General features: G+C 48.9%; 47 protein-coding genes and 6 pseudogenes (1 of these 53 only partly in view). 41 read left to right on the top strand and 12 right to left on the bottom strand.

Annotation, left to right across the window (positions count from 1 at the left end; all coding sequences use genetic code 11):
• The 12 genes from ACPXXB_RS02775 to ACPXXB_RS02720 all read left to right on the top strand — a co-directional run.
• A protein-coding gene (locus ACPXXB_RS02775) for an ABC transporter permease (protein WP_423909049.1) crosses the window boundary here: on the top strand, positions 1-411 show its 3' portion. The gene continues 576 nt to the left of window position 1, outside the view; 411 of the gene's 987 nt are visible here — the last part of the coding sequence; its start codon lies off the left edge, out of view; the stop codon is at positions 409-411.
• Positions 401-1,345 carry an ABC transporter permease gene (locus ACPXXB_RS02770; protein ID WP_423909047.1) on the top strand — a complete coding sequence of 315 codons (945 nt, stop codon included), beginning with the start codon at positions 401-403 and terminating at the stop codon, positions 1,343-1,345. Before ACPXXB_RS02775 ends, ACPXXB_RS02770 begins: the two co-directional genes overlap by 11 nt.
• Positions 1,346-1,350: 5 nt before the next feature.
• Entirely contained in the window at positions 1,351-2,049 is a 699-nt protein-coding gene (locus ACPXXB_RS02765) for a M48 family metalloprotease (RefSeq protein ID WP_423909044.1), read from the top strand.
• 13 nt (positions 2,050-2,062) lie between these two features.
• On the top strand, positions 2,063-3,025 hold the full coding sequence (locus tag ACPXXB_RS02760; RefSeq protein WP_423909042.1) for an ABC transporter ATP-binding protein: 963 nt from the start codon (positions 2,063-2,065) through the stop codon (positions 3,023-3,025).
• Between the two features lie 10 nt (positions 3,026-3,035).
• Positions 3,036-4,082 (top strand): ABC transporter ATP-binding protein, encoded by a 1,047-nt coding sequence (locus tag ACPXXB_RS02755; RefSeq protein WP_423909039.1) that lies wholly within the window; start codon positions 3,036-3,038, stop codon positions 4,080-4,082.
• A gap of 196 nt (positions 4,083-4,278) precedes the next feature.
• Entirely contained in the window at positions 4,279-5,223 is a 945-nt protein-coding gene (locus ACPXXB_RS02750; protein WP_423909036.1) for a DNA-methyltransferase, read from the top strand.
• On the top strand, positions 5,223-5,834 hold the full coding sequence (locus tag ACPXXB_RS02745) for a BglII/BstYI family type II restriction endonuclease (RefSeq protein WP_423909034.1): 612 nt from the start codon (positions 5,223-5,225) through the stop codon (positions 5,832-5,834). The genes ACPXXB_RS02750 and ACPXXB_RS02745 overlap by 1 nt, the downstream gene beginning before the upstream one ends.
• A 295-nt stretch (positions 5,835-6,129) precedes the next feature.
• The gene (locus ACPXXB_RS02740) at positions 6,130-7,530 is read left to right on the top strand and encodes a hypothetical protein (protein WP_423909031.1); all 1,401 of its coding nucleotides are present in this window, start codon (positions 6,130-6,132) and stop codon (positions 7,528-7,530) included.
• 105 nt (positions 7,531-7,635) lie between these two features.
• Positions 7,636-8,235, top strand: a complete 600-nt coding sequence (locus tag ACPXXB_RS02735; protein WP_423909028.1) for a hypothetical protein — start codon at positions 7,636-7,638, stop codon at positions 8,233-8,235.
• Positions 8,235-8,630 carry a hypothetical protein gene (locus ACPXXB_RS02730; RefSeq protein ID WP_423909025.1) on the top strand — a complete coding sequence of 132 codons (396 nt, stop codon included), beginning with the start codon at positions 8,235-8,237 and terminating at the stop codon, positions 8,628-8,630. Before ACPXXB_RS02735 ends, ACPXXB_RS02730 begins: the two co-directional genes overlap by 1 nt.
• Positions 8,614-11,148, top strand: a complete 2,535-nt coding sequence (locus ACPXXB_RS02725) for an Hsp70 family protein (RefSeq protein WP_423909022.1) — start codon at positions 8,614-8,616, stop codon at positions 11,146-11,148. The genes ACPXXB_RS02730 and ACPXXB_RS02725 overlap by 17 nt, the downstream gene beginning before the upstream one ends.
• Positions 11,145-12,533 carry an AAA family ATPase gene (locus ACPXXB_RS02720; RefSeq protein WP_423909019.1) on the top strand — a complete coding sequence of 463 codons (1,389 nt, stop codon included), beginning with the start codon at positions 11,145-11,147 and terminating at the stop codon, positions 12,531-12,533. Before ACPXXB_RS02725 ends, ACPXXB_RS02720 begins: the two co-directional genes overlap by 4 nt.
• Before the next feature lie 456 nt (positions 12,534-12,989).
• Here ACPXXB_RS02720 and ACPXXB_RS02715 read toward each other — a convergent pair whose 3' ends face one another.
• Entirely contained in the window at positions 12,990-13,550 is a 561-nt protein-coding gene (locus tag ACPXXB_RS02715; RefSeq protein ID WP_423909016.1) for a Panacea domain-containing protein, read from the bottom strand.
• A gap of 219 nt (positions 13,551-13,769) precedes the next feature.
• Between ACPXXB_RS02715 and malQ the strand changes: the two genes are divergently transcribed.
• The 9 genes and pseudogenes from malQ to ACPXXB_RS02670 all read left to right on the top strand — a co-directional run bounded on the left by malQ (position 13,770) and on the right by ACPXXB_RS02670 (position 28,406).
• Positions 13,770-15,320 carry a 4-alpha-glucanotransferase gene (gene malQ, locus ACPXXB_RS02710; protein WP_423910900.1) on the top strand — a complete coding sequence of 517 codons (1,551 nt, stop codon included), beginning with the start codon at positions 13,770-13,772 and terminating at the stop codon, positions 15,318-15,320.
• Between the two features lie 81 nt (positions 15,321-15,401).
• A complete protein-coding gene (gene glgC / locus ACPXXB_RS02705; RefSeq protein WP_423909013.1) occupies positions 15,402-16,706 on the top strand; it encodes a glucose-1-phosphate adenylyltransferase in 1,305 nt (434 codons plus the stop codon).
• Positions 16,707-16,729: 23 nt separating this feature from the next.
• Positions 16,730-18,316 carry a glycogen synthase gene (locus ACPXXB_RS02700; RefSeq protein ID WP_423909011.1) on the top strand — a complete coding sequence of 529 codons (1,587 nt, stop codon included), beginning with the start codon at positions 16,730-16,732 and terminating at the stop codon, positions 18,314-18,316.
• Positions 18,300-20,594: a 1,4-alpha-glucan branching protein GlgB gene (gene glgB, locus ACPXXB_RS02695; RefSeq protein ID WP_423909008.1), complete on the top strand. Its 2,295-nt coding sequence runs from the start codon at positions 18,300-18,302 to the stop codon at positions 20,592-20,594. The genes ACPXXB_RS02700 and glgB overlap by 17 nt, the downstream gene beginning before the upstream one ends.
• A 2-nt stretch (positions 20,595-20,596) precedes the next feature.
• Entirely contained in the window at positions 20,597-23,161 is a 2,565-nt protein-coding gene (locus ACPXXB_RS02690; RefSeq protein ID WP_423909006.1) for a glycogen/starch/alpha-glucan phosphorylase, read from the top strand.
• 73 nt (positions 23,162-23,234) lie between these two features.
• Positions 23,235-23,948: a SprT-like domain-containing protein gene (locus ACPXXB_RS02685; RefSeq protein ID WP_423909003.1), complete on the top strand. Its 714-nt coding sequence runs from the start codon at positions 23,235-23,237 to the stop codon at positions 23,946-23,948.
• Positions 23,945-26,098: a glycogen debranching protein GlgX gene (glgX, locus tag ACPXXB_RS02680; protein WP_423909000.1), complete on the top strand. Its 2,154-nt coding sequence runs from the start codon at positions 23,945-23,947 to the stop codon at positions 26,096-26,098. The genes ACPXXB_RS02685 and glgX overlap by 4 nt, the downstream gene beginning before the upstream one ends.
• Positions 26,099-26,634: 536 nt before the next feature.
• Positions 26,635-27,308: pseudogene (locus ACPXXB_RS02675) on the top strand (IS1595 family transposase).
• A 51-nt stretch (positions 27,309-27,359) separates the two neighbouring features.
• On the top strand, positions 27,360-28,406 hold the full coding sequence (locus ACPXXB_RS02670) for an LbtU family siderophore porin (protein ID WP_423908997.1): 1,047 nt from the start codon (positions 27,360-27,362) through the stop codon (positions 28,404-28,406).
• 472 nt (positions 28,407-28,878) lie between these two features.
• Here the strand turns inward: ACPXXB_RS02670 and ACPXXB_RS02665 are convergent, their stop codons facing one another.
• The 4 genes and pseudogenes from ACPXXB_RS02665 to ACPXXB_RS02650 all read right to left on the bottom strand — a co-directional run bounded on the left by ACPXXB_RS02665 (position 28,879) and on the right by ACPXXB_RS02650 (position 36,670).
• Complete coding sequence (locus tag ACPXXB_RS02665) at positions 28,879-29,142, bottom strand: hypothetical protein (RefSeq protein WP_423908994.1); 264 nt, start codon at positions 29,140-29,142, stop codon at positions 28,879-28,881.
• A 735-nt stretch (positions 29,143-29,877) separates the two neighbouring features.
• Positions 29,878-33,024: an efflux RND transporter permease subunit gene (locus ACPXXB_RS02660; protein ID WP_423910898.1), complete on the bottom strand. Its 3,147-nt coding sequence runs from the start codon at positions 33,022-33,024 to the stop codon at positions 29,878-29,880.
• A gap of 25 nt (positions 33,025-33,049) precedes the next feature.
• Positions 33,050-33,484, bottom strand: a complete 435-nt coding sequence (locus tag ACPXXB_RS02655) for a hypothetical protein (protein WP_423908991.1) — start codon at positions 33,482-33,484, stop codon at positions 33,050-33,052.
• A gap of 142 nt (positions 33,485-33,626) precedes the next feature.
• A pseudogene (locus ACPXXB_RS02650) lies at positions 33,627-36,670 on the bottom strand (efflux RND transporter permease subunit).
• A gap of 267 nt (positions 36,671-36,937) precedes the next feature.
• Here ACPXXB_RS02650 and ACPXXB_RS02645 point away from each other — a divergent pair.
• Together ACPXXB_RS02645 and ACPXXB_RS02640 are read left to right on the top strand one after the other, a co-directional pair.
• A pseudogene (locus ACPXXB_RS02645) lies at positions 36,938-37,192 on the top strand (transposase); the annotation flags it as partial.
• 227 nt (positions 37,193-37,419) lie between these two features.
• Positions 37,420-37,705 (top strand): annotated as a pseudogene (locus ACPXXB_RS02640) (chaperone NapD).
• A gap of 160 nt (positions 37,706-37,865) precedes the next feature.
• Here ACPXXB_RS02640 and ACPXXB_RS02635 read toward each other — a convergent pair.
• From ACPXXB_RS02635 to ACPXXB_RS02620, 4 genes are all read right to left on the bottom strand, one after another.
• Positions 37,866-38,504: an IS30 family transposase gene (locus tag ACPXXB_RS02635; RefSeq protein ID WP_423908989.1), complete on the bottom strand. Its 639-nt coding sequence runs from the start codon at positions 38,502-38,504 to the stop codon at positions 37,866-37,868.
• A gap of 30 nt (positions 38,505-38,534) precedes the next feature.
• Entirely contained in the window at positions 38,535-38,660 is a 126-nt protein-coding gene (locus tag ACPXXB_RS02630; RefSeq protein WP_423908986.1) for a helix-turn-helix domain-containing protein, read from the bottom strand.
• Positions 38,661-38,831: 171 nt separating this feature from the next.
• Positions 38,832-39,326, bottom strand: coding sequence for a VOC family protein (locus ACPXXB_RS02625; RefSeq protein WP_423908984.1), 495 nt, complete (start codon positions 39,324-39,326; stop codon positions 38,832-38,834).
• Between the two features lie 173 nt (positions 39,327-39,499).
• Positions 39,500-40,087, bottom strand: coding sequence for a TetR/AcrR family transcriptional regulator (locus ACPXXB_RS02620; RefSeq protein ID WP_423908981.1), 588 nt, complete (start codon positions 40,085-40,087; stop codon positions 39,500-39,502).
• A 263-nt stretch (positions 40,088-40,350) separates the two neighbouring features.
• Between ACPXXB_RS02620 and ACPXXB_RS02615 the strand changes: the two genes are divergently transcribed.
• The 15 genes from ACPXXB_RS02615 (at position 40,351) to ACPXXB_RS02545 (ending at position 53,273) form a co-directional block, all read left to right on the top strand.
• Entirely contained in the window at positions 40,351-40,806 is a 456-nt protein-coding gene (locus ACPXXB_RS02615) for a thioesterase family protein (RefSeq protein ID WP_423908978.1), read from the top strand.
• A 255-nt stretch (positions 40,807-41,061) separates the two neighbouring features.
• Complete coding sequence (locus ACPXXB_RS02610; protein WP_423908975.1) at positions 41,062-42,300, top strand: amino acid ABC transporter substrate-binding protein; 1,239 nt, start codon at positions 41,062-41,064, stop codon at positions 42,298-42,300.
• 75 nt (positions 42,301-42,375) lie between these two features.
• Positions 42,376-43,287: a branched-chain amino acid ABC transporter permease gene (locus tag ACPXXB_RS02605; protein ID WP_423908972.1), complete on the top strand. Its 912-nt coding sequence runs from the start codon at positions 42,376-42,378 to the stop codon at positions 43,285-43,287.
• Positions 43,288-43,298: 11 nt separating this feature from the next.
• Positions 43,299-44,345 carry a branched-chain amino acid ABC transporter permease gene (locus ACPXXB_RS02600; RefSeq protein ID WP_423908970.1) on the top strand — a complete coding sequence of 349 codons (1,047 nt, stop codon included), beginning with the start codon at positions 43,299-43,301 and terminating at the stop codon, positions 44,343-44,345.
• Entirely contained in the window at positions 44,342-45,085 is a 744-nt protein-coding gene (locus ACPXXB_RS02595; protein WP_423908967.1) for an ABC transporter ATP-binding protein, read from the top strand. The genes ACPXXB_RS02600 and ACPXXB_RS02595 overlap by 4 nt, the downstream gene beginning before the upstream one ends.
• Before the next feature lie 38 nt (positions 45,086-45,123).
• A complete protein-coding gene (locus tag ACPXXB_RS02590) occupies positions 45,124-46,029 on the top strand; it encodes an ABC transporter ATP-binding protein (RefSeq protein WP_423908965.1) in 906 nt (301 codons plus the stop codon).
• 138 nt (positions 46,030-46,167) lie between these two features.
• Positions 46,168-47,550, top strand: coding sequence for an AAA family ATPase (locus tag ACPXXB_RS02585; RefSeq protein ID WP_423908962.1), 1,383 nt, complete (start codon positions 46,168-46,170; stop codon positions 47,548-47,550).
• 9 nt (positions 47,551-47,559) lie between these two features.
• A complete protein-coding gene (locus tag ACPXXB_RS02580) occupies positions 47,560-48,003 on the top strand; it encodes a hypothetical protein (RefSeq protein WP_423908959.1) in 444 nt (147 codons plus the stop codon).
• Between the two features lie 176 nt (positions 48,004-48,179).
• On the top strand, positions 48,180-49,358 hold the full coding sequence (locus ACPXXB_RS02575; protein ID WP_423908956.1) for an ATP-binding protein: 1,179 nt from the start codon (positions 48,180-48,182) through the stop codon (positions 49,356-49,358).
• A 70-nt stretch (positions 49,359-49,428) separates the two neighbouring features.
• Positions 49,429-50,130, top strand: a complete 702-nt coding sequence (locus tag ACPXXB_RS02570) for a glycosyltransferase family 2 protein (RefSeq protein WP_423908953.1) — start codon at positions 49,429-49,431, stop codon at positions 50,128-50,130.
• Positions 50,127-51,227: a glycosyltransferase gene (locus tag ACPXXB_RS02565; RefSeq protein WP_423908950.1), complete on the top strand. Its 1,101-nt coding sequence runs from the start codon at positions 50,127-50,129 to the stop codon at positions 51,225-51,227. Before ACPXXB_RS02570 ends, ACPXXB_RS02565 begins: the two co-directional genes overlap by 4 nt.
• Before the next feature lie 17 nt (positions 51,228-51,244).
• Positions 51,245-51,424: a hypothetical protein gene (locus ACPXXB_RS02560; RefSeq protein WP_423908948.1), complete on the top strand. Its 180-nt coding sequence runs from the start codon at positions 51,245-51,247 to the stop codon at positions 51,422-51,424.
• A 10-nt stretch (positions 51,425-51,434) separates the two neighbouring features.
• Entirely contained in the window at positions 51,435-52,514 is a 1,080-nt protein-coding gene (locus ACPXXB_RS02555) for a glycosyltransferase family 4 protein (RefSeq protein ID WP_423908946.1), read from the top strand.
• Positions 52,515-52,712: 198 nt separating this feature from the next.
• Positions 52,713-53,009: a hypothetical protein gene (locus ACPXXB_RS02550; RefSeq protein WP_423908943.1), complete on the top strand. Its 297-nt coding sequence runs from the start codon at positions 52,713-52,715 to the stop codon at positions 53,007-53,009.
• Between the two features lie 18 nt (positions 53,010-53,027).
• Positions 53,028-53,273, top strand: coding sequence for a DUF4760 domain-containing protein (locus tag ACPXXB_RS02545; protein WP_423910895.1), 246 nt, complete (start codon positions 53,028-53,030; stop codon positions 53,271-53,273).
• 292 nt (positions 53,274-53,565) lie between these two features.
• Here ACPXXB_RS02545 and ACPXXB_RS02540 read toward each other — a convergent pair.
• Positions 53,566-54,440 (bottom strand): annotated as a pseudogene (locus ACPXXB_RS02540) (glycosyltransferase family A protein).
• Between the two features lie 45 nt (positions 54,441-54,485).
• On the bottom strand, positions 54,486-54,860 hold the full coding sequence (locus tag ACPXXB_RS02535; protein ID WP_423908940.1) for a transposase: 375 nt from the start codon (positions 54,858-54,860) through the stop codon (positions 54,486-54,488).
• Positions 54,861-54,948: 88 nt separating this feature from the next.
• On the opposite strand from ACPXXB_RS02535, the gene ACPXXB_RS02530 reads away from it, so the two are divergent.
• The gene (locus ACPXXB_RS02530) at positions 54,949-55,281 is read left to right on the top strand and encodes a hypothetical protein (protein ID WP_423908937.1); all 333 of its coding nucleotides are present in this window, start codon (positions 54,949-54,951) and stop codon (positions 55,279-55,281) included.
• Positions 55,282-55,367: 86 nt separating this feature from the next.
• Entirely contained in the window at positions 55,368-56,105 is a 738-nt protein-coding gene (locus ACPXXB_RS02525) for a hypothetical protein (protein ID WP_423908934.1), read from the top strand.
• Positions 56,106-56,135: 30 nt separating this feature from the next.
• Here the strand turns inward: ACPXXB_RS02525 and ACPXXB_RS02520 are convergent.
• A pseudogene (locus ACPXXB_RS02520) lies at positions 56,136-57,100 on the bottom strand (IS30 family transposase).
• Between the two features lie 147 nt (positions 57,101-57,247).
• Here ACPXXB_RS02520 and ACPXXB_RS02515 point away from each other — a divergent pair.
• Positions 57,248-57,562, top strand: a complete 315-nt coding sequence (locus ACPXXB_RS02515) for a glycosyltransferase (protein WP_423908931.1) — start codon at positions 57,248-57,250, stop codon at positions 57,560-57,562.
• The last annotated feature ends 109 nt before the right edge of the window (positions 57,563-57,671 follow it).

The following is a 57,671-nucleotide window of genomic DNA, read 5'->3' as shown; positions in this document are numbered from 1 at the left end:
AGCATTTCCCTGGCATCGGTCATCCTGCCGTTGTTTGTACGCATGATCCGATCCGAAATGATGGAAGTGCTGGAATCGGAATACGTCAAATTCGCCTGGGCAAAAGGGCTGAAAAAACGCCGCATCTGGATGTTGCATGCGTTCAAGAATACGTTGCTGCCGGTGATTACCGTGGGCGGCGTGCAACTCGGCATCATGGTCGCCTACACCATCCTCACTGAAACGGTTTTTCAGTGGCCCGGCATGGGCTTTATGTTTCTCGAAGCCATCAATCGGGTTGATACGCCATTGATCGTCGCCTATCTGATCGTGGTCGGGTTGATTTTTGTGATTACCAACACGGTGGTGGATATTATCTACGGATTAGTTAATCCAACGGTAAAGTTAATCGGTAAACAGCATGACCAGTAGCGCTTTCGAAGCCCGTTTAGACCTCTGGCAGCGGATCAAAACTTCGCTGGTGTACCACAGCTTTACCCACAATCGTACCACTATGGCCAGTGCCGCAGTATTGCTGGTTTTTATGCTGGTCGCTGTCACCGCACCCTTGCTCGCGCCTTACGATCCGTGGGATCAAACCCAGTTTGACATCATGGATTCGGAAATTCCGCCAGTCGGCAGCGTCGGCGCGGATGATCGATTTGTATTGGGCACTGACGCTATGGGCCGGGATATGCTCAGCACCATGCTGTATGGCACCGGAATATCCATAGCCATAGGCGTTTTTGCGACCATCCTGCAGTGCTTGATCGGCGTCTCCATCGGCCTGGTAGCCGGCTACTTTGGCGGTCGGCTGGACAGTTTTTTGATGCGGTTTGCCGATATTCAGTTGTCTTTTACCACCTTGATGGTGGCAATCATCATCCTCGCAGTATTCCAGGCCACTGCCGGGCTGAAGTTTTACAATGACTTCGCCATTATTGTCATCGTCCTGGTAATTGGCGTCGCCGAATGGCCGCAATACGCCCGCACGGTGCGCGCCTGCGTGCTGGCGGAGAAGAAAAAGGAATACGTCGATGCGGCTCGGGTCATCGGCCTCAAACCGATGACCATCGTCTATCGGCATATATTACCGAATACCTTCTCGCCGTTACTGGTGATTTCCACGGTTCAGGTAGCCAATGCCATCATCACCGAAGCGGCGTTGTCATTCCTTGGGCTGGGCATGCCGATTACCAAACCGTCGCTGGGTTCGTTGATCAGGAATGGGTTTGAGTTTATTTTTAGTGGTTCCTGGTGGATCACGGCATTTCCAGCATTGATATTAATTGTGTTGATCCTGGCGATCAACCTGCTCGGCGATTGGCTGCGGGATGTGCTCAATCCGAAACTTTATGACAAATAAATTGGATGAGTAAACGACTCGTTTTCGCGTTCATGTTCATGTTGCCGCTGGCCACCCAGGCGAGTTGTTATTCGGTGGTGATGCTGGAAAATGCTTATGCCTCCAATGTGTCGTTTGGCGGCGTGACCATCCCAACCGAATCGCTACGCGGCCTGCTGATTACCAATGCGCGAATCGACGCCGAATCGGGGATTTCCACCACGCTATTGCTATGCGATGAAAGCGTACCGAACGCCTTCGCCGGCCATAAAGACGGGCGAAATGTAGTGGGCATCACCGTTGGCATGGTGAAACTACTGGGCAATGATTGGCATGCTTATGCGGCGGTCATCGGGCATGAAAACGCGCATCTGGTGAAAAACCATGGCAGCAAGCGGCAACAACGCGAAGGGGTGCTGGCACTCGGTCGAATGATATTGAAGTCCTCTTTGCCGCAAAACGCAGGCGTGTTGGCACCCACAATCGTCGAATACGGTATCGCGGGCTTCAGCGCAACTTATAGCCAAAAGGAGGAGTCGGAGGCGGACAAGCTTGGCATGGAATTCTCCCATTGCGCCGGATTTTCGGCGGACGGCGCACTCAGCGTGCACCGCAAACTGGACTCCGAAAGTGGTTTTTTCGCCATCCATCCGTCGTCGAAACTTCGGATAGCCCGCTTACGCGTCGCCATCATCGCCCAACAACGCAACCCTGATTGCCGCTGAGGCGCCATCGCCCATGCCCTTACTCAGCGTTAAAAATCTGGAAGTGGTGTTTCCGCTTAGGACCGGTTCGGTGACTGCGATCAAAGACGTGAGTTTCGATCTTGAACAGGGAGAACGCATTGGCATTGTCGGCGAGAGCGGTGCCGGTAAATCGATCTCGGCGTTTGCCATCCTTAACTTAATCAGCAAACCCGGCTATCTGGCTGCGGGCAGCATCTTGTTCAAGGACCGGGACCTCGCCAACCTGGACGAAGAACAAATGCGGCAGATTCGCGGCAATGAAATCAGCATGATATTTCAGGACCCGATGATGACCCTGAACCCGGTGCTGACAATTGGCACGCAAATGGAAGAAACCATCCTGGCGCATAAAAACCTGAGCCGCCAGGCAGCCCGAAAAATTTCGGTGGCTAAATTGAAGGCGGTGCAAATACCTTCCGCCGAGACGCGCCTTGAGCAATACCCCCATGAATTGTCCGGCGGCATGCGGCAGCGGGTGGTTATCGCCATTGCATTGTTGAGCGACCCGGCGATCATTATCGCCGATGAACCGACCACCGCACTGGACGTAACTATCCAGGCGGAGATTCTCGAGTTGTTGTTGAATCTGTGCAATGATTTCGATGTGGGTTTGATTTTGATTACCCATGACCTTGGCGTGGTTTCGGAAGTGACCCAGCGCATTCTGGTGATGTATGCCGGACGCATCATTGAGCAAGGACCGACCGATCAGGTTATCGCCAAGCCAATGCACCCGTACACTCAGGGGCTGTTGGGGGCGTTGCCGGAAAAGGCCCGCCCGGGTCAACGGCTGAACCAGATTCCCGGGGTAATGCCGTCGCTACAGGAGATTCCAGCAGGATGCCCGTTCCACAATCGTTGCAATCATGCTCAGGCAGTTTGCAAGGTGGATTTACCGGTATTGGGTGGCAATGGTTCACGGGCTGTCGCCTGTCACTTTCCCCTTAACCAATAGCGCATCGCCGATGCAACAACCCCAATCAAATATCCTGCCAAATACCCTGCTATCGGTAAAGAACTTAAATAAGGAGTTCAATGTCTCTGGTGGGCTGCTTGACCAGTTATCTTTCCAGCACGGCAAGCTAATACGTAAAAAAGAGTCGGTAAAGGCAATCAACGGCATCTCTTTGGATATCTTGAAAGGGGAGGCGTTATGCCTGGTCGGTGAAAGCGGTTGCGGTAAAACCACGGTCGGGCGCACCATCATGGGATTGCTATCGCCTTCCAAAGGCACGGTTCACTACCGCGAACAGCGCATCGACAATCTCAACCGCTCCCAATTACTGCCCTATCGCAAGCACATGCAGATGATTTTTCAGAATCCATATGCGTCGCTCAATCCCCGAAAAACCGTGGCCACGACCTTGCTCGAACCGATCAGGTTTCATTTCCCGAAAATGCCCCAGGCGCAGCAACGGCAAAAGGTTGAACAAGTGATGGAATCGGTGGGCGTCAATGCCAATTGGGGGCCACGGTTTCCCCATGAGTTTTCCGGCGGACAAAGGCAGCGTATCAGCATTGCCAGGGTGCTGATGGTGGATCCGGAATTCATCGTTGCCGATGAGCCGATTTCGGCTCTCGATGTTTCGATTCAGGCGCAGGTGCTCAACCTGTTAATGCAAGCCCGCGAAGATCGCGGTCTGACCTATCTGTTTATTACCCATGACCTATCCGTGGTGGAGCATTTCGGTACCCGGGTCGCGGTTATGTATCTCGGCCGGATTTGCGAGCTGGGGATAACCGCAGAGGTGTTTTCATCGCCGCGCCATCCTTATACCCAGGCGCTGCTGAGTGCCATTCCCAAGTTGGGTCAGAGCAATTTAGGGCGCAAATCGAAACATATCAAGCTCAAAGGCGAAGTGCCGACTCCGATCAACCTGCCATCGGGCTGCGTGTTTCATGGCCGATGCCCTCATGCCAATCAGCGATGCAGCGATGAAATTCCAGAGCTGAATAATACCTCCAGCGGCATACAAATCGCCTGCCACGCGGTTGAAGAAAACAGAATCTGAAACGGCATGACACGCTAGCAGACCGACTAAATTTGAAAATAGCAAAATTCGAGACTCGGTTTCTAAACAAAATGTTTTTCAACTGGTTGCGTGGTCTTGCGACCGGGTTTATTCCGACTGCTGGAAAGACTATAATGCAGTTGGAGGCTTCGGACTTCAAACACTGCCGGGCCAATCCTTAACAGAATAATGTGAAATGCGAAAACAAGTGAATATCGCGTCTGCTTTCGGCCTGAATGAACAAACGGTTTTGTATCATGGAAACTGTGTCGATATGTTGAAAACAATACCGAATAAATCCATTCAGCTAATCGTTACATCGCCACCCTATAATATAGGCAAGGAATACGAAAAAAAAACAAAATTAAGCAATTACATTGAGCAACAATCACAGATAATCAAGGAATGTGAACGTGTTCTTACAGAATCTGGCAGTATCTGCTGGCAAGTTGGTAATTTCGTAGAGGACGGCTCAATTATTCCCCTGGATATTGCATTGTATCCTGTATTCGCTGATTTGAATCTGGTTATGAGAAATAGAATTATTTGGCACTTTGAGCATGGTTTACACTGCTCAAGACGGCTTTCAGGACGTTATGAAACGATCATTTGGTTTACCCGGAAAACCAAGGAGTATGTTTTTCATTTAGACCCTGTAAGAGTCCCCCAGAAGTATCCTGCAAAAAAATATTTCAAAGGACCTAAAGCGGGGCAATATTCCTGCAACCCGCTTGGAAAAAACCCTGGAGATTTGTGGATTGTGCCTAATGTAAAGAGCAACCATGTGGAAAAAACCGAACATCCCTGCCAGTATCCAGTGGAGCTAGTCGAACGTCTTGTCTTATCGATGACTAATACAGGAGACTGGGTTTTAGATCCATTTGCGGGAACTGGAACATCAATCATCGCCGCTATTTTGCATAACAGGCGAGGCGCTGGAGCGGAAACTGAAAAAAAATATATTAAATTAGCAAAAAATCGTATTGTGAAAACTATTAATGGAACACTAAAAACCAGGCCGATGAACAAACCGGTATATGACCCAAAAGAGAGCGGGAATAAACTGATCGCAGTGCCTTGGCAAAATGCTGAAGATAATAAAGCTGTTCAATTAACATTATTTGAAAAAACGAGCGTATAGTGAAAATAGTTGAAACATACTCACACTTGAACGGTCTTGAATACTTGTTGGTGCATAAACCAAAATTGTGGAAGGAAGTTAAATCTGTTATTCAGCAAGTCGATGGTCAGGCATGCAAGACAAAAGTATCAAAAGAAAAAACCATGAAGGGGCGTTTATTGTACAGCCCCATAGAAATGAATAAATTGTTTAAGATTTTGTTAGGATCAAAAAAATGGAAAGAAAGCCGTGTGAGTTACTGGGTAACAAAAGATGACAAGCTGATCCGAAAAACACTTGCGATGCCACCTGAAACACAAAAAGAGGAAATTGAACGAACTGGTTTTTCCCCGATATTCAGTTATAACCAAACTGATTTTGTAAAAGACAGAGTGGCTATTGAAATACAATTCGGCAAATATTCATTTGTTGCTTATGACTTGTTTGTAAAGCATTTAGCGTTTTATGTCGGCGGTCAGATTGATGTTGGCATCGAAATACTTCCGATGAAAGAATTGCAATCACAAATGAGTTCAGGCGTGGCCTATTACGAAGGAGAATTGTATAACGTCATTCGTCAGGGAAGGGGCGTGCCTGCGGTGCCGCTTGTAATGCTTGGAATTGAAGAATGACACTACATTCGTTAGGCGCAAGAAAATATGCTCGTGCTGGGTGATAGAAAATGACAATGAAGCGCTTCTGCCTGCTTCAAAAGCAGGGAAAAACACAAGGCAGGATTTACCCTCTTCATAATATTCTTGGTTATAGGACATAAATATATCCTTTGTTTAAGATTTGGAGTTAAGTTTGGCCCCGTGCCGGTTCCTTAAAAATAAACATGTATAGGTGCAAAATAGAAGCGCAACACTTTATAGAGGCTTGAATTCGCCTTCTACCAGATGAGCCAAAATTCTATAAACTAAACGAATGTCAGCTTTTCATTTACTGAAAGTTTCGCCAGAATCGACGCGCTCAGAAATTGACAATGCGCACGAAGATGCGAGTTTTGACGCACGGGAATCCGAGGATATTTTACAAAAAGCGGTGGATACGTTGACCGCTTCTATGCCACGACTACGCGAAGAAGTGTCCTATTTATGGGGCTTACCGCTCCCAAAAATTGACGAACTAATCCATCTGGCGAAAACGGATACAGACGGCGGGCTTGTTTGCAAAGGAATTGAAAAAATGTCTTTGCCTACATTAACAAAAGCGACTCTTGCTGCGCATTTTTGCGGATACGGCAACGCTGGCAATGCCAACAACCTTGTAGATGCGCTGAATATGCTGATTGAGACGCAAAAATCTATTGATGCAGACGATGTCGGCCAGATGATCAATCACGCCCGCAAAAAATCCGGAGTCGTGCCTCCCGCCAAACCGGAACATGTCGCGGATGCGCTTACAAAATTGCGTGAACAGACGTACATGACATCGGCAATAAATGTGATTTTTCATGGGGAACAACCTAGCGCATTGGCAACCAAAATCGCAGAAAAGTGGCGCTATGACAAAACCTTGAGTGGACGTTTTGTGGCGAATTTGATTTGCGAGGTTTATAAAAATCGGATTCAGGACGTTTTGCGCCCGCTGGAACAAGAAATCGATCACGCCGCCGATGTGTTACGGGACTCGCCCGGTGATGAACAATCGTTGCGTCTAATTGAACAAAAGCTATCCAAATGGGATGAGTATGCCCAGCCGATTCAATTGGTTGACGAAGGGAAGGGTTTTGATGAAAAACGCTCAAGTGAGATTTGCGGCAAACTCCGCGGCCTTGCCTTGGATCTCCACAACAACAAAGGTGAGTCCGAGATTTCCTTGCGAATCACCAAACTTCTAATCAAGGTTTTTATAGAATTGCCGGTAATGGCGGCGGCACTGGCGAAAGATTTCGATACGCTGGAAAAGATTGTCGGTGAAAAGCATCGGAATACCGAATTTTCAGAGCGATTACAGGCGTTTATGAATGCCGTAGAAAACACCCAGAATAATTCAGGTAAAATTGTCGACTTGATTAACGCGCTTTCAGCGTTACTGGATGAATATGCGGAATTGGCAAACGAAGAGAAAATATGGAGCAGAGCCCGCGATGTTGCACTTGCGCTTCACAACAAACACGGCGCAACGCCCGCGGCTCTACATGTGACAAAAGAGCTATTGTCTTTAGCGGAGCGTTTTAATGCGCCTCAATTTATCTCCGATAAACTGTATGAAGACAGAAAATTTTTGGAAGTAATTCCGGTAAGAACCGTTGAAAAATCCTTCTGGTCAGGATGGTTTTGGATTATTATCGTCGTTGGTGCGGTTATTATTTATGGGTTATAACTAGTTAAGACCCTTATTTATTTACTTACTCATGCATCATCGAAAAACGATACATTCGTAAGCACGCCACGGCAAACTGGCACAAGCGCTATACAAAAACCTGCAGTGGAATTTCGGTGGGTATATGTTACCGCATTAAAGCTGAATGTGAGAAATTTGCCCAACGGCGATATCGTAGGGTCATTCGACCGTTACCAGAATGTTGTTGCCGCCGGGCCTCCTAGAAACGGTTGGCAAAAAATCGGGTGGGGACCAGAAAACTCATACAGCGGTTATGTGTCGGCGAAGTACATTAAAAACGGAGACGGCACACGAGCGAAGTGCGGGGGGTCCATTGCTAGTCCGAAAAGCGGCCCGTTATTAAACATTTCCAGACCGACCGGCACGAGTTCTATTTCCGTGCATAACAGAGGCGACTCCGATGTGATTATTAAACTCCGCGACCAATCCAATAAAATAGTTGTCGCTTTTTATCTCCGACAAAATGAAGCATACATCGATAACAGGGTACCGAATGAACTACTTTTGTTCACATATGCCAACGGCAAAAACTACAGCACTGAGTGCGGAGTGTTTATGGATGATATGCATGCGAATCGTTCGCCCAACCGGAACGATTACTCGCTTGGAACTTGGACTTATACGTTAAAACCTACAAAAGATGGAAATTTTCGCACCCAAAACATGAAAATAGAGGATTTTTAATGACCGAAGAAGAAGTCAAATCTTTAGCGATTGATTCCTTTCGGCTGATAGTTGCCAACGAACGAATTATCACCGATTTACCTCGCCTGAAGCAAAAGGCAGCAGAGGCAAAGATGCGCAACTTGCGGAATTTATTGCATACCCATATCATCAAATTATTGCAGAATAACGATATCGAAATGGTTGTGTATGAAGGCAAGCCTTATGATGCTAATTACCCGCTTCGGGCAACCAACGCCGATGAATTCGCGGACGGTGAGAAACTGGTGGTACGGGAAACGCTGGAGCCCGCACTGGTGAAAAAGGGGCGGGTTTTGCACTTCGCCAAAGTGGTGCTGACTCGTGCCGAAGATTTTAACAAACAACAGGAGCAAAAAAATGTATCTGGGAATTGATCTTGGCACCTCCAACAGCGCTATCGTCGCGCACTTGGATGGCAAACTGCACATCGTGAAAACTGTGGACCAAGGAACGGATGTCCTGCCCTCGGTAATACATATTAACCGGAGCGGGACTAAATTTTACGGTCATCGTGCTTATCAACAACTTTGCCGAAATCCAGCCAACGCCACCGATGGTTTTAAGCGGCAGATGGGTACTTCGTGGAAAAAGGAATTTGCCGATGCGGGCGTAGTAATGAACGCTGAACAATGTAGTGCCGAAATCTTGCGGCAACTCATAGCGCAGGCGCGAGTGGCATATGGTGATTGCGATATTGTCGGCGCGGTGATTACCACACCGGCGGCGTTTAATCAAATGCAAATTGAGGCGACATATCGCGCCGCTGGCATGGCCGGCTTGGGGCAAATCGCGCTGTTGCAAGAGCCGGTGGCGGCGGCAATGGCGTCAGTTGCCGACAACAAAAACAAAGACGGATTGTTTCTGGTGTATGACATCGGTGGCGGCACTTTTGACTTGGCGTTAGTGCAAAGCACCAAAGGCAACATCAATATCCTGGCGCATGAGGGCATTAACGCGTTGGGTGGACGCGATTTTGATCGCATTATCATCAATGGAATTGTGCGTCCCTGGTTATTGGAAAATTATGCGCTTGCAGCAGATTTTCAGAAAAACCCGAAATACGAAAAGATGATTCGTGTTGCACGGATGGCGGCGGAAGTCGCAAAAGTTGAACTTTCCAAAAGCGAAAGCGCGACCATTTATATGTCAGAGGACGATTTGCGAGTTACCGATGATGACGGCGCGGATATTTTTATAGAAATTCCGATTGATCGAAAACAGTTTGAAGAACTCATCGTCGACAAAGTTGATGAAACCGTGGACTTGTCACAAAAGATTCTCAAAGACAACGGTTATGAATCCGGTGATCTGGATCGGCTGGTGTTTATCGGCGGCCCTACCAAAATGCCGACTCTGCGAGAGCGAGTGTCGCATAAATTGGTGTTGCCCGCGGACATGAGCATTGATCCAATGACTGCGGTTGCCGTAGGCGCAGCGATTTTTTGCGAAGGTTTGGATTGGACCGACCAGAAAAAACCGCGCAAAAAAACACTTGGGCGGACGATGACCGAAGGCGAGGTGAAACTGCAATACGACTATATAAGTCGTACAGCAGAAGATCGTGCCCGAATTCGGATTAAACCGCAGGATGACTCGGCAAGCGACGGGGTGGAAATTCAGATTGACTCTAGCAAAGGGTGGACCTCGGGACGCCGCAGCCTGGATAGCGGAACAACCATTGAATTACCATTGGACAGTGATGGCGAAAACCATTTTCGCATTATGGCATTTGATCAAAACGGCTCGTTGATAAAAGACGCTGGGCGCGAAATTGTTATTAATCGCGTTGCCGCATCGGCCGGGTCTTTGCGATTAACGCACAACCTTGCGGTCATGATTGTTTCTGGCGAAGGCGACGAAGCAGAAAATACTCTGCATATTTTTGCCGAAAAAGGTATTGCTTTGCCTGATAGCGGAGTGTTTGAAAATTATCGCATGGCAAGAGATGTGCGCGATGGTGATGACTCCCTACTGGTGGAGTTTTTTCAGCAACCTGAAGCGATCAATCCCACCCCCGACGAACCGAATTTGTTTATCGGAAGTTGTGAAATTCGGCGCGAAAAAATTGACTTCGACATTTGCAAAGGAGACGACCTCAATATTCATTGGGATGTTGACGAAAGCGGGGTCATGAGGTTCAAGGTTGAATTAGTAGGGTCGGGCGAAATTTCCAACGAACTGCGTTTTACCGAATCCGTTATTGATTATGAAGGCGAAGGCGGAGAGCGTTTTGTCGGTGGTATGGTTAATGAAGCCAAAAAAGAATTGGCGACTGCGGAAAAAATTTCCACCGCCAGCGATTCTCCGGGAATTCGCAAGATAAAGAATTCGCTCGACCAACAATCCGCAAATTTACAGAATGTCGCCGAAGGTGAAGAACGCCGCAGCATTGCCGAAAAAATTCGCGAACTTCGGCAAAAAATTGCCGCAATCCGTAACGATCCGCAAAATCGAATCGCCAATCTGAAATCAGATTTACAAGAAACCGAGGAAAGCTTCAATGAAAATTGCCGGGAGCAAGCCGACGAACAAACCTGTCAACGGTTTGACACCCTCGCCCGGCAGGCGCATGACGAGTTGAAAAGTGGCGACATCGGCTATGGCGATGCTAAAAGATCAGTCAACGAAATGCACAATATCTATGAGCGAGAGTTATGGAGCGATCCCGGATTCATCGTGGCCATGTTTAAACGCGTGTCCAAAGAAAAACACACGGCGGTTAACGCGGAAAAACATGATCAATTGGTAGAGACGGGCAAGGAAATGCTGAACGACAATGACATAGACGGCTTGGGGCGAGTGACGAGCGAATTGTTTGCCAATCAAATTCATTCGGGCGGTAGCGAACTACCCATCGACAGATCTACACTCAGCCCTATTATGCGACGGTGACAAATTCAATTTTTCCATGGTTGTCGGTGGGTTTTGCCGTTGGCGAAAGTGCGGAAATTCGCCGAGTATTGGCGACAGGCCCGAATGATAAAATCGTTTATCAGGTGTGCGATGCTGGCGGAGATGTTTGCCTGTTACTCAAAAAAGAGGGCATTTTGCCCACGACTATTACCGAAGCCGAATCGTTCCTTAATATTACTTTTGACGAAACAGAGTTTGGCGGCGAATGTTTTTTGACCGCTCTTTTCGTTCGAGACAACGCACCGTTGCGTATTGCAGGCATTCCTGATCGCACCGATTTTTCTTCTGCTTCACAATTGTGTGACTTGGCGGACCGGCTGGCGCAATTGGAAAATGCTTCCTGGGGCGATTCACTTTATTTTCCCGGAGCGCGACGGACAGTCGCGTTCGGCAAACCAGAGTCGGACGAGGAGCGTCGGCGGTTGGCGGTTCGGTTGCTTACTGGCGGGGTCGGCGATCCTTCATTATCGCCAAAACAAATTAATGCCATTAACCCATGGATCTCTCCCACCGAAATTCGTCGATTTTATCGCACGCTCGGAATAAGTGATAAGGGCATTGAGAAAATTAGAAATAAAACGGCACATCCGCCGGAAGAATTCTCCTTGCCCGGACAACCAGCACTGGAAAAATTTTTCCAAGAGCAAGTAATTGACTATTATTATCGCCGCGAAGCATATGAAAAAATGGGCGTTCATCCAGAGCGCGGCATTTTATTGTATGGTGCACCAGGTACAGGAAAAACCTATTCCGTACAAAAAATTGCAGAATTTTTGGGATGGGAAATGATCGAAGTCGGCATGTCCGATGTCGGTTCTAAATATATTCATGAAACCAGTTTACACATTCGCCGTAAGTTTGATGAGGCGCGCAAAAAAGCGCCTGCCATTATTTTCCTTGACGAGTTGGACGCATTAGGTGCCTCCCGCGAACTGTCTGGACAAAATCACAAAATAGAGGAAATTAACGAACTGCTAAGGCAAGTGGAAAAAGCAGGCAAGGACGGGTTGCTGGTGATTGCCGCTACAAATCGTTTAAATGCGATAGATCCGGCACTGGTTCGGAAGGGAAGATTTGATAATCGCATTAAGGTTTGTTTCCCAGAAACAAAAGAAGTTGAGGCAGCTTTGGCGCATTGTTTGTCCACCTATCCATACGCGGCCGGTTTGAATCTCGCTGGCATCGCGGAAACATTGACCGGACGCCCGCTTGCCGATGTCGCTTGGTTAGCGAACAAAGCGGGCTACATTGCGGTTAAAAATGAAAAATCGCAAATAGATCAAGAATGTTTGGAGCAAGCAGTGAAACTGCTTTTACCTGTAAGCAAAAGTAGCGAATTTATCGGTTTTCGTAAATTATCGTGATCCGAATTTTTCAGTGCGTGTCTCAAAGCCACCCATTTTTTCTCGCTTCAGACGTATTTATTTACACAACGAGGGGTAAACTTGGAGCGTGATACTCCAGAAATAATCCTGTCGAATAATTCAACACTGACAATCCCTTTGTCAACAAATAACATCTTCTCAATACCCAGTTCCAATCCCAAGGCTGTAGAGTATCGGCACTTTCTGTAATAAACGTAACTTGAATGTTTAACAAAATCATGGTCGCCGGCGTTTACAATGCAGGAATTGTCGTAGTTCCGACCCTCATACACGGTGCAAATTGGCACGATAATAATTTCTCGTTGCGGTCCGACAGGATCATTTAGAATTACGAAAAGGTGTTTATTACTTAAATTTCCTTGTGGATTTGATGGCACCAGGAGTGAGCGGCGCGCTACAACACTGAACAAAATGCCTCCTTGGTATCTAGTGATGCTATAAAGATGCGAACAGCCTGTCTAATTCTTTTTCGTTTTGTATGTCTTCAGCAAGATCTCGGGCTATGGTTTCGTGCTTACCAAGCGCTAGAAAAACCTCGACATCAGAAATAGGAATCGCTGAATTGTTTGGATGTTTCCATTCCTTGCAAAGATTATGAGTAAGTTCAACTAACTGCCACTGATCATAATGCTCAAACTGGTTCCATACTGAATTCATAACCTCAATGTCGGCATCGCTCAATTGGTCCAATTCTTCTTCCTCAACAGTTTTTTTTAACTTGATATCGTACTGGTCACGGTCTCCTATCCAAGCCGTCCATTGTGCCGCGCCTTTGGCGTCTGAACTGGTGCCATTGATTAAATCATATGTACGCGATAAAACGGGACCATTATCCATGGACACAAAATTGTCATATGTAATTGGCGCATCGTACAGGTTCATGGATTCCCTATCAGACAAATAAAGAAGTTTCATCAGTTTCATGATGTTGATAGTGCCACCCTGTTTAGATGCGAAAAAGGCGGCCGCTTGCGCTACTTTGGTATAAGTAAACATGAATGCCTTCTGTGAACTATGGGTCGGTTAAAATTTATCAAATTAAATAGCCGGTTTCGTTCATTCAATTTTTGGATTCCCTGTCCCAAAAATGCGGTGGAAAGGATATTAACCTAAATTTTAGTTAAAATCACTACCCCTATTTCACGCAACTTTCACGCATTCAGCTCTTTTTTGGTTAGATTTTGGAGAGGCGACTGATAACACCATTTAAGCCGTATTATTGCTAACCCCCCGACAATGGAAACCAAACAGATAAACCAGGCAATCCTTCCGGTCGGTCGTCGGGCTGGTGTCGGCATACACTTTTCGTCATTGCCGGGGGCTTACGGTATCGGTGATATTGCCGACAGCGCCCTGACCTTCATTGAAGTCCTGGCGGACATGGGTATAGGTGTTTGGCAATTCCTGCCCACCGGGCCGACGGCTTACGGAGACTCGCCCTATCAACCGCTGTCGGCATTTGCCGGAAATGAAAATCTGATCGGTATTGAACCCCTGATACGGGCTGGGTTGATAGGCTCAGATGAAGCGCAAGCGCTCAAAGAACTGCCGCTTGAGTTTGTCGATTACGGCAAGCTTATCCCGGCAAAAAACGGCTTGCTGGCCACGGCTGCCGACCGCTTCGGCAATAAAATAAAGGCAGGCGAAATCAATGCGCAACTGAACGCCAGCTATGCGGAATTCCTGCATTGCCAGGGACCGATCTGGCTCGACGACTACGCCTTGTATCGGGCGCTGAAAACCAGGCACGGTGAGCGGCCATGGCCGCAATGGGACAAGCCTTACCGCTATCGTGATGCGGCTGCAATCAGCAAGATACGGGCTTCATCCGCTAAGGCGATTGAGCGCATTAAAATCATCCAGTTCCTGTTTGATCAGCAATGGCGCGCCTTGCGCGCTTGCGCAACACAGAACAATATCCGCCTGTTTGCGGATATGCCCATCTATATCGCGCTCGATAGCGCCGATGCCTGGGCGCGCCCGGAATACTTGCGAATCGATCATAACTGCCAACCCACACACGTCGCCGGCACGCCACCCGATTACTTCAGCGAGGATGGACAACTGTGGGGTAATCCGCTATATGCCTGGGATTATCATGCGGCGAATGGCTACCAATGGTGGATCGACCGACTGCGCTATGCGGCGACAATGGCGGACCTGATCAGAATTGATCACTTTCGCGGATTCGAAGCTTGCTGGGCAATACCGGTTGAATCTGGAACTGCTCGATACGGTGTCTGGGAAGCCGGCCCCGGCGATGAGCTTTTCGATGCGTTGCGAGATGCGCTCGGCCGCTTGCCGGTTGTGGCGGAAGACCTGGGCCTGATTACCGCGCAAGTGGACGCGCTGCGGCATCGCCACCAAATACCCGGCATGAAAGTCTTGCAGTTTGAAGTCAGCGACCCCGGCTTTCAACTGTCCAGCATCCAGCGGAATTGTGTCTGCTACACGGCCACCCACGATAATGACACCACCGTCGGCTGGTTCCGCGGCAGCAACGGCGACCGGCGCGCAAATGCTTTGCGGTTAACCGGGGGGACTGCGGACACTATCAGCGCCGATATGATCAGATTCGCTTTTTCCAGCGAGGCCCGATTAGCCATCGCGCCGATGCAGGATTATCTGGGTCTCGGCTCCAAAGCCCGGCTGAATATTCCCGCCACGACCGAAGGCAACTGGAGATGGCGTCTGCAGTCCCGCCAACTGACGCCCGCGGTCCGCGAATCGGTCATGGCAATGGTGGGCAAATCATCCCGCGGCTGACATTTCAGGCTACACTTAAAATATCTCTGATACTATTAGGCGTCTTTGAACTATTCGGGAACAATGCATGCCCAACAAATCATGACTAACAATAACGGCGAACAGGGTCGCTACGTCAGCTTGCTGACACGGGATACGATGGTGCTGATTCTTGCCGGCGGGCAAGGTTCCAGATTGCACGAACTGACCGAATGGCGCGCCAAGCCCGCGGTGCACTTCGGCGGCAAGTTGCGCATAATTGATTTTCCGTTATCCAACTGCATCAATTCCGGGGTGCGGCGGATTGGCGTTTTGACCCAATACAAGGCGCATTCCCTGATTCGCCATCTGGTGCGCGGCTGGACCAGCTTCCAGGCCGAGCAACGCGAGTTCATCGAAATCCTGCCAGCCTCGCAACGCACCGGCCAAGAGTGGTATCTCGGCACCGCGGATGCGGTATATCAGAATCTCGACATCATTCGCACGCATAATCCCGGTTATGTGCTGATATTGGCCGGCGATCACGTCTATAAGATGGACTACGGCCCCTTGCTCGCTTGGCATTCGGAAAAACAAGCGGACATGACGGCATGTTGTATCGAAGCACCGGTCACAGAAGCGGCCGGCGCGCTTGGGGTGATGACCGTCGACCAGAGCAATCGCATCATCGCCTTTGACGAAAAACCCGAAAATCCGCAACCCATACCGGGGCAAAGCGAGCTCTGCCTGGCTTCAATGGGAAATTATGTATTCAACACCGATTTTCTGTTTGAGCAGGTGATCAAGGACGCCGATACGATCTCCTCGGCACATGATTTTGGCAAGAACATCATTCCGTCCATCATCGATAAATACCGGATTTATGCGTTTCCGTTTCGAGACGCCCATGCCTTATCGGGAGCATCATCGGCGACATCGCGGCAGCCCTACTGGCGCGATGTGGGAACGTTGGATGCGTTCTGGGAGGCGAATATGGAACTCATCGGCATCAATCCCGCGCTTGACCTGTATGACAGCAAGTGGCCGATCTTTTCGCATCAGGCGCAATTGCCGCCGGCAAAGTTTGTCTTTGATGAACCCGGTCGCCGCGGCCAGGCGATAACCTCAATGGTATCGGCCGGCTGCATCATTTCCGGCGCCAATGTCAAGGGCTCGCTGTTGTTCTCGAATTGCCGAGTCGGGTCCTACGCCTCGATAGAGGATTCGGTGATTCTCCCCGGTTGCGAAATCAACCGGCGCAGTCGCATAAAAAACGCCATCATCGACCGTGGCACGGTCATTCCAGAAGATCTGGAGGTGGGCGTCGATCTCGAGGCCGATCGTAGTCGTGGGTTTCGTGTGACCCGCGGCGGGCGCACACTGGTGACCCCGGATATGCTGGGACAGACCCTGCACTATACGCGATAGCCCGGATATTGCCTGAATATTTTATGAGAATTTGGCTGGTTGCGGCGGAAAATGGCGCGCTCAAGGGCGGCAAAGTCGGCGGTATCGCCGATGTTATCCGCGACCTGCCCCAGGCGCTTGCTGCCTGCGGCCATCAGGTGACGGTCATCACCCCCTCTTACGGCGTATTCAACAAGCTACCGCAAGCCCGACATGTTGAATATTTACAGGTACAATTTGGCGGCGCACAGCATAGCGCGCAAATCTGGCAAATCCAGCAATCGCCAATCCAAAAATCGGTGCCAGCGGTCGAATTTATGGCCATTGAGCATCCGTTGTTATCGCCCAAGGGCGCCGGTGTCATTTACCACGATGATGGGCCGACAGCGCCCTTCGCGATTGATGCCAGCCGCTTCGCTTTTTTTTGCGCGGCCACGGTGGCTCAGGTCGAGCAATGCCCGCGCCCACCGGATGTTTTGCACCTGCACGACTGGCATCTGGGGCTGGTGCTAGCGTTGCGGCATTACGACCCGGCCTTGAAAAAAATTCGCGCCATTCGCATCGTATTTACGATTCACAATCTGGCCTTCCAAGGCATCCGTCCGTTGAAGAACCATGAGTCATCCTTTGAAGCCTGGTTTCCACGACTGCGCTATCGGGGCAAACAAATTGGTGATCCGCGTTACCCGAATTGTGTTAATCCCATGGCAACCGCCATACGTCTGGCCGATAAGCTGAACACGGTCTCTCCGACCTACGCCCGCGAGATTCTCCAACCGAATGATCGGGCGCGCGGGTTCAGCGGCGGCGAAGGGCTGGAGGCTGACTTAGGCGCGGCCGCGGCAGAAAATCGGTTGACCGGCATCCTCAATGGCTGCGCCTACCCCGGATATGATCGAAGCCGCTCTGATAGCAGCCGCTCTGATGGAAGATGGCGCGGCGGACATCGGCCAGGTTGGTCTCGATTGTTGCAAGCGATCGCGGGCGAAAAGCATCTGTTGAAAAATAATTTGACCGCGCGGCAAACACTTAGTCAACTGCCCCGCAGAAGACCGTCAAATCTGTTGATCAGCATCGGGCGAATCGGCGAGCAAAAGATCTCATTGTTCCTTCAGCCGACCAAAACTCATTCCTCCGCGCTCGAGATGATCCTCAAACAGCACGGCAGTGCCCTGGCCTTCATCATGCTCGGCCGCGGCGACCGCGAACTCGAACAGCGGTTGCGCCGGGTCGCTTCCGAACAGCGGAATTTTCTGTTTCTAACCGGTTATTCCGAAACCCTGTCCGACCTGCTGTATTGTGCCGGCGATCTGTTCCTTATGCCAAGCAGTTTTGAGCCTTGCGGAATCAGCCAGATGCTGGCGATGCGCGCCGGCCAGCCTTGCGTGGCGCATGCGGTGGGCGGTTTGAAGGACACCGTGACTCAGGCGGTCAACGGATTTACTTTTGGCGGCGAAACGTCGAGCGACCAGGCCGAAAATTTTGTTTCATCAGTCAACCAGGCGCTGTTAATAAAATCCACCGACAAGCGGTGCTGGCAAAAGATTCGTAACCATGCCAGGGCCACGAGGTTTAGCTGGGAAGCAGCCGCGGCAGCCTATCTATCCGAGCTATATGAATTCACGGATTGACAGTCGGCCCTACAATTGGCCATGCAATTGGCCTGGCGGTCAACCCGACAAGCAGGCATCTATATGGCAGGCGCTTGCCGACGGTCGGCACAGCGATCCATTTGCGCTGCTGGGACTGCATCTGGAAAACGGTGTTCGCGTGGTCAGAACATTGCAACCTCAAGCCAAATCGGTGACCCTGCTGGACCGTCTCGGCAACGTACTCTGGCCAATGCGCCGGGTTCATCCGGGCGGCATTTTTGCAGCGCCGATGGCACCCAGAAAACGACACTATCAATTGCGGATTGAATCAAAATCGGGCGGCGCTGTTGATGTTGAGGATGCCTATCGCCTGCCGTCCATGCTTGTGCCGCTGATGACAGAGGGACGCCATCAGCAAATATTCAACCAGCTCGGCGCGCAACCCACCCGCCTGCTTGGCCTCAGCGGCGCCTGTTTTGCGGTCTGGGCGCCCAATGCATTGCGCGTGAGCGTGGTTGGAGATTTTAATGACTGGGATGGGCGCAGGCATGTTATGCGCGCGCATTCGGGGAGTGGCATCTGGGAAATTTTTATACCCGACGTTAAAGTCGGCGCTTTCTACAAGTATGAAATGCTCGACCGACAGGGCGATCTGCTACCGCTGAAGACCGACCCGATGGCGCATTTTTTCGAGCCGCCGCCGGGAAATGCGTCAATCATATACCGAAGCCATCACCGCTGGCGCGACCATGCGTGGATGAAACAGCGGCGCGGCGCGCCACGGCTTGATCAGCCGCTCAGTATCTATGAGGCGCATCTTGGCTCCTGGCGGCGCAAGCCTGAAGCGCGCAATTCTGAATCTGGCGGGCGCGCTTTGAGCTATCGCGAACTTGCCGATGAGCTGGTGGCTTATGTGGTGGATATGGGATTTACCCATATCGAGCTGCTGCCGGTTACCGAGCATCCTTTCGACGGCTCCTGGGGCTACCAGCCTATCGGCATGTACGCGCCCACCCAACGCTTTGGCAATCCAGACGATTTCCGCCACCTGATCGACTGCTGCCATCGCGCCGACATCGCGGTGATTATGGACTGGGTGCCGGCGCATTTTCCGCGCGACCGCCACGGTCTCGGCCGTTTTGACGGCAGTGCGCTATATGAACACCAAGACCCGCGCCAAGGCGAGCATGCCGACTGGGGCACGCTTATTTTCAACTACGGCCGGCGTGAAGTGATCAACTACCTGATTGGCAGCGCGCTTTACTGGATCGATGAATTCCATATCGACGCGTTGCGCGTGGACGCGGTGGCGGCAATGCTATATCTCGACTATTCACGCGCGCCGGGCGAGTGGATTGCGAACCAATATGGCGGTAATGAAAATCTCGAAGCGGTTGATTTCATCCGCCGCCTGAATGTCGCCGTTCATGCCCGTGGCGCATGCTGTTTCGCCGAGGAATCAACCACCTGGCCCGGGGTCTCGCAACCCACCGATGGCGGCGGCTTGGGCTTCACCTACAAGTGGAACATGGGCTGGATGAACGACACCTTGGCTTATATGCGCGAACCGCCGACCCAGCGCAAGCATCACCACGACAACATAACATTTGGGCTGGTCTATGCTTTTAGCGAAAACTTCGTGCTGCCGCTGTCGCACGACGAGGTCGTACACGGCAAGGGATCCTTGCTCTGGCGTATGCCGGGCGACGACTGGCAACGCTTTGCCAACCTGCGTGCCTACTTCGGCTTCATGTATGCCTATCCGGGGAAAAAACTGCTGTTCATGGGCGCCGAGCTGGCTCAGGAGCGTGAATGGAGTCACGAGCGTACGCTGGACTGGGGCCTGCTCGATCAACCTCGCCACCGCGGTGTGCAAACCTTGGTGCGCAACCTGAACCGTGTTTATCGCGGGACACCGGCGCTGCATCAACAGGATTGCAAAAATGAAGGCTTTGAATGGATCGACTGGCAGGATCGCGACAACAGCGTGTTCTCGTGGATTCGGCGCACTGGTCATGGCGGTCGCTCCCGCGCATCCTGCGCCCGCGACATACATGCCGTCCATGGCAATAATCGCAGTTTCGTCATCTGCATTTGCAACTTTAGCGCGCAAGTTCACGACCGATACCGTATCGGCGTTCCAGCTGCTGGCGGCTACCGAGAACTATTGAATACCGATGCCGATCAATACGGCGGCGGCGGCCTGGTTAATTCGGGCATACTGCGCTCTGAGCGCATTGAGTCCCACGGCCGCGGCGATTCGCTATCGCTGACCTTAGCGCCGCTGGCAACCCTAATCCTGCAACCGAAATTTTGAGCATGGCAACATCACTAAAGAACAATAATTTACCCAATAATTTAGATTGCCCTGCGGAAAATCACCAGCACCTCGACGATATCGAACTATTATCGGCGCCGGCGCTGAAAATGAATGCCGATGCGTTGCTGGAGGACTTTGCCCATTACTTTAGCAGGGTGCCAGGGGGCTGTCCTCCCCGGGTGCTTTCTCCCGGTCTATTCGAAGCGCTGGCATATGCAACCCGGGCGCGCCTGATGGAGCGCTGGAACCGAACCAATAAAGCGCTGCGAAGCAGACAAAACCGTCGGGCGCACTACATTTCGCTGGAATTTCTGATGGGACGCTTGTTGCGCAACGCGCTGTCGAGTCTCGGCATTCAAGACCAGGCCAGTGCCGCGCTAGAGCGGATTGGCGTCGAACTGGAGGATGTTTATGAGCATGAACATGATGCCGGACTCGGCAACGGCGGACTCGGACGGCTGGCCGCCTGTTTCCTTGACAGTTGCGCGACCTTGCGACTGCCGGTGATCGGTTATGGCATCCGCTATCACTACGGCATGTTCCGTCAGCATTTCGAAAATGGCCGCCAGATCGAAGAGCCTGATACCTGGCTGCGCGGCGGCTTCCCCTGGGAGATCAAGCGCATCGAATTAAGCCGCACGGTAAAGTTCGGTGGCAAGTGTTTAACCCAGGTCGATGAGGACCGGCGAACACGGCATCGCTGGGTCGATACCCACGATGTGCTGGCGGTGCCGTTCGACGTGCCCATCCCGGGATACCAGAACGATGTGGTCAACACCCTGCGGCTGTGGTCGGCCGCGGCCACGGATGAGTTTGACCTAGAAGAGTTTAATGCCGGCAGCTACGTCGATGCTGTGGCCGCCAAAAATGCGGCTGAAAATATCACCATGGTGCTGTATCCGAACAACGAATCCGAGAATGGCCAGGTGCTGCGACTGCGGCAACAGTATTTCCTGGTCTCGGCCAGTCTGCAGGACGTGTTGTCTGACTGGCAGACCGAGCATGGCGATGACAATGACTTTGCCGGCTTCGCCGCAAACAACTGTTTTCAACTGAACGACACCCATCCGGCCATCGCCGTGCCGGAGCTGATGCGCTTGTTGCTGGATGAACACGGCATGCACTGGGACATGGCCTGGGACCTCACCCGGCAGACCATGGCCTACACCAACCACACGTTGTTGCCCGAGGCCCTGGAGCTATGGCCGCAAGCGATGATCGGCGATTTGCTGCCACGAATTATGGAAATCATTAACGAAATCAACAACCGCTTCCTAGCCGAGGTCAGGGCGCGTTGGCCGAGCGACCGGCAACGCTTGGAACGCATGTCATTGATTCAGTCGGGGCGAACGCCGATGGTGCGCATGGCTTATCTGGCCATCGTTGGCAGCTATTCGGTCAACGGCGTGGCCGAGCTGCATTCCAGATTGCTGCGTCAGGGCATGTTCAAGGATTTCGCCGAGCATTGGCCGGAGAAATTCAATAATAAGACCAACGGCGTGACTCAGCGTCGCTGGCTGGCCAACTGCAATCCCGGATTGAGCGCACTGATTACCGGTAAAATCGGCGCCGACTGGATCACCGATCTCGAGCAACTGGCGCGACTGCGGAATTTTGCCGCCGAGCCGGCTTTCAATGCGCACTGGCGCGCGGTCAAGCGCACCAACAAAATTCGTCTGGCGCGGGTGCTCGAAGAACGCACCGGGATTGAAGTCGATCCGGGCATGATGTTCGACGTGCAGGTGAAGCGGATCCATGAATACAAGCGGCAACTGCTTAACCTGTTGCATGTGGTTCACCTGTACGACCGTATCCGCCGCGGTGATGGCAATGGGCTGACGCCTCGCTTGGTCATCATCGGTGGCAAGGCCGCGCCCGGCTACGTTGTGGCCAAGAACATCATCAAGTGCATCAATGATGTCGCGCGCGTGATTAACGCGGATGTAGCCATGAAAGGCCGGCTACAGCTGATTTTTTATCCCGACTACAACGTCTCCGCGATGGAATTGATTTGTCCGGCCACCGACCTGTCGGAGCAGATTTCAACCGCCGGCAAAGAGGCTTCCGGCACCGGCAATATGAAGTTCATGATGAACGGCGCGCTGACCATAGGCACGTTGGACGGCGCCAATGTCGAGATTCGCCAAGCGGTCGGCGAGCAGAACTTTTTCCTGTTCGGACTGACGGTGGATGAAATCGAGAAACGTCGTTCCGATGACGATGCGCATTACCATCCTCAGGCGATCATCGAGCGCGACCAGGATTTTTCGCGGGTCCTGCAATTACTGGAAAGCGGACACTTCAATCGGGCTCAGCCAGACGTGTTCGATGCGGTGACCCATGCGCTGAGAAATCCTGCCGATGCGTGGATGACGACGGCGGATTTCCGCAGTTTTGTCGATGCTCAGGGACTGGTTGGCGACGCCTTCAAGGATGTGCCGCGCTGGACGCGGATGAGCATCCTCAACACCGCTGCCTGCGGACGATTCTCAACCGACCGGACGATCCGCGACTATAACCGGGAGATTTGGCGTCTCAAACCCATTCAGCCCGCTCGGCTATGATGGCGGGTTGTGTTGTCGGGCAATGGGCGGATGAGATGCGGTCATTTTCAATTCGGGGCAATTCGGGGTAATTTTGGCAAAGCCTCGTATCCTTAGCCTGCGGCCGGGCAAACAACCGGTGCTTCATTCAATGCGCGATCTGGACAAGTTGAAAGCCCGGGTATCGCCAGGCGACTCGGTCCGGTTTGAGTTTCGCGGGCAACAACTGCATGGCGCTGTATCCACTCTCGGGCCTAAGTATGCCCGCATCGCTGTATCGGATGGAGATTGCTATCGTGTGCCTTATCAACTCATTCAGCCGCTGGGGGCAACCAAAGACTATTCAGGTCAAGAGCAGGGCGCGCTCGAAAACTGCCGCAGGCTCCTGTGCAAGCATGGCTTGAGCGACTGGTCTGCCTGCCTGGATGATGCCATGAGTCGAGCAGGAGTCTGCAAATACAGAAACAAGCAAATCTCGCTTTCCCGGCTTTTCCTTCGAGCCGCTTCCGAGCAGGAGATACTCGACACGATTCTGCATGAGATTGCCCATGCGCTGGCTGGCCTCGAGCACCATCATGATGCTGTCTGGCGCAAGATTGCCCGAGAGATTGGGGGCACCGGGGAACGCTGTCATGACATCGAGTTCAGCCGGCCGCGTTGGATCGTGCAATGCCCGAACGGCTGTTTTGCAAATACCAGAAAGCGGCGCGCCACAAGGATAGTTTGCAAAAAATGCAAGCAGCCCGTAAGGTTTGTGCCTTGGACAAAAGAACGGGCGTTGGCACTCAACGATGTTGTCGATAATTGAATAGCAAAAATAACAACACCCATAATAATTTTGCGCCGATAATGCAACGCGGCTGCCGCGACCCGCTGGGCGCGCACTGGGATGGCGATGGGGTAAATTTCGCCTTGTATTCATCGCGAGCAGAGGCCGTTGAACTGTGCCTGTTCGATGTGCAGGGCAACGCGACAGCGCGCTTGACATTGCCCGACCAGGATGATGATGTCTGGCATGGGTACTTGCCGGGCTGCAAACCGGGTCAGCGCTATGGCTATCGCGTCCACGGACGATATGAGCCGACACAAGGTCTTCGCTTCAATGCGAATAAGCTGCTGATCGATCCTTACGCACGCGCACTGGACGGCGGCTTTTCCTGGTCTCCAGCAGCGGCTTTGTTTGATTTTGACCCGAGTTTTGACCTGAGCGGCGCCACTGAAAAGATGCGAATCAGCGCTTTAGACAGCGCCTCTTGCATGCCTAAATGCGTGGTCACCGCCGCGCAAAATCTTCCGGCGGCTGCGCGGCCAAACATTGCCTGGTCAAAAACCATTATTTACGAAGCCAACGTGCGCGGTTTCACCATGCGCCACCCGGCCGTTGCAGAATCTGAGCGCGGAAAATTCCGCGCTATGCACAATGCGGCGATACTGGACTATCTAAAAGCGCTGGGCATCACTGCCATCGAACTGATGCCGGTGCATGCTTTCATTGATGAAGCCTTTCTGGTGAAACGCGGGCTGAGAAATTTCTGGGGTTACAACAGCATCAATTTTTTCGCTCCTGAAGTCCGCTATGCGAGTGATAATATCTCGGGTGATAGTGCTATAGGCGAGTTCCGCGAAATGGTCAATGCCATTCATGACGCTGGCATCGAAGTGATTCTCGACGTGGTGTACAACCACACCGGCGAAAGCGACCAGCGCGGCCCGACACTCAGTTTTCGCGGCATCGACAACCTGGCTTATTACCGAACGCCGCCGGATAATCCGGGGTGTTATGTGAATGACACCGGCTGCGGGAATACGCTGAATGTTGATCATCCTCGAGTGCATGAACTGGTACTCGCCAGTCTCCGGTACTGGCACCGGGAAATGGGGGTGGACGGCTTTCGTTTTGACCTGGCTGCGGGGCTGGGGAGAACCGCTGATGGTTTCGATTGCGACCATGCACTGCTCAAGCAAATTACAGGGCAAATTACCAGCGATGGCGCGCTCAAAGGGGTCAAGTTGATCGCCGAACCCTGGGATGCCGGCCCGGCCGGCTACCAACTGGGACAATTCCCGCGCGCCTGGTCGGAATGGAACGACCGCTATCGGGATAGCGCGCGCCGTTTCTGGCGTGGTGATCCGGGGCAGGCCGGGGAGTTTGCCCGACGTCTGCACGGCTCTGCGGATCTGTTTGAGGCTGGCGGACGCAAACCAAATGCCAGCATCAACCTGGTCACCAGCCACGATGGTTTCAGCCTGGCCGACCTGGTCAGTTACGAGTCCCAACACAACCTGGCCAACGGCGAAGACAACCGTGATGGTCATGCGCTTAACTTCAGCCGCAACTACGGCATTGAGGGACCGACCAGCAAACAGTCGATCAAAAGACTGCGCCGCCGACAACGCCTGAACCTGCTCGCCACCTTACTGCTATCACAGGGCACGCCGATGCTGCTGGCCGGGGATGAGTTCGGAAATTCACAGCAGGGCAATAACAACGCCTATGCACAGGATAACGAGACTGGCTGGCTGGACTGGAGCGGGCTGGCAACAGACCCGGCTTTCCTGGCACAGGTGCGTGAGCTGATTGGCCTGCGGCGCAACACCGCTTTACTGAGACAGGCGCAGTACCGGCATGGGCATTTGTTGGATGGGCAGGGGCGACCTGATATAGCCTGGCGCCATCCAGACGGCAGCGACATGACGGCTTTGGATTGGGAGCAGGCACAGACCCTGACGGTTGTCCTGGCGAACACGGGTAATCGGAAAAATTCGCCGCATCAAACCAATGCCCTTGCCATTATGCTGAACGCATCCGTATCTACGGTCAATTTCACACTAACGGAAGTATCGCCGTCCAACACCTGGCGACTGGCGTTTAGCAGTAGCGATAACCCCCCAAACCAGTTGGGTGAATACGTCTGGCAACTCCAGGATTTGTCTATCATATGTCTGCGCCAGAGCTGATTCGATCCAAACGGGCGGTCAGCTCGAAAAAGGCGTGTAATATATTTGTCTGCCGCCCACTCTTCGTCTCCCCGCTCTGAAAGCACTGGCTAACAACAGGCCAAGGTAAATTATAGTATGATTTATAGACGCATTCATTCAGGCAATAGGGTCATAGCGGACAGATTTATGCCACCCTTGGGAAACCATCATGGGAAATCATTATTGATGGTATCCCTCGATTCTGCGGAAAAAGGGGATGTTTATATCTTCTACACTTATAAATCGATCAATATTCGGATGTAATCTGTGATAATTTAGAGATCGTTAAAGTTGATTAAACAACATGAATTATAAAGAATTTGAAAACTTCGTAGGCTGCACTGGCGGGAAGCCCAGGCTAGCTAAGGAGCGTTGAGGATTGAGCAATGGAGCGGCAAGAAGTTCACATATCAAGCCTGGTTGTCCATGCCAGACCCGATCACCTGAAAACTGTAAAAAATAGGGTCATAGGAAGTTAAGCATCACCTGATGTGTGCCAAGCTTCTGAAAGGGCTATAAAAAACAGGTATTATCGCCGTTCCCGAATCGCAGGGAAGACTTTCCAGCGAATTATTCGCTATTTTGCGATGGATTTCTCGGCTTCGGATACCGCGCAACTGGTCCCTGTCAGCGTGCGCTTGATCAACTCGGTCCAGATAAAACTGCGCCAACGTTTGGCCCAAGAATGTGAGCGACATTCCTGCCCTGGCATGCCACATAGAAGTCGATGAGTCGTATTTTGGACCCAAGCGTATTCGTGGCAAACGCGGACGAGGCACCGGCGGCAAAACCATCGTATTCGGTTTTCTCAAACGCAATGGCTGGATATACACACAAATTGTGCCAAATGTGCGAAAGCCCACGCTCCAAGCGGTTATTCGCGGTAAAATTGATCTGGATAGCGTGATTCTTATCCGATGGTTGGCGAGGCTATCATGGCTTGGTTGAGGTCGGCTATGCGAAGCATTTCCGGGTTGAACATGGCCGCAATGAATTTGCCAATGCGCACTCTCATATTAACGGCATCGAGTCCTTTTGGGCTTACGCCAAATTGCGGTTGAGCAAGTCGAAGGGGATTCGCGAACATATGTTTTATCACCCTCTCAAAGAAACCGAATTTCGTTTTAATCATTGCTGTGATAATCTTTATCATGTCATACTCAAACTGCTTCGCAAGAAGCCAATTTAACGTCTTAATTTCCTATGACCCTTGTTTAATTTATCGGCGGTTCTCTAAAAAATGGAAAAAGTACAAATTATTTCGTTTATTGTGTGCATAAGCATACTCTGTATTTCAGTAAATATCCATGCCGAAGAGGATGAAAATACTGACCGTCATAAATTGAACAGCTGGTTATCGATAGCCGGTAAAGGAGAACTTGAGTTACTGCGTCAGCGGATTAAGCCTGTCAAAGATGATCCCACTATCAGGGATTATTCAACGCCATCAAGTACAAGTTTTCTACTCAGTATAGATTTTGAAGCTCAAGTATCAGAACGTATAAGCGGGGTAGTCGCTTTTGAGTTTGATGATGTGAAAAAACGGTTTCTGGTTGATGAGGCAATAGCAAAGATCGAATTGGAAAAAACCAAGATAAGGTTTGGCAGGGGCACCTTGCCATTTGGCGAATACCACTCACGCTTTATAACAGGGTCGCCGGTAGATTTCTTTGAAATAAACGAAAAAAACCTAACCATTTCTCGTTCGCTAACGGATGAAATTGATTTGTCCTTGTTTGCATACAATGGCAAAGCAAAGAAAGTAGGGGCTGACAGTCGATCTGTTGAGTGGGGAATTTCAACTGAAATTATGCCGACAAAACGATGGACAATTGGTTTGGGTTATGTTTCTGATTTGGCAGATGCAGATGAAATTTCCCTTGAGGATACTGGTAACCGCTATGAAAAACGAGTGAGTGGGCTGGCCATTCATTCCACGCTGGAAGTGGATAAATTTGGATTCACGACTGAATATATTGCAGCAATTGGAGAGTTTAAGGAGTTTGATACTGATAAAAACAAGCCTAGAGGATGGAATTTTGAGCTAACACATTTTCTCATCACAGAAAAACTGGAGTGGTCAGTACGTTTTGCTGGCGGTAATGAGATTGAAGACGAGCCGCATTGCCAAACAGGTGTTGTTGGAACATGGCATATTAATAACCAGGCAAATGTAACGCTGGAGTATTTACAGAACGATTATAAAATCGGGCTTGCAGAAGATGATCTGGAGCAAACGCTGGATAGATCTAATCAGATAGCGGGACGCTTGGAAATTTTATTTTAGTGTAACTCACCAGTATATTCTAATCCATTAAATGAGTCTGAACGAGGCAATCAACCTATTTCGATTCAGGCTTAGCCCACCGTGTCCATAAATAGTTTTAAAGCGTTGTTCACATGCTTTTTGTATTTGTTCAACCGATTCATTGTCGGTGAGTCGACCACTTGGTTGAGTATCGCAAAGCCCTGATTGGATTTCAAGCAGCCTGGGGGTGATTTGGGTTTTTCATAGTGTCATGATGTTTTCGTAAGGGCAGGTTTTACGGTGTTTACCTTGGGCAATGGTTTTGGGCAACGGTTTTGATTTGTGAATAAAAACAAGGCCGAAGGTAGTTTATATGAGATTCAAGTACGGCTGAAGTTGCTGACTTGTTTGGCATAGTGTTGCGGGCTATGTCCGTATCCAAACAGTTTACGTACCCTTTAGATTTGCTTCTAAGCAAGTCGGGTGATTTAATTGACAGAAATTCTGCCTGTCAAAAATACCACATTATCCCAATTTCAGGAGAAAAGTCCGCTGCTTTATTAGTCAATCCAACACCAGTATTTATTTTTACCACGGCGTTACCGCCAACCAGCCATTGCAATTCGCCAATCAAACCAATTTCGTCATCTTCACCTTCTATCGCTACAACATAGCGCCGATTTGAAGATATATCTTTATAATATTCAACCGCATATTCGGCTAATTCCAGATCGCTTTCTCCGAAATCATATGCAATCGAAAATCGACCCAGCAACAATCCCTGACTAAAACTCTTATATGCCCCAAACCCTTGGACAACCTTCCAATCCGAAGCCCCAATCCGTTTTTGTTTTTTTGGAACGGAAAAACGACTTCGATGTATCCGTAATATTGAGCTTGGTCTTTTGTTAGCACATTTAACAAATAACGTACTTGTGCTTCGACTTCACCCAAGCCAGATTCTTTTATTGTAGCTAGGCCGCCAGAATTGTCGGATGGATTTCTTATTATTTCTTCGCTCGACCATAAGGCAGCTTCTAGTTCTAAAGCAACTCGATCGGTTAGCCCATACCCTAAAAATAGTAATGCTTCGTGTTTAGTCGATTCACCGAAAAATTCTGTTGTGCAAGGTGCGCCAGTTGTGCCACAAACCCCCAGCTCCTTGGGGGTATATTCCTCCCCTTCATTGGTTTCATATTCGTAAAATAGATAAGTCGCCTTTTGCCCTTCTTTAATAAATGTCCCAAAAAGAGAAGCGGGAACACCTTCACCAAATTTCGGAATACTGCTGGGTTTCCGCTATAGCGTAGCCAGTGCAACAAAACAGCCCAACGAGAAGTGTCACTATGATATTTACGGATTTATTTTTCATACTCTTGTTCGCCTTCAGATTATAAAGCCTGACTAGGTCTTGGCAAGTTAACCATTTCCTGTTGGGCGTCGGGCTTGTAACAGTTAAACTCTTAAACGATGCCTTGTTTTTATTAAAACAAAACTAAGGCAACTACTATCAGATTGTACTACCCTCTGTTGCCGAAGGCGCATTATTTATATCTTCCTGTTCTTTTATACGCCCAAAGTATAAATAAAGAGGAGGAATAACAAACAGGTTGAGTAGCGTCGAGGTGATTAGGCCGCCAACAATGACCAGCACCATAGGATATTCAATTTCATGTCCTGCAATATTACCTGCAAAAATCAGTGGGGAAAGCGCCAGTCCGGTTGTCAAAGCGGTCATCAAAATAGGGAGCAAACGTTCTTTGGCACCCTGCACAATAAGGTCATTACCAAAATTTACCCCCTCATACCGTTGCAAGTGCTGAAAATGGCTAATCATCATAATGCCATTACGCGCTGAGATACCAAAGATGGTAAGGAAACCCACTAATGAACCTAATGAGATAATCCCTCCGCCCGTATAGGCGGCAATAGCGCCGCCAACCAATGCGATTGGGAAAACCAGGAAAGAAAGGATGGCAAGCTTCCAGCTTGTAAACGTGCTATACAATAACAACAGTATGATAAGCGCTGCCAATGCGCTGAAAGCAAGCAGCCGTGATTGCGATTTTTGCCGTTCCGTGTACTCACCCAGTAATTCAGGGTAATAGCCAGCAGGAAAATCTACCATCGCCAAACGCTTTTTCACCTCTTTGGCAACCGAGTCCAGGTTATGACCTTCCTCAATATTTCCACCCACATCAATTTTACGCTTCATGTTTTCGCGTTTGATAACATTAGGGGTCGGCTGAATACTAACATCGGCGATATCCGCTAGACGAACATGCCCACCATAGGGAGTATCCAGCAGCAGATTCTCAATATCCGACAGGCTATTGCGATTTTCTGGAATTGACCACACAGCCACATCGTATGCCTTGCCGCCACGGAAAATATCTCCCACTTCCAGACCTGCAACCAACACACCCGCGGCACGACGCACATCACCTGGCTTCAAACCGTATTTGTTCGCCTTGCCCAGGTCCACCTCAACATTTATCTGCGGGATCGGTGTTTGCAAGGACACATGTAGTTCCTTTAGTCCCGGCGTACCTTTTAAATTTGCTTCTACCGCTTCGGCCTGTATCCGTAAAACCCTCAAATCCTGTCCAAAGATACGCACGGTAATTGCCTCATGCCCTCCTGTCAGCACTTCACGAATACGCTCTTTTAAATAGGTAAGCACATCCCGATAAATTCCTGGATAACCATCCACCACTTCCTGAATTTTGTCCAGTGTCTCGTCATAGTTAACATCGGGGGCAACACTAATCCAGTTCTCACCGAAGTGTACGCCAACCACTTCATCCATAATCAAAGCCTGTCCAATATGGGCGCCAAAGTTTTGTACGCCCGGAATAGCCTGCAACTCTTTAGCTCCAGCGATGGTAATACGATCCATTTCCGGCAACGATGTTCCTGGTTTGGTCACCCAGTGCATCAGGAAATCACGTTCCTTAAATGCAGGCAACAGCGAATGACCAAGTTGTGGGACAATCCAAACGCCAGCCAAAACCACCGCTACTGAGAATGCGTAAGCAGCCGCAGGTATTTTTAGTGTTCCTCTTAACAGAGCATCGTAAATTTTCTGAAACCCAGCCGCCAACGGAGACACCTTGCGTGTCAACGGCGCTTTTCTTAATAGCAATAAAGCCAGGGCAGGAGTTATGGTTAGTGCAACTGCCATTGACGCCAGTATTGCCAACACATAGGCCCATGCCAGCGGTTTGAAAAAAGCGCCTGACAAGCCATCAAGGAAAAACACGGGTATCAATGCCGCCACTTCAATCAGGCTGGCGTAAATAATAACACTGCGCACTTCCAAAGACGCTTCCAGAATAATATGCGCAATGGATTTGTCCGACCCTTCCCGGCGGCGTTGCCGTAGCCTGCGGACGATATTCTCTATGCCGATAATGGCATCATCCACCACAGCGCCCAAGGCAATCACAAAGCCTGCCAGCACCATGGTATTGATCGTTGCTCCTTGCAGATAAAACACAATGCCTGCAGCCAATAAAGACAGCGGAATGGAAATGGTGCTAATCAGGGCAGCCCGCCAATCATATAAAAAGCCGATTAACACCAGTACGACAAACGCCGCACCTAGAAGAAGCGACTTAGTCAGGTTATTGATTGAGGTGTCAATAAAAGTTGCTGGACGGAAGATATGCGTGTCAATTTTCACATCTGGCAAACCAGGGCGAATAGCATCAATTGCCTTTTCTACGCTATTGGTCACATCCAGTGTGTTTGCCCAAGGGTATTTCTCAACAATCAGCATCAGGCCATCACCACCGTTGATAATAGCATTGCCGTTCATTGCCTGATGGCCCTCAACGACATTGGCGACATCACCAAGACGCAGTGGCTGACCATCGCGCTGTTCTATCACCAGCTCAGCCAGCGTTTCCGGGCTGACAATAGGCAGTACATGCCTGATATACAAACGACTGCCTTTTGTTTCAATAAATCCGCCAGTGCCAACAACCGCCCCATCAGAGTAAGGCAGAAGACCAGAATCGAGTGCATCTGCAGTGGTTTTCATTACTTGTTCAAGTGTTACCTCTTTGTCCCGCAGATGCTCTGAATCTACTTGCACTTGCAACATTCGTATCCGTTCGCCCCACATGGCTACATTAGCCACACCAGAAATTTCAAGCAGTGACTGACGAATTTTCCAGTAGGTTGTCATGGACAAGTCAATGACTGAATGCACCTCTGACGAAATACCAATTTTCATTGTGCGACTTGTTGAAGACAACGGCGGTAGCATCACAGGCGGAGAAGCCCAAGTTGGAATAAAAGGCGTTACCATGTCAATACGTTCTTGAACAACTTGTCGGGCACGCATGATGTCCGTGCCAGTCTTAAACACTAATTCCACCGCCGAAAGCTGCGGCACTGACTTGGAACGTATAACATCCAGTCCCTCTACGCCGACTAACGCATCCTCCAGAGGGATGGTTATTAATTCTTCGACCTCTTGCGGGGTTAACCCCAAACAAGGCGTTTGTATCTCCACCTTTGGCCTGGCAAACTCAGGAAAAACATCAATCGGCATTTGCCGCAAACGGTCCATGCCGAATATCACCATTGCCGCCGCAAGGACGATGATGATGAAACGAAAACGCAGACTGGTTCCGATTATAAACCGCATCATCTCTACCTGCCCCAGCCTTTAATTAACCGCCAACTCTATATTCAGCGCCAAACAACTCCGCAGCGCCCACAGTGACCACCTTGCTCCCCACGGACGGCCCCTCATCAAGATATGCTTTATCTCCCCTGATGCGGTCAACTTCAACGCTCGCGCGTCTAAATTCCAGGCCTTGCGGATTGATATAAACCCAAGTTCCCCCTGCGGAGTCATAAAGCAACGCACTATATGGCGCGACCCGCTTACCCGCCTCCTCCGTTATAGCGGCGGTTTCTATCCCAAGACGGTTTATCGCCTGCTGCGTGAAAATGAGGCGCGTCAAACCTGAATCATCATCAATGAGCTCCATCGTCACCGGAGGCTCCGCATGGGCCTTGAATTTCTGTGTTGACTCTCCGCAACCGGCGAGCAATAAAGTTGTTGTGGCAATGACGACGGCTGCAATGCAATAACGTAACATAGCCCTTAACTCCCGATTTTTCTTCCAGGGAGTTTTATTGAGTCCAATCCACTGGGCACCCCGACCCCTGTAAACGACATGGTCTGGCAATCACCGTTATAAAAAATTCGTTTATTGCTTGTCAACGACATCATCCAACAGATTATTCATACTCTTCAATATCCACCGCCCCTTCACCATACTTTATATACAATGCAGGCAAAACCACCAGCATGAACACAATGAGAGAGGGAAGACCTGCGAGAATTGCCCCAGCCATTGATCCTACTATCTCCAGACCATCTTCTGACCGCAACAGCCAGAAGGGGATAACGGCAAGGGCGATGACAAATATGGTTGCCAATATAGTCTCTGACTGTCTATGGGATCCCTTGACGATAAGGTCCGCACCAAAAGCCATGCCCTCTTGTCGCTCCAGGTTCTGATAACTCGAAATAAGCAAGACCGCCATACGAATTCCAATACCATAAACAGCAATCAATCCCAGCACAGCGCCCAAAGAGAAGTTCATAATACCTGGCACAATCAAGATAACACATCCCAACGGGGCGACAGGCAACGCCAAAAATGTCATTATTGCCAAACGCCAACTACGGAAGGCAGCCTGTAATAAGAAGAATATACCAATCAGTGCCGCTAGAACAGAATCCCAAAAATAACGATTAGCGAGATTATGTTTAAGGTAACCATCCAGTACTTCTGCATGGTATTCCAAAGGCATGGAATGGGTTTTAAGGAATTTAGATATTGCGTTCGCAACGACCTCCTGGTCACTGACGGCTATCTGAATATCGGCATACCCGGCAACACCTTCACGCTTGATTGTCCCGGGGCTAAAAACCACACGTACATCAGCAACTTCATTAAGACGAACATATCGACCATCAGGGGTTTCAAGCAAAAGATTACGAATATCTTCAACACTGGAACGAATCTTGGGTTTACCCCAGACCACCACATCAAATATTTTTTGTCCTCAAATAGATTGCCCACATGAAGCCCAGAGATCAAGGTTGCAGCAGCTCGCCGAATGTCGCCTGGCTTAATGCTATATTCCTTGGCACGCTCCAGATCGACTTGAACTTCAATGCCCGGCTCAATATCTGCTTTTAACGTCTCCATATTAACAATGCCGCTCATTCCCGATAGAGAATTCTTTAACTTCTCTGCTTCCTGCAACAAAATAACCATATCTTGTCCGTAAATTCGCACAGTCAAAGAATCATTTTGACTTTCCTTTTCAGCCAAAGCGCTGATACGTTCAGCAGAGTAACTTGCAATACTAAATTCAATCTCAGGGTTAGCAGAAACAAGCCGTTCAACCTCTTTCACGACCGCATCGCGATCTGCATCAGGATCAACAGTCAACCATATTTCCGTTGTGTTCATACCGACAACCCGATCGGATGTCACAGCCCGTCCAATTTGAGACCCTGCACCGATGACACCTGATGTAGCGCGAAGCCCTTCCGTCACCTTATTAATAATTTTGCTCATTTTCGGTTGTGAAATACCTGGCTTTGCCTTCAAGTTAACCAGCAAATCTGTTTCCTGAAATTCAGGAAATATTGCCTTAGATGGAGCAAAAATCAACGCTGCAAGTACCGCGAGCAACGCCACACCTGTAATAATATAGGCGACTAAAGAGAACTCAGAAAAACGCTGATACAGGCCCTGTGCGGCCCTTGAAAATAATTTACTAAGTGGTGATAAGGAAACCTTGCTCCCGCCTTTTGGCATAACCAACAAACTCAGTGCAGGCGTTAACGTCAGGGCAACAAGCGTGGATGCAATCACTACAAGCACATAACCTTTGCCAATGGCAGAGAAAAAAGCGTTTTGCACACCATCGAAAAAGAAAAATGGAACCACGGTCAGCAGCACAGCTAACGTAGCGAAACTTAGTGTGCCACGCATGCGTAACGTGAATCCTGATATGAGCTCCCACACGTCTTTTCTTCCAAGCGATTGATCAGCAAGAACTCGTTTCTGTCGATAATCTTGTGTATCCGCTATGACATCATGGACAATAACGCCAAACGCCATAATGAATCCGGAAATAATCAGGCCATTAATAATCACCCCTTGCAGAAATAGTACAAGCCATGCAACAAGCACAGTAGTCACTACAAATACTGTGGCAACCAGAGAAGGGCGCCAGTCTATAAAACACAGCAACAAACCAACAGCAATCAGCACGCCGCTGATGAGCAGCGTCGTAGAGAAATTTCTGACAACGCGTTCAATGAAACTTGCAGGACGATAAATCTGAGTATCAATATTGATGTCCTTAAGACCGGGGCGTAAATCATCAAGCGCTTTTTCAACACCTTTTGTAACATCCAATGTATTGGCCCACGAAAACTTTTCAACAACCAGCATGACACCACTATCCTTGCCAACAATTGCATCACCAATTAACGGTTGATGATCTTCAACCACCTCGGCAATATCACCCAGACGCTTGTCAGACCCATCGACAATAATCCTTGACAACCCTTCGTTCGATACGATGGGTAAAACATGGCGTATACCCAAACGCTGATTCGGGGTATCGATAAAGCCCCCGGTTCCTGGCGAGGATGCAGTCAAAAAACTCAAGGGTGAATACCATAGCGCATTACCCGTAGTAGAAACCACGTCATGCAAGGAAATATCCGCATGTCTTAACTGCTCTGGGTCAACAAGTACTTGTAATTGCCTTTTGCGTTGACCCCAAATAGAAACATGAGCGACCCCTTCTACAGCCATCAGATGTGGTCGAATATTCCAGCGAGCCAAGACTGATATATCGATCAACGAAATTTTTTCTGAATGCAAACCAATCATATAGACCCGACTGATGGATGACACTGGCTGCAACATAATCGGCGCCTTAGAGACATTTGGTAAACCTGCCGCTTGTGTCAGTTTTTCCTGAACCATCTGGCGCGCAGCCATTTCATCGGTCCCAGATTCGAATATCATCCTGATTGAAGACACCGATGGAAGAGATTCTGACTGAATTGAATCAACCCATGCCACCCCATTGAGCAAGTCGGCTTCCAATGGCACCGTAATCAGTTGTTCAACCTCTGCCGCAGACAAACCCAGCGCCTCGGTCTGAACTTCCACCACCACAACGGGAGAAAATTCTGGAAGCAAATCAACCGGAGTGTCGACCATTCTCATAAAACCTGCAACCATTAGCACCAGTACAGCCGCCACAACCACAAAACGAAATTTGAGACTTGCCTGGACGAAAAAATTAATCATAAGGTTACTGATTTATTCCTAATTAATTGATTCAATATAGCATACTTGAATTTAATCGGCAAAATCAAGTGTTTGTGCATCTATTTTAGTAGGGTCATAGGAAGTTAAGCATCACCGAATGTGTGCTAAGCTTCTAAAATGGCTATAAAAAACAGGTATTATCGCCGTTCCCGAATCGCAGAGAAGACTTTCCGGTGAATTATTCGCTATTTTGCGATGGATTTCTCGGCTTCGGATACCGCGCAGCTGGTCCCTAGTCAGTGTCCGCTCGATCAACTCAATCTAGATAAAATTGTGCCAAATGTACGACAGTCCACGCTTCAAGCGGTTATTCGCGGTAAAATTGATCTGGATAGCGTGATTCATTCCGATGGTTGGCGTGGCTATTATGGTCTGGTTGATGTTGGCTATGCGAAGCATTTTCGGGTTGAACATGGCCGCAATGAATTTGCCAATGAGAAATCATTATTGATGGTATCCCTAGATTCTGCGGAAAAAGGGGATGTTTATATATCCTACACTTAAAATCGATCAATATTCGGATGCAATCCGTGGTAATTTAGAGATCGTTAAAATTTGATTAAACATGATTGAACAACTGAATTATAAAGAATTTGAAAACTTCGTAGGCGACACCGGAGGGATACCCAGATTAGCTAAGAAGCGTTGAGGATCAAGTAATGGAACGGCAAGAAGTTCACATATCAAGTCTGGTTGTACATGCCAGACCAGATCACCTGAAAACCGTAAAAAATAATATTGATCACCTCTCCAGCGCAGAAGTTTTATGGCGAATCCGATAACGGTAAGCTCGTAGTGGTGCTAGAGACACAAAACCAGGGTTATATCACCGACATCATAGAAAAAATAAGAAATTTCGAGTACGTGCTGAGTACCGCTCTCGTTTATCACCAAATTGAGTATTTAGATTGGCGGTCTCTAGTTTCTATTGCAACAATTCATTAAAAGCCCCAAAAGGCGTTTTCCAGTTTAACACGTTACGCGGTCGTCCATTTAATCGGTCTTGAGCCTTGCGCGCTTCATAAGCGCTGACTTGATTAAAGTCAGCGCCTTTCGGAAAGCGCTACCTGATCAAGCCATTGGCATTCTCATTGGGGCCTCGTTCTCATGAACTGCGCGGATGGGCAAAACAGACCTGCATGCGGGTCTCTTTCGTGAACAATCGATGCGCCGCCATCTCTTTGCCCTGATTATATGCCAGGGTTGGTTTTATCTGTTTCGGCATCGTTCGCAATTTGCGCGCAAACGCCTTGCGCACCGTTTCGGCGTCCTGTCTCTTCAAGCGAACCAGCAACACCGTCCGGGTGGTGCGCTCAACCAGCGTGCCAAGAGCGGATTGATGGCGCGCGCCCTGGATCAAGTCGCCTTCCCAATGACCGGGCACAGCGCGATCAGCCACTTGCGCAGGCAGATCTTCAATACTGAACATCTCCGGGATACCACCCCGATGGTCAATGCCCCGGCTTCGTGGCCGCCGCGCCTTGCGATGCCACCGCAAACAACGCAACAGGGATTGACGCAGCCCCCCGGGCAATGCATACAAATACGTATAGATGGTTTCGGCGCACGCTCGCATCCGTTCATCCCCAGGATAATCTAGCTTGTGCTTGGCCCTGATTTGCGCCGGCGACCACTGCTTGCGGAGTCCGTGGATGACGATCCAACGCAAACCCTTGTCTTCAACCAACTTGCCCGAACGACGATAACACCACCGCCGCGCTTTGTTGTCAGCGGCGACCGCCAAGCACTGAATCCGCTCTTGTCACGGTTGATTTCACAGACTGATGGCTGATGGGCTTCGATAGAGTTGACCGGCGATTGCGCGGATGCCCGCGCCACAATGATACAATACGCCGATAGCCTCTCGCTCCACCAGGCATAGACGACGATAAGCCTTCATTCTTCAACGCCTCGCTTGATATTGTTGTACTCATACTATAGGTGTTGCGTTAGAATTTAGAGACTATCCTTCTTTAATACCTTAATACCTTCTTTCACAAATTTTTCGCTTCCACTTTTACCGTAGTTCAGTTTGCCCTGTTTATCAAGGACTGAGAAAACCCTGAATTAATCAGGATTTCCGGCGTTTAACTTTTTCTTTTTGCCATTCATCCAAAGCTTGGCGCGCTGTCGCTGCTGCTGCAGCGACTTGTTCATCATAATCCGGGCGTTTGGCGGTCAGTTCGATCACATAACCGTTGGGACCGCGAAAATAAACGGAATCGAGGAAACCGTGACCCGAAATGCCGCGGGTTTCGATGCCGTGCGATTTGCCTTTTTCGAACATTTTGTGCACCTCCTCCGGTTCCACTTCCAGCGCGATGTGTAAGTCAAAATCGTGTTGCTTTTTAAATTCAAACGGGTGACCAGGTGCCTCGAAAAAAGCCAAAAACGAGCCGTCATCCATCTCGAAAAAGGCGTGTAATATATTTGTCTGCCGCCCGCTCTTCGTCTCCTTGATCTGAAAAGCGCTGGCCAACGGCAGACCAAGGAAATCTTCATAGAATTGTCGCGTTTGTTCAGCGTCTCGACAGCGATAGGCGTTGTGGTGTAACCCTTTGAGCATATTTTGTCTCCTGAATAGTGTTTCGGCTTAGACCATAGAACACCTGTTTAGTTCTGGTCAAGCAAGGCCTTTAATACTTCGTTCCACGCCAGCACAAGGTTGTTGTGGTTATATCCGCCACCCCCCATGGCAATAATACGGCCCTGGCAATACTCATCTGCGATACGAAGTCGTCATTCATGCTGATGAATCTTTGACATGATATTTTCGGCTAACTGCAATCGTTTCTTGAGATAATCGCCGGTGCGCTGGGAATTTTCGCTGGAATCGTTAAGCCACACCAGCGCCGTGCCGGCAAACAATATTGTCAAACCAATCTCCTCGGCGGTTTTTGTCAGCCCGGTTGTTCGCAAACGCACGGCCTCCCGCAACATCTGAATCCGTTGGGAGGTGGCGACCACAAACTGTGCCTGTAAATGAAAATGAGGCGGTTTGAGTTTATAAAACAGAATATCACCCATGATGCAACGCCGTCCTTGCAGCGCGTCAAGCCAGCACATGATGGCGGCATGCAGTCGATCATCCATCGGCAACTCATCCTCTGCGGCTTTCGATGCGCTTTTCACCATCAAAGTATCGGCCCGCCTTAGCCAGGCATTGGCAACATCGTCCAAATCCGGGTAACACGCATAAATATCCGTAAGCGGCACTTCAATTTGCTCGGCAATTTCTCCAAGAGTCAGCGCCGACCAGGATTTGCGGTCGGCGATCTCCAAGGCGGCATCAATAATCAGCTCGGCCAGCCTGGCATGTCTTGTCATAAATAAACCCAATTTTTTGAGGATAATGCCGATTTTAACTGATCAGCAATTTTCGGGCAGCGATACAAATTATGAATTAGAATTAGAATTATATTGCAGTCAGATACAGCGATATCAATTTGTGGGTCTCGAAAGTTTTTCAATCCCATTTTGAAATCAAGCGGGCGCGCACTCGTTGATTAAGTGACAGCGCAGGCCAGAATGAGATAATAAGAGTGAGATAACATAGAGGATAGAATTGACAATGCGTATTTGAGATAACCATGACCATACTAAAACTCCACTCCGAACCGCTGCAAGACGCATGGCTTGATGCCTACGGGCATCTAAACGAAGCCTATTATCTGGTTCCGTTCAGCAATACGACCTGGCGGCTACAAGATCACTTCGGGCTTGGCGTTGACTATTTTGGTAATACCGGCTGCGCGATTTACACCGTGGAAACCCACCTGCGTTATTTGCGCGAGGTTCGAAAACCAGCGATGATGAATATCGAAAGCATCATTCTTGGGTCGGAGACCAAAAAGATCTGGTTTGCCCACTTGATGTTGGTTGATGAAACGCAGTGCGCCACCGCGGAGTTCATGGCTTTGCATTATGACACGAAGCGAGGTCGCACTGCACCGATGCCGGATGATGTGCAGGCGATGCTGAAAGATTTCGAAGTCAAGCAAAAACCTGATTGGGCCGGGCGACGAATTAGCCTGAAGAAGCCCTGAATAAGCGTGAAAACAACGACTAACGCAACGGTTATGAACGGCTTGTTGGCATAAAATTCAGCTCCGAAATGTTTAGCCTGTTGCCATCATTTCTTGCCATAATCCTTTGTCACAGGAAGTATAATGACCGCACATTGAATAGTCAGTTATACTGGTATACTGGGAATAGTCAGTTATACTGGCGGCTATCAATAAATTGTTCAAAACAAGACACACACAAAATATTTCAAAACTAAAATTAGAGGAGAACACCATATGAAAAAACTGACTTATACTGACCTGCTTGCAGGACTAATAGCGGGCGCAAGCATGCTATTCGCGCACAGCAGCATGGCGCAGGAATGTGAAGATCTGGTATTGGGCTCGGCTATTTCACTGACCGGAAAATATGCCACCAACGGCGTTCATGCCCAAAATGGCTATGAATTTGCGATCAAGAAAATCGACCAGGCCGGCGGCGTTAAAATTGGTGATAAATGCTACAACTTCAAAGTCATTTATTATGATGATGAGTCCAAAGGCGACCGGGCGGCAACCCTGACTGAGCGGCTCATCAGTCAGGACAAGGTTCAGTACATGCTTGGTCCCTATTCGTCAGGCATGACCAAAGCCATTGCGCCGGTCACGGAAAAATACCAGATTCCCATGGTCGAGGCGGAAGGGGCATCCCGTTCGCTGTTTAATCAAGGTTACAAGTACCTGTTTGCAGTTCTGTCCACTTCGGAACAATATCTTGCTTCCGCTATTGCGTTGGCGGCAGAAAAGGCTCAGGCATCCGGAAGCCAATCGTCTTCGGTAAAAGTTGCCGTTGCGGTTGAGAACGATCCCTTCTCGCTTGATATTCGGGCCGGGGTGCTGGAGGATGCCGAAAAATTTGGGATGCAAATTGTCATCGACGAACAGTTGCCAAGGGATTTGTCTGACATGAGCGCGATTCTGACCAAAGTCAAATTGCTCAAACCCGATGTGTTGATTGTTAGCGGCCATTCCAAGGGCGCGGCAACTGCAGTTCGACAAATTGGCGAGCAGAACATCAATGTGCCTATGATTGCCATCACGCATTGTGAAGCGGCTGACGTAGTCGGCAACTTCGGCGCTGCGGCTAACGATTTTCTCTGTTCAACCCAATGGGCCGAGACGCTTACCTATCAGGACCCGCTTTTTGGCAGCGCCTCCGATTATGAAAAAGAGTTCAAGTCCGCTTACCCTGAGTACGCACAGAAAAAGGTGCCTTACCAGGTCGCTCAGGCCTCGGCTGCGGTCTATGTGTTTAAGGATTCATTCGAGCGCGCCGGCACGCTGGATAAACAGGCGGTCAGAGATGCAATTTCTAAAACTGATTTGGCGACTTTTTATGGTCAAATCAAGTTCTCTGATGCGGGTAACAACATAGCCAAGCCAATGGTGCTGCGTCAAATTCAGGACGGCGCTTATAATGTTGTGGCACCATCAAACTTCGCTTCCCATGCGCTGAACTGGCCTCGCAAGCAGTAATATAAGCAAAACCTGCGGGGCGTCTTGATCAGGCTGCCCTGCTTTTGCACACATTCGTTAACCGGCGAGCATGGCATGGATCAAATCCTCGGTAATTTATCGCTATTGTTCGAGTTTCCAGTGGTCAATGTCAAGATCATTCTGGATGGGGTGATGATTGGTGCGCTGTTTGCACTGGCCGCCTATGGTCTGGCGCTGGTGTGGGGGGTGATGAATGTCAAAAACCTGGCGCAGGGCGATTTTGTGATCACCGGGGGTTATGTCGCCTGGTGGCTCAGCGGCAAAGGGCTGCCGCCGCTACTGGGCGTGCCCATTGCCTTTGTGGTGCTGTGGGGCATCGGCTGGGTAATATACAAGCTGGTTATATCCCGCGTTATTGAACGGGATTTATTCACTTCCTTGTTGGCGACATTTGGGCTGGCGATCATGATTGCCCAACTGCTCAACCTGATGTTTGGCTCCGACACGCAGAGCGTTCAACTGCAATACGACACCCTGTATTTCTTCAATGGATTCGTCGATGTGCCGATCGCCAAACTAATCGGCGTATTGATGGCCATATCCCTGGCCGCCGTGATCATCATTTTTATGAAGACAAGCCGCATGGGGCAGGCAATACGCGCCACCGCTCAGGATGCCCGCGCCGCCCGTGTGCTTGGCATCGACACCGAGAAAGTATATGCGTTCACCTTCTCCCTGAATTCCGCTATCTGTGGCGCCGCCGGCGCGATCATCGTCATGGTATGGGTGATTCAGCCATTTTATGGCATCTCGTATTCAATCCGCGCCTTCGTCATCGTGACCGCCGCCGGACTCGGCAATTTGCCTGGGGTGATCGCGGCCGGTCTCGGCATCGGTGCGGCCGAACAATACGGCGCGCATATTTTCGGCATTGGCTACCAGCAAGCGGTTGCCGTATTGCTGTTGTTGCTGGTGCTCATGGTGCGCATGCTCCAACAACGACGAATGCGGCAGAGTCTGAAGTAAGCGCATTGGCAATGAACACAAAAAACATTATTTTCTATGTTGCCATTCTGGTGCTCACGGCCGCGGCACCCTTCCTGTTCCCGGATTTTCGCACCCAACTGGCGACGCTGTGGTTGATGATCGTGGTGGCCATGACCTGGGATATGACCGGCGGTCAAATGGGCTATAACTCGCTCGGCAATATTTTTTTCTACGGCACCGGCATGTACGTCGCTGCGGTGATTTCCATTGGCATGGTACACGACGTTGGCGCCTATACCGATGCCGGGCGACTCGAACTGATGACATTTACCGAGCGTCAGTATTTTGTTGGCGCGTTGGTCGGAATTATCGGCGCCGGGCTGTTCTGCTCTGTCACGGCGGTCGTTATCGGCTATGTCACCTTCGGGCTACGCGGCCCATATTTTGCCATCGGCACTTTGGGTGTGGCCATCGCAACTGGCGAACTGGTGTCGAACTGGACCTGGGTTGGCGGTGGGCAGGGCATCTCTCTGCCGGTCTATCCCGGTAATTTTGATGTCGGCAAATTGTTTTTCTACTACCTGTTTGCCGGCACCGGCGTTGTTCTTTTTATGTTCTTGAAATGGCTGTATTCAACCCGCTTTGGCGCCGCCATTAATGCCATAAGGGATGATGAGGAAAAAGCCGAGGCCATGGGCATCCATACTCTGAGGTACAAGTTAACAACCTGGGCGATGGCCGCTTTCTTTGTCGGCGTGGTCGGTGGAATCTCTGGTTTTCAGTTGATCCATTTCGAGCCGCTGGAAACCGCTTATCAAACCATTAACCTGGGTATTTTTATGGTGGTATGCGTGTTGCTGGGCGGCAAGGGAACCCTGTGGGGACCGATAATTGGCGCCGTATTATTCCACATCGTTAAGGAAGTGACCTGGAACTATTTCCTCGGCTGGCAGTGGGTTGCGTTGGGCGCCTTGATCGTAATCACGGTGGTTTATTTTCAGGATGGGGTGATGGGTTGGTTGACGCATCGCAAGCCGGAACGGTTCGGGATTCGAGCGGATGACAAAAAAGCGGCAGAGACAGGTGCGGCGCAGTGAACGCCATCATTGAAGTTCAGGATGTTTCAAAATCCTACGGCGGCGTGGTCGCCAATAAACGGGTTTCCATGACCGTGCAAGCGGGCGGTATTACCGGACTCATCGGCCCCAACGGCTCAGGCAAAACCACACTGTTCAATTCGATTGTCGGCTATCATCCCATCGATTCGGGTTCAATAAAATTTGAGGGTCGGGAAATTTCAAAAATGCCGGTGCAAAGTATCGCGCGTCTGGGTTTGATACGAACATTCCAGCAAACCCGAATCTATGGTGCGATGGACTGCACCAAAAATATGCTGATCTCATTGCCGCATCGGAAAATGAAATTCCTTGACGCATTCAGCAAACCTGGAGAGTCTGATCATGCGAAAGCGGATCGTCTGCTGGAATTCGTCGGCTTGTACGAGAAGCGGTTTCTAAGTGCCGGTTCTTTGTCGTTCGGGCAGCAAAAGTTATTGGAGTTTGCGATGGCGTTAATGAATGAACCCACCGGGCTGCTGCTTGATGAGCCGACTGCCGGGATCAACCCAACATTAATCAATGGATTGATTGATAGATTGAAACGAGCCAATAGCGAGTTTGGCATAACGCTGTTTATTATTGAGCATAATATGCGCGTGATCATGAACATGGCCGACAAGATTTACTGTCTGGCGCATGGAGAAATGCTGGCGCAGGGCACCCCGCAAGAGATTCAAAACGATCAGCGTGTGGTTGATGCCTACCTTGGGACACACTGATGAGCCGCGCTGATGGGATTAGCCGATGAGCCGCGCTGATGAATAATCAAAAAGGGGTTCGCGGTTACGGTTGCGGCGGTGTGGACGCGGTTATCTCTGTTGAGGAAGTCGAGCGCCGGGCGGCCGCCATTGCCGAAACGATTACCGTTGAGCAGCTTGATCAGTTGGCAAATGGGTCGGCTTTTATTGCCATCGACAACCTGCGCGCCGGTTACGGAAAAATGGAAATTCTGCATGATATAAATCTACGCGTGGCGCGCAAACAATCGCTGTGCTTAATCGGGCCAAACGGCGCCGGAAAATCCACCATACTGCATTCAATATTCGGGTTTACTGATATTTTTTCCGGCCGCATTACGATTGGGGGCGGGGCGATTGGCGATGAGCGCGACAACTCAGACAACAACCCGGGCAATAACCTGGATGTGACCTCGCTTAGCCCCAACGAAAAACTCTCTAAAGCCGGCATCGCCTATATTCTTCAGGATAAGTCTATTTTCCCCGGTATGACGGTAGAGGAAAATCTTTGGATGGGTGGTTTCCTGAAAGACCAACCGGCGCAAGCGAAGCAAGCAACAGAAATGGTTTTCGACAAATACCCGAGATTGGCCGCAAGACGAAAGCACCAAGCAAAAGTCCTGTCCGGAGGTGAACGCCGACTACTTGAAATCTCCCGGGCCCTGGTTATGAATCCCGAGGTGTTGCTGGTTGACGAACCGTCCATCGGACTCGAACCGCGGTTCATCGACATGGTGTTTGAAATTTTGTATGACCTGCAACACAATGAAGGCAAAACCATCATTATGGTGGAACAAAATGCTAAAAAGGGCCTTGAGTTTGCCGATATTGGCTACGTTTTGGTGTCCGGCAACATTGCTATCGCAGGAAAAGGCGACGATTTATTGGCTAATCCGAAAGTGGGTGAACTGTTTTTAGGCGGTTAGAAATACGCGGGTCTCATATTGCATACATGCCGGAGAGTGCCGGGGCGGCATGGGGGCGCCGCCGGTATGGCCGCGGAAGCTGAAATAGAGGTAAAATTATTGCTATAATTAGTTAACACTCCCTCAAACCATGGAAAAATGATTAACGAGTTCATTATTAAAGATGTTCGCTGCTTTGCCGGTGAACAACGCATCCGTATTCGCCCGCTGACTTTTTTGGTGGGCGAAAACAGCACTGGAAAAAGCACCGTTCTGGGTTGCTTCCAATGTGTGGCGGGTTTGCTATCGCATTACCTTCACCCCTTAAAACCGAGAGACTTTAATGCAGCCCCCTATCAAATGGGATCATTTTCGGATATTGCCCGAAAAGTCGGCGGCGGCGCAAACAAAAACAGCGAAAATTTCTCGCTTGGATTGCAAATGAATGGAGAAATCATGCGGCCCTTTGAGATTATTCTTGAATTTGAAGAAAAGGGTTCGGAGCCGTCCATTTCCACAGTAACCATTATGGTTCCCGAGGCGGAAGGCGGCAAAATTATTCTCACAAAAACTCGCGAACAAAAGGGGGATCCCGCGGATTTTCCCGACCCCCCTATAAAAATAAAAAAACAAGACAAAAATGTTTTTGTTTTGTCCACCAACGACAGTGATTTTTTTTTGTTTATGTTGAACCACGTAATATTCGATGCTATCGGCCGCACTCGTATTGCGCACTTCTTTATAAAAAACGGCAACAGGCAGAGCAAGGAACTTAAGGAACTGCAGAAATTTTTAAAAACATATTTCCCTGATGAAACGGAGAATGGGATTTCCGCTGGCGACTCCATGCACGAGAACATGTCCGATGTCGTTAGTATGTCCCCCATTCGCTCCAAGCCCCGCCGCACCTACGACCCTCTCAGCGAAACGCAAACGCCAGAGGGGGGCGATGTTCCGATGTACTTAATGCGCTTGAAACGCACCAACCAGGCAGAGGGAAAGCGAATATTGAAAGAACTTTCCGAATTCGGAAAAGCTTCCGGCTTGTTTGACGGCGTAGATGTGCATGCTTATGGAAAGGCTATGAACGAACCCTTTCAGTTGCAGGTAAAAATCCGTGGCACCAAAGCCAACAATATTTTGGATGTCGGCTATGGCGTTAGTCAATTGTTGCCTATTTTAGTCCGCATGTTTTCTGGTAGGTCACGGCAAACATTGCTAATCCAGCAACCCGAAGTGCACTTGCACCCGCGTGGACAAGCGGAATTGGCATCGTTGTTCGTCTCTGCCATCGCCCATCGCAAGCAAAAATTTATCGTGGAAACGCACAGCGACTACATAATAGACCGCATACGCATTGAAATTCGCAAAGGCAACATTGCACCAGAAGATGTGGCATTAAATTATATGTCGCCTGGCAAAAACAACAGCGTTAATGTCCACAACATCGACTTCGATAAAGCAGGAAATCTGCTGGATCCACCGCCTGGCTACCGCGATTTTTTCTTGGACGAATCTGATGCATTTCTCGGTTTCAAATAAGGCAACGTCGTGTGCATAATCATTGACGCAAATTGCCTCGGTGCGGTTTTTAACTCATCTGACGGCGCCTTTGCGGAGGACGGTGAACCGATACATAAATGGCTTCGCAAAGGCGGGAAATTGGTGTACTACACGGAGGGTAAGTTTAAAGATGAAATACGTGGACAAGCGCGGTTGCAATTGCAAAAATACCGCCGAAGAGGATTGGCAAAACTGCCTCCCGAGACCGCCTTTAACAATGCGCTTCACGAAGTCGAGGCAAAAAAACACCTCTTGCAGTCTGACGACACACATGTTCTCGCGCTCGCGAAAGCGACCGGCGTAAGAGTGTTGTTCACAAGAGATAAAAACTTGATGAACGATTTCAAAAACAAAGCCATAATAGACCCACCGGGAAGAATTTACTCTAGCAAAAGGAACGCAAACCTTCTGCACCGCAACACTTGCCCCTAACTCTCCGCTCCGCCACTTCCGGCACACGATCAGCCAACCCGCGCTTTAACTTTCGCACTCTTCGTTAAAAAGTTTAAAATTTACCCGGTCGCTTTTTGGTTGAAGTAGCGTAGATTTTGTTATTTCTGTGTAATTTAGGACTTGAATTCCCGATTTACACAGAATAAACTCACCAAATGATTCCACGCATACTGACCGCTGAGTTATTGTTGCAACTCAAAGAATATCCGGTTGTAACCGTTCTTGGGCCAAGGCAAGCCGGCAAAACAACCTTGGTTCGAGAAGCGCTGAACCACTATCAATACGTCAGCATGGAAACGCCCGACGTGCTTAGCTTGGCAACGGAAGACCCGAAAGCATTCCTTGGCAGCTATCAATACAAAGTCATTTTAGATGAAATCCAGCGAGCGCCGCATTTACTCAGTTACTTACAGGGAATGGTTGATGAAAACGGAGAAAATGGTCAATTTGTTCTCATCGGCTCTCATCAACTCGAACTACGCACGGCCATCACTCAGTCCCTGGCCGGGCGTACCGGTATTCTCAACTTACTGCCATTTTCTATTGAAGAACTGGAATCCGCAGGCTTACGACTCAACACGTTTGAAGAATACATTTTCACCGGGTTTCTTCCCCGTATCCACGCTCAAAACCAGCGACCGCATATGGCATATTCAAATTACTATCAAACCTATGTCGAGCGGGATATTCGCCAAATTATTAACCTCAAGAATGCCAGTTTGTTTGATAAATTCATCAGGCTATTGGCAGGGCGAATTGGCCAACTGATTAACTTTCAATCCCTGGCAAGCGATGTCGGCGTTACCGCAAAAACGATTAAAGAATGGCTCTCTATACTAGAGGCTTCATTTATTGTCTTTAAGCTTCGCCCTTACTTCGAAAATTTTGGTAAAAGGGTAACAAAATCCCCGAAGTACTACTTCACTGACACCGGACTCCTTGCCTACCTGTTGAACATCGAAAAAGCGGCGCAAGTTACCCGCGATCCATTAGTAGGATATCTTTTCGAAAACCTGGTCGTACTCGAAGCATTAAAGGCACGGTACAACTGTGGCCTGATTCCAAACCTGTATTTTTACCGTGACAACCATGGATCCGGGATTGATCTGTTGTATAAATCTGGTCGGAATATTACCGGTATGGAAATAAAATCTGCATCAACATTCGATAATAGTTTCAAAAAAACCTTGCTTCGTTTTTCAGAACAACAACATCATCTGGCACAAAGCTACGTCGTTTATAACGGTGACAGCAACTCGTTTAGCGATGGTGTTAATACGATCAATTTTCGTAACACGCATGCAATATTTAAGCCACCTCCTATCCACCATTAACCCGAGCGGCAAAGATGATGGGCGCATACATTTAAAAGTCATAGAATTTCACTAAATGGAACCCGTGGTTATGCATAAATTATCGGTTGTTATTATCACTAAAAATGAACAAGAGTTTATTGTCGAAGCAATAAAGTCTGCAACTTTTGCGGATGAGATATTAGTGTTAGACAGTGGCTCTATAGATAAAACCTGTGAAATCGCCGAGTCATTAACCGCCAAAGTTTTGCATCAGGACTGGTTGGGTTTTGCCCGGCAAAAAAACCTGGCGATTGAATTGGCTAATAATAATTGGGTATTCGTTTTAGATGCCGATGAACGCATCACGCCAAAATTACAGGCAGAAATAACAAGCATTTTAGAAAGTCCAGAAGCGGATGGTTATCAAGTCGCAAGATTGAATAACTTTTTTGGTAAAACCATAAAAACCTGCGGCTTGTATCCTGATTACAGCGTTCGGCTTTTTGATAAAACTAAAGGTGCGTTTAACGATGTTGCAGTGCATGAAAGCGTGCAAGTGGATGGCAAAGTTTCCAAATTAAAACAACCTATGATTCATTTGGCGTATAAATCTGTTGATGAATTTATAACCAAACAAAATTACTATTCCACCCTTAACCCAAGAAAAAAAAATACGCTCAAGGCATTGCTTAATCCTGGCTGGACATTCTTTAAACTTTATGTTCTAAAACTCGGCTTTGTCGATGGTTGGCAGGGATTTGTGATCGCCAAGCTCTACGCGCAATATACTTTCTGGAAGTATATAAAATGAATAAGACAATTCGAGTATTACATACAGAATGGTCTGGTGGATGGGGCGGGCAGGAGATTCGTATTTTGAATGAAATGCTATCTGTGCGCGCTCTGGGCGTGGAGGTATTTTTAGCTTGCCGAAGCGATTCCATTCTTAAACAACACGTTGAACAACACCATATTCCAGTATTTGTTTTACCGTTTAAGGGTAATGCGGATCTGAAAACGCTATTTTCTCTTAAAAGAATAGTCAAACAAAACCAAATTGACATCGTCAATACCCATAGCGGCAAGGACACTTGGGTAGGCGGTTTCGCGGCTAAACTTGCAGGCGTAAAATTTATTAGAACGCGCCACTTGTCTAACCGCATCAAGACGACGCGTATAAATTTTATCAATGAATTGGCGGACTATATTGTTACAACGGGCAGCAGCGTTAGAGATGATATGATTAAATATAATCGCATCAGACCTGAAAAAATTCAATCAATACCCACCGGCATTGATGTTGAACTATTTAACCCTGACAACTACGATAAAACTAAATGCCGTGCATTGTTGAGTTTAGCCGAAGATGAAGTGGCAATTGGTATTGTTGCAGTATTAAGAAGATTTAAACGCCACGACTTGTTTCTACAAATGGCACAACGGTTAATTGCTAAATATCCTGAGCAAAAGCTGAAATTTTTTATAATCGGCGAAGGGCCGCAAAGAGATAATATTGAAAACATAATCGCCAATCTCAATTTATCAGACAATGTAAATTTATCGGGACATGTTGATGACGTGCCAGCGGTATTAATGGCGTTGGATATTTTTGTATTGAGTTCCGATTCATGTGTAGGCGTTCCACAGTCAGTCATTCAGGCTTTGTTCATGAACAAAAAAGTAGTCGCAACCGATAGCGGCAGCACCAAAGATTTATTGCACAATGATAATTTTCAACTGGTTGGTGCGGGTAGTGTTGATGAGTTGGTCGCCGGTGTTGCTCACCACCTGCAATCCAATGCCGAAAATAATAATCAAGAAACGCCGCGGGAAACGATGATAAAAAATTTCTCACTTACGGATATGGCTTTACGGTTGCTTGATATATACAGAAAAATAGTTGAGTGACACTTGTGAAGTCATATATGCCATTTGAACGCATTATCGGTATGCCACAAAAAGGGTATTGTCGTCATAAACTCAATAAAGCAACCTCAATAGAAGAAAAGAAATTTTGGCAAGATGCCGCCAGCGACCAATCTATTTTTGGTACAAGATTAGTTGTTTCAGCCATCAACGGCAAAAATTCCCGGGAAACGAATTGAGGTACTGGAGATGAAATCAACAACGTCTCTGCATGTTGTGCGTCGATATGGTCTGGTCGGCGGAATGGAGAACTATGTATGGGAATTAACCCACGCACTGCATGAGTTGGGGCAAACCGTTTACGTGGTTTGCGAACAATGTTTGTCTTCGCTCAAGTGCGATATTAACGTTATTGAAATGGGGGCGATTAAGCCTCGCCCAAGATGGTTATCGATGTTACGATTTTCACGACGTGTTGCCTATGCGGTTGCCCGGATTGTTGAATCATCGAACTTAGACGCAATGGTGATCCATAGCCACGAGCGCACCGCGGTGCACGATGTTACTACCTTCCATGGCCCGTTAATTCTGGATCGCAGAAAGTCATGGGCAGACAAAATTTCCCCAAGAATTACTGCTTGGGAATATCTTGAGAAAAGGGAACTCGCCGCAAAAAATGTGCGATGTGTTATTCCTAATTCCATCGCCATAAGCAATCAACTAAAACAAGCGTATCCGCAGATAGCGCACCTTGTTAGCGAACCCATGCACCCCGGCGTGGACCCGGGATTGTCCAACATTCAATCCAACTCAACGGGCAAAACCGTCGGTTTTATGGGACGCGAATGGAAAAGGAAAGGGCTGGATTTTGCTTGTGAAATTGTTGCCGAACTACGAAAAATTGATCCTGAAATCCAGTTTGTCATTGCCGGCTGTGCCGAAAGCGAAATCAAACATTTGTTCAAGCATGGATCGGGAGGGGTTGAAATTTTAGGTTGGATTGCGCCGCTGGATTTTTTTGCAAGAATAGACTTGCTCATCCATCCGGCGCGCAACGAACCTTTTGGCATGGTCATTGCCGAAGCCAATGCCGCCGGGATTCCTGTGGTAATTTCAAATCATTGCGGTATTTCATCCATGATTAGCGAAGCGCAAGGCAAGGTACTCCCTTTAGACGAGCGAAACGAGTGGGTCGCTACCTGTTACAATTATCTAAACCGACCGCCGGCCAAAAGGCCAAAAATCACCCCGCTATCACTTTCCTGGATAGCGTTGGCAGAAAGCCATATCGAGCTTTACACGCAAATACTGAAAGACAAGGCTATCTAAAGACAAGAATAATGTTACCTTATAGTCAGTTAGGTTGGGGTTCACTCTTCACCCCAACTTACGATTTTACGGATTTCCATGCGGGGATTGGGGTTGTTGAATTCAGTTGAAATAGTCCCATCTAGTTGATACACTAGTCTTATTAATCACATCCATCAGGAGGAATTACAATGACACGATATCACGAGGTACCTTAATTTGGCCTCTGAAGTTGCCGAGGCAGTTTTTTTGTTTAATTTAGAAAACCTGGAAATAATATTGGCGGTCCTAGCGGCCGCCATTGCTATTTTGGGGTGGTTCTTTACTTCATGGAAACAACGGGTGCTGCAACGCAAGCAATTAGCAGTAAACATATTGTCGAAAAATAGGTTTCAGGAAAAATGGGTGAATAGCTTAGCGAGTGTTTTTAAAATTATTAGAAATGATAAAGATTTTAAATGGGTAGAAGTTGCACAAAATTGTTTCGACCCAAGGCATGAAATTACCGACAACTAACAGAAAGTATATGAAGACATTAAATGCGTACTAAATAATTTGGAATTTATTTCCATAGCGGTGCTTAACCGGGCTATAGACGAAAATATTATTCGCTGGTCATATGATCATTATTACGCAATCCTGTCTGATGTATTAGAAGACCATATTAAAACAACGAGAAAGCTGTTAAACGACGACGAAGTTTACATAAATTTCACAACACTAGCTGAAAAGTGGCGAAAAAAGCCGACCGTCGCGAAGCCCGGTTCGGGGTGGCGGTAAGGTCGTCCTTTCGTTCCATGATTGAGTCATGCCCCTTGAACAAAACCTGTTCGGCCAAGTTGACTGTGAAAAATAGCTACAGCCCTTTGTTCTTGCCCGCAGATAGTTCATTGGATTCTCCTGGTTTTTATTGGCGGACGGCGAAATTTACTGGTTGGGTTGTTGGGGTAGTAAGGAATGAACCCCAACACTCCACTAATGTTGTCTCTCACGCCAGTAGGGCGTTATATAAGGATGGCAGTTTAGAGCGCGTTGCTGACCGCAATAAACAAAACGAAATTCCCAACCATTATTACCTAGCACTAAACAAGGTACGGAACCACCAACGGTGTTTCCAACCTTTGTTTGCTGGCCGTTGAAGTGATGAGACACGAAAACGCTGCGTCACAACATCCCATTTAAAATTTAGAAATAAACGACTGTGACCTGCCTCCGCACCCCAGTAAAGCAACTCGCTTCGTTTACGAATATCAATCGGTGTATTGCGGGTAGAGTCTCGTTTTAGTGAGTGAAGTGATAAGAATTACTGTGGTCAATTATTCGACGGTGACAAAAGAAACGTTTGGGTAAATAATGTTGCCAACAACCATGATACTTTTTAAATTTCACAAAACGAAAGTCTTCTGAGCCATAACCACCACTAAATTCTTCGTCATAGCCATACATACGCATAAAACGACCACGAGACATAAAAAAGGTATTTGCATGGCCTTTTTGAATAACACCTGTTTGTTTATCTTTTTTAAAAATTTTGTAGAAATGACGACCAGGATTTCGTCGATAAACCATTTCACGTAACGTATGTTCAGGAAATTCAAAATCAAGATCAGTTATTAAAATCTTATCCGATTTTGCATATGTCACGCCTAAATTACGTGCGCCGCCTTGGTTCCACATAATGTCATCAGTAATACGCAGCCACGTAATATTCAAATCATAATCAGGAATATCGAATTGCAATGGCGAGCAATCATCGACAATGACAAACTCAATCACATCCAACAAATCGGAATCATACATCGCATACATTTCCAATAAATCCGAAATCGTTTTGGTTTTCTTTTGATTCAGATAATAGTGTGTAATGTAACTCAGGCGAATGTGCTGTTTATCGAAAGCCGCACGGCTTTTTTCATCCGGTACTATGTAAGGTTGTCGATCGGTCATGTTTTGAATACTCCGAATATAATGACGCGTTTTCTAAAACCTATTTTAATGAAACAGCCGCTCGCCAAACCCCTCCCCTTCCAGAATATGCCGAAACTTGCATATCGTGGTTTCATCCGGTGCCGTTTCCCGACCCAAGTCAATCCGTGCGAATTGCCGCAAACCAGGCAGATCATAAAGCACGTCCTCCATCCCCGGACCGGATAAGTCAAGCCAATGCCGCATAAAGTGAATGCGCAACATGCGCTCCATGCCTACCGGACCACGACCGCTTCCTTCCAGCTTCGGATAGCGCGGCTCTATCGCCTTGCTCAACCCATCCCAAGGAATAATCCGCTCCATCCACAACAGAAACTTTTCTTTCTTGGTTTGCTTCGCATGCTTTGCGAAACCGCCTTCGCACAGGGTGGTTTGACGCATCGCTCTCGTTACCTGCAATCAGTTGTTTTGTGAACTTGATTTTTTCACGTTTCCCAATTTTAATCAAAGTTTTCTTAAATCTGTAACTTTGGAGATTAAAACGAAAAATATCCACTTTCTTTTATTTACATTCGCTCTTTTTATGGCTTTCCTCGTCTCGCCGATGGCGTACGCAAGTGATTGGAAAGAATACGGCATTCTTTGCGAAGCCGCAACCATAGAAGGCAAAATTGAGGCTCTTGTTTTTACTACGCAAAATGATGAGCACGACATGGACCACGATGCTGAAGACTCGTCGGCGTTTGTCAAAGCAGTCAACCAATTGATACAGCACGGCTGGCAACCCTTGGGTGGACTGGAGTTTGAATTGGTAGAAATTGGCTTGGCTATTGTAGAATGCCAAACGATGGTCAAAAAATAAAAACGAGTGTAGGCTTCCGTCAACTGCCGACACTACCCGCCTTTCGGGGCTGGTTTTTCCTGCCAAAAGATGTATAATTACGTGCCATGAGCGAGGAAAAACAGTACTGGATGAAAAAACCAATGTGTCGTTTGGTGCTACTTGTGCTGGCTGGAGTTGGTGGATTTTTTCTTGTATGGGTTGCACGCAAGCATTTACTCTGTTACTTTTCCTATGCGTTAGGTCAGCAGACCGCTAACCATCTAATCACCGTGTTGGTTGGCTTATTGGTGTTTATCACACTTTGGTTGTTTCGCACACAGGATACGCGCGAGCAAATCACCAAAACAGAAACCCAAATCCAGCAAGCCAAATTATTTAATGGGCTGGAAAACTTGACAAGCACGGAACCATTAAAAATAGACCTTGGTGTTGCACAATTAATGAAATTAGCCAAATTAAATCCAGAGCATAAATCGGAAATTAGTCTTGCCTTTATCCGCCGATTGAAATTATGCCCGTTAACACCCAAGCAGAAAATATCGGGTCCGCCGTTAGATTATGCACAACACATACTCCGATGGTTAATTGATGAGGTGAGCGATCTTGACAGTCGTGACTGTCATGGGTTTGATTTGACATGGCAAAAATTCATGTCCACACCGAAGCCCGGGGACGAACACAGGTTTACTTCAATATGCCGTAAGTTCGAGAATTTCGTGGTTACTTGGAATTTGAACAATATAGGTCTGACTCAAGACGACTACGATGAGGCTATACGGGGAAAAATCTCATTGCCTAGTCTACAAACTGTAAAGTTTATGTCATTTATTCAGGCAAGATGAGTAATAGCAATATTGAAAGATACCGTGGATTCAACTCGTAAGTGCAACAGTTAACAAAGTCTTGGTATTAAAAAAGACCTCATGGAGAGTGCGAAAGCCCAAGGTCTTTCTTGGGCGGTGGCTAAATTTATCCATGGCATGCTTGATTTCGACGTTGCGCACGGCCGTCAGCTCCCGCTGTTTCGGGAAGTATTGGCGAATCAGGCCATTGGTGTTCTCGTTCAGTCCGCGCTGCCACGAGGCATAAGGATGAGCGAAGCATATCCGCGCCTCAAGGTCTCTGGCCATGCTGGCATGGCAACTGAATTCGCGCCCGTTGTCATATGTGATGGCATGAACCTGGTTGATATGCGGCGCCAGCCCCACCGTGACTGCGTTGCGCACGGCCTCGGCGGTCTTGCGCAGGACTGCGCGGATAATGGTGTGGCGGGACTTGCGCTCGACCAGCGTCGCCAAGGCGCCGAGATGGCCTTTGCCGATCATTGTGTCGCCCTCCCAATCGCCGATGCGGCGCCGGGCATTGACCACGGCCGGGCACTCATCGATCGATGTTCGGTCGGGAATGATGCCGCGTCGGTCAGCCGAGCCAGTGCCGCGCCTTGCGGCAACGCAAATATCGGTGCAGACCGCCGCCTGAACGCTTGTCCGCATAGACCTGTTGATAAATCCACTCATGGCTGACGCCAACGCCTTGCTCCATCTCAAGCCGAGCGACGGTCTGCTCCGGGCGCCACATCTTTGCGCAGCAACGCTTCGACTTGCCGCCAGACCATGCTGCTGATACTCGGCTGCGCCTTGTCGCAACGCCGCGACAGCGCCAGCTGGTGAGACTGCCGGGGCCGGTAGCCCTTCAAGCCCTGATTGCGCCGGAGTCCGCGGCTGATCGTCCCTTTATCGCGGCCCACTATCGCCGCAACCTCGGCTTGGCTATAACCGGTTTGCTTGAAGGCATAAATCCGGTATCGTTCCTCTTGGGTAAGCTGTGTGTATCTCATCGGCGCTCCTCCTGCTTCGTTGGTTCGAGAAAGCCATGATGTTACCGCAGATTGCCTGATTTTGTCTCATATGTGGTGAACCCGGACAACCCATACACGGATTGGACGAAATGACATAGAATAGGCAATGTTAATTACATCATCAACATGGCATCCGATTCGCATGTTGATAGAAGTATTAGCGAGTCGGTGCCGTTTTGCCAAAACAATCTCAACATTGTCTTAAATATGCTGGAATTTGCTTGTGAAATTGTTGCCGAACTACGAAAAATTAATCCTGAAATCCAGTTTGTCATTGTCGGCTGTGCCGAAAGCGAAATTAAACATTTGTTCAAGCGGTGGTCGGGAGGTGTTGAAATTTTAGGCTGGATAGCGCCGCTGGATTTTGTTGCAAGAATAGACCTACTCATCCATCCGGCTCGCAACGAGCCTTCTAGCATCGTTATTGCCGAAGTCTGTTAATCGGGAATCCAGTTTTTGTTCCCGCCCTAGCGTGGGAACTAGAAAAATCACTATCACCTATTAAGGACCGCTATCACTTTCCTGGGCAGCGTTGGCAGGAGTCATATCG

The organism is Candidatus Spongiihabitans sp. (genome assembly GCF_965237845.1).
GTDB lineage: Bacteria > Pseudomonadota > Gammaproteobacteria > Arenicellales > Poriferihabitantaceae > Spongiihabitans.
The sequence above is the reverse complement of the archived record's forward strand: the minus strand, read 5'-3'. Positions and strand labels throughout refer to the sequence as shown.

Coding starts and splice junctions, on each gene's coding strand:
- ACPXXB_RS02770 (WP_423909047.1), top strand. CDS start 401: ATGACCAGTAGCGCTTTCGAAGCCCGTTTAGACCTCTGGCAGCGGATC.
- ACPXXB_RS02765 (WP_423909044.1), top strand. CDS start 1,351: ATGAGTAAACGACTCGTTTTCGCGTTCATGTTCATGTTGCCGCTGGCC.
- ACPXXB_RS02760 (WP_423909042.1), top strand. CDS start 2,063: ATGCCCTTACTCAGCGTTAAAAATCTGGAAGTGGTGTTTCCGCTTAGG.
- ACPXXB_RS02755 (WP_423909039.1), top strand. CDS start 3,036: ATGCAACAACCCCAATCAAATATCCTGCCAAATACCCTGCTATCGGTA.
- ACPXXB_RS02750 (WP_423909036.1), top strand. CDS start 4,279: ATGCGAAAACAAGTGAATATCGCGTCTGCTTTCGGCCTGAATGAACAA.
- ACPXXB_RS02740 (WP_423909031.1), top strand. CDS start 6,130: ATGTCAGCTTTTCATTTACTGAAAGTTTCGCCAGAATCGACGCGCTCA.
- ACPXXB_RS02730 (WP_423909025.1), top strand. CDS start 8,235: ATGACCGAAGAAGAAGTCAAATCTTTAGCGATTGATTCCTTTCGGCTG.
- ACPXXB_RS02725 (WP_423909022.1), top strand. CDS start 8,614: ATGTATCTGGGAATTGATCTTGGCACCTCCAACAGCGCTATCGTCGCG.
- ACPXXB_RS02715 (WP_423909016.1), bottom strand. CDS start 13,550: ATGTTTACTTATACCAAAGTAGCGCAAGCGGCCGCCTTTTTCGCATCT.
- glgC (WP_423909013.1), top strand. CDS start 15,402: ATGACTAACAATAACGGCGAACAGGGTCGCTACGTCAGCTTGCTGACA.
- ACPXXB_RS02700 (WP_423909011.1), top strand. CDS start 16,730: ATGAGAATTTGGCTGGTTGCGGCGGAAAATGGCGCGCTCAAGGGCGGC.
- glgB (WP_423909008.1), top strand. CDS start 18,300: ATGAATTCACGGATTGACAGTCGGCCCTACAATTGGCCATGCAATTGG.
- ACPXXB_RS02690 (WP_423909006.1), top strand. CDS start 20,597: ATGGCAACATCACTAAAGAACAATAATTTACCCAATAATTTAGATTGC.
- ACPXXB_RS02670 (WP_423908997.1), top strand. CDS start 27,360: ATGGAAAAAGTACAAATTATTTCGTTTATTGTGTGCATAAGCATACTC.
- ACPXXB_RS02660 (WP_423910898.1), bottom strand. CDS start 33,024: ATGCGGTTTATAATCGGAACCAGTCTGCGTTTTCGTTTCATCATCATC.
- ACPXXB_RS02655 (WP_423908991.1), bottom strand. CDS start 33,484: ATGTTACGTTATTGCATTGCAGCCGTCGTCATTGCCACAACAACTTTA.
- ACPXXB_RS02630 (WP_423908986.1), bottom strand. CDS start 38,660: ATGAAGGCTTATCGTCGTCTATGCCTGGTGGAGCGAGAGGCTATCGGC.
- ACPXXB_RS02625 (WP_423908984.1), bottom strand. CDS start 39,326: ATGCTCAAAGGGTTACACCACAACGCCTATCGCTGTCGAGACGCTGAA.
- ACPXXB_RS02620 (WP_423908981.1), bottom strand. CDS start 40,087: ATGACAAGACATGCCAGGCTGGCCGAGCTGATTATTGATGCCGCCTTG.
- ACPXXB_RS02615 (WP_423908978.1), top strand. CDS start 40,351: ATGACCATACTAAAACTCCACTCCGAACCGCTGCAAGACGCATGGCTT.
- ACPXXB_RS02610 (WP_423908975.1), top strand. CDS start 41,062: ATGAAAAAACTGACTTATACTGACCTGCTTGCAGGACTAATAGCGGGC.
- ACPXXB_RS02605 (WP_423908972.1), top strand. CDS start 42,376: ATGGATCAAATCCTCGGTAATTTATCGCTATTGTTCGAGTTTCCAGTG.
- ACPXXB_RS02600 (WP_423908970.1), top strand. CDS start 43,299: ATGAACACAAAAAACATTATTTTCTATGTTGCCATTCTGGTGCTCACG.
- ACPXXB_RS02590 (WP_423908965.1), top strand. CDS start 45,124: ATGAATAATCAAAAAGGGGTTCGCGGTTACGGTTGCGGCGGTGTGGAC.
- ACPXXB_RS02585 (WP_423908962.1), top strand. CDS start 46,168: ATGATTAACGAGTTCATTATTAAAGATGTTCGCTGCTTTGCCGGTGAA.
- ACPXXB_RS02575 (WP_423908956.1), top strand. CDS start 48,180: ATGATTCCACGCATACTGACCGCTGAGTTATTGTTGCAACTCAAAGAA.
- ACPXXB_RS02570 (WP_423908953.1), top strand. CDS start 49,429: ATGCATAAATTATCGGTTGTTATTATCACTAAAAATGAACAAGAGTTT.
- ACPXXB_RS02565 (WP_423908950.1), top strand. CDS start 50,127: ATGAATAAGACAATTCGAGTATTACATACAGAATGGTCTGGTGGATGG.
- ACPXXB_RS02560 (WP_423908948.1), top strand. CDS start 51,245: ATGCCATTTGAACGCATTATCGGTATGCCACAAAAAGGGTATTGTCGT.
- ACPXXB_RS02555 (WP_423908946.1), top strand. CDS start 51,435: ATGAAATCAACAACGTCTCTGCATGTTGTGCGTCGATATGGTCTGGTC.
- ACPXXB_RS02535 (WP_423908940.1), bottom strand. CDS start 54,860: ATGCGTCAAACCACCCTGTGCGAAGGCGGTTTCGCAAAGCATGCGAAG.
- ACPXXB_RS02525 (WP_423908934.1), top strand. CDS start 55,368: ATGAGCGAGGAAAAACAGTACTGGATGAAAAAACCAATGTGTCGTTTG.
- ACPXXB_RS02515 (WP_423908931.1), top strand. CDS start 57,248: ATGGCATCCGATTCGCATGTTGATAGAAGTATTAGCGAGTCGGTGCCG.